The 57,671-nt window shown below is 41.0% G+C and carries 45 protein-coding genes and 1 tRNA gene (1 of these 46 running past the window's edge); 10 read left to right on the top strand and 36 right to left on the bottom strand.

Annotated features, from left to right (window positions below):
• The 22 genes from M2135_RS12605 to mdh form a co-directional block, all read right to left on the bottom strand.
• Window positions 1-416: the 5' end (the start) of a PKD domain-containing protein gene (locus M2135_RS12605; protein WP_280748870.1), read on the bottom strand. The gene continues 1,081 nt to the left of window position 1, outside the view; only the first 416 of its 1,497 coding nucleotides appear in the window; the start codon lies at window positions 414-416; its stop codon lies beyond the left edge, outside the window.
• Between the two features lie 23 nt (window positions 417-439).
• Window positions 440-1,921 carry a PKD domain-containing protein gene (locus M2135_RS12600; RefSeq protein WP_280748869.1) on the bottom strand — a complete coding sequence of 494 codons (1,482 nt, stop codon included), beginning with the start codon at window positions 1,919-1,921 and terminating at the stop codon, window positions 440-442.
• Window positions 1,922-2,072: 151 nt separating this feature from the next.
• A complete protein-coding gene (locus M2135_RS12595) occupies window positions 2,073-2,816 on the bottom strand; it encodes a hypothetical protein (RefSeq protein WP_280748868.1) in 744 nt (247 codons plus the stop codon).
• Window positions 2,817-2,848: 32 nt separating this feature from the next.
• On the bottom strand, window positions 2,849-4,339 hold the full coding sequence (locus M2135_RS12590) for a PKD domain-containing protein (protein ID WP_280748867.1): 1,491 nt from the start codon (window positions 4,337-4,339) through the stop codon (window positions 2,849-2,851).
• Between the two features lie 36 nt (window positions 4,340-4,375).
• On the bottom strand, window positions 4,376-5,056 hold the full coding sequence (locus M2135_RS12585; protein ID WP_280748866.1) for a hypothetical protein: 681 nt from the start codon (window positions 5,054-5,056) through the stop codon (window positions 4,376-4,378).
• Window positions 5,057-5,093: 37 nt separating this feature from the next.
• Window positions 5,094-7,106 carry a hypothetical protein gene (locus tag M2135_RS12580; RefSeq protein ID WP_280748865.1) on the bottom strand — a complete coding sequence of 671 codons (2,013 nt, stop codon included), beginning with the start codon at window positions 7,104-7,106 and terminating at the stop codon, window positions 5,094-5,096.
• Window positions 7,107-7,246: 140 nt separating this feature from the next.
• Window positions 7,247-7,876: a hypothetical protein gene (locus M2135_RS12575; protein WP_280748864.1), complete on the bottom strand. Its 630-nt coding sequence runs from the start codon at window positions 7,874-7,876 to the stop codon at window positions 7,247-7,249.
• A gap of 14 nt (window positions 7,877-7,890) precedes the next feature.
• Window positions 7,891-12,252: a hypothetical protein gene (locus M2135_RS12570; protein ID WP_280748863.1), complete on the bottom strand. Its 4,362-nt coding sequence runs from the start codon at window positions 12,250-12,252 to the stop codon at window positions 7,891-7,893.
• A 205-nt stretch (window positions 12,253-12,457) separates the two neighbouring features.
• Window positions 12,458-14,812 carry a hypothetical protein gene (locus M2135_RS12565; protein ID WP_280748862.1) on the bottom strand — a complete coding sequence of 785 codons (2,355 nt, stop codon included), beginning with the start codon at window positions 14,810-14,812 and terminating at the stop codon, window positions 12,458-12,460.
• Window positions 14,813-14,852: 40 nt separating this feature from the next.
• Window positions 14,853-16,217: a hypothetical protein gene (locus M2135_RS12560; RefSeq protein WP_280748861.1), complete on the bottom strand. Its 1,365-nt coding sequence runs from the start codon at window positions 16,215-16,217 to the stop codon at window positions 14,853-14,855.
• A 23-nt stretch (window positions 16,218-16,240) separates the two neighbouring features.
• Window positions 16,241-17,203: a FimB/Mfa2 family fimbrial subunit gene (locus M2135_RS12555; protein ID WP_280748860.1), complete on the bottom strand. Its 963-nt coding sequence runs from the start codon at window positions 17,201-17,203 to the stop codon at window positions 16,241-16,243.
• A gap of 94 nt (window positions 17,204-17,297) precedes the next feature.
• The gene (locus M2135_RS12550) at window positions 17,298-18,920 is read right to left on the bottom strand and encodes an Mfa1 family fimbria major subunit (protein WP_280748859.1); all 1,623 of its coding nucleotides are present in this window, start codon (window positions 18,918-18,920) and stop codon (window positions 17,298-17,300) included.
• Window positions 18,921-19,060: 140 nt separating this feature from the next.
• Window positions 19,061-19,318: a hypothetical protein gene (locus M2135_RS12545; protein ID WP_280748858.1), complete on the bottom strand. Its 258-nt coding sequence runs from the start codon at window positions 19,316-19,318 to the stop codon at window positions 19,061-19,063.
• A gap of 457 nt (window positions 19,319-19,775) precedes the next feature.
• A tRNA-Lys gene (locus tag M2135_RS12540) sits at window positions 19,776-19,848 on the bottom strand.
• 81 nt (window positions 19,849-19,929) lie between these two features.
• The gene (locus tag M2135_RS12535; RefSeq protein ID WP_280748857.1) at window positions 19,930-20,745 is read right to left on the bottom strand and encodes an MBL fold metallo-hydrolase; all 816 of its coding nucleotides are present in this window, start codon (window positions 20,743-20,745) and stop codon (window positions 19,930-19,932) included.
• 24 nt (window positions 20,746-20,769) lie between these two features.
• Window positions 20,770-21,840, bottom strand: a complete 1,071-nt coding sequence (locus tag M2135_RS12530; RefSeq protein ID WP_280748856.1) for a type I asparaginase — start codon at window positions 21,838-21,840, stop codon at window positions 20,770-20,772.
• A 20-nt stretch (window positions 21,841-21,860) separates the two neighbouring features.
• Window positions 21,861-22,472, bottom strand: coding sequence for a trimeric intracellular cation channel family protein (locus tag M2135_RS12525; RefSeq protein ID WP_280748855.1), 612 nt, complete (start codon window positions 22,470-22,472; stop codon window positions 21,861-21,863).
• 374 nt (window positions 22,473-22,846) lie between these two features.
• Complete coding sequence (locus M2135_RS12520) at window positions 22,847-24,484, bottom strand: ABC-F family ATP-binding cassette domain-containing protein (RefSeq protein ID WP_280748875.1); 1,638 nt, start codon at window positions 24,482-24,484, stop codon at window positions 22,847-22,849.
• Window positions 24,485-24,935: 451 nt separating this feature from the next.
• A complete protein-coding gene (locus tag M2135_RS12515; protein WP_280748854.1) occupies window positions 24,936-25,622 on the bottom strand; it encodes an energy transducer TonB in 687 nt (228 codons plus the stop codon).
• 5 nt (window positions 25,623-25,627) lie between these two features.
• Entirely contained in the window at window positions 25,628-26,206 is a 579-nt protein-coding gene (locus tag M2135_RS12510) for a sigma-70 family RNA polymerase sigma factor (protein ID WP_280748853.1), read from the bottom strand.
• 193 nt (window positions 26,207-26,399) lie between these two features.
• Complete coding sequence (locus tag M2135_RS12505) at window positions 26,400-27,311, bottom strand: hypothetical protein (RefSeq protein ID WP_280748852.1); 912 nt, start codon at window positions 27,309-27,311, stop codon at window positions 26,400-26,402.
• Window positions 27,312-27,595: 284 nt separating this feature from the next.
• Window positions 27,596-28,537: a malate dehydrogenase gene (mdh, locus tag M2135_RS12500; protein ID WP_280748851.1), complete on the bottom strand. Its 942-nt coding sequence runs from the start codon at window positions 28,535-28,537 to the stop codon at window positions 27,596-27,598.
• 191 nt (window positions 28,538-28,728) lie between these two features.
• Between mdh and M2135_RS12495 the strand changes: the two genes are divergently transcribed.
• The gene (locus M2135_RS12495) at window positions 28,729-31,185 is read left to right on the top strand and encodes a Plug domain-containing protein (RefSeq protein ID WP_280748849.1); all 2,457 of its coding nucleotides are present in this window, start codon (window positions 28,729-28,731) and stop codon (window positions 31,183-31,185) included.
• Between the two features lie 2 nt (window positions 31,186-31,187).
• On the opposite strand, the gene M2135_RS12490 is transcribed toward M2135_RS12495, so the two are convergent.
• Genes M2135_RS12490 through M2135_RS12480 form a run of 3 tightly spaced genes read right to left on the bottom strand, consistent with a single transcriptional unit; the run spans window position 31,188 to window position 33,504 of the window.
• Window positions 31,188-32,372 carry a class I SAM-dependent rRNA methyltransferase gene (locus M2135_RS12490; RefSeq protein WP_280748848.1) on the bottom strand — a complete coding sequence of 395 codons (1,185 nt, stop codon included), beginning with the start codon at window positions 32,370-32,372 and terminating at the stop codon, window positions 31,188-31,190.
• Window positions 32,369-32,953, bottom strand: coding sequence for a 3'-5' exonuclease (locus M2135_RS12485; protein WP_280748847.1), 585 nt, complete (start codon window positions 32,951-32,953; stop codon window positions 32,369-32,371). Before M2135_RS12485 ends, M2135_RS12490 begins: the two co-directional genes overlap by 4 nt.
• The gene (locus tag M2135_RS12480) at window positions 32,950-33,504 is read right to left on the bottom strand and encodes a DUF5063 domain-containing protein (RefSeq protein ID WP_280748846.1); all 555 of its coding nucleotides are present in this window, start codon (window positions 33,502-33,504) and stop codon (window positions 32,950-32,952) included. Before M2135_RS12480 ends, M2135_RS12485 begins: the two co-directional genes overlap by 4 nt.
• Before the next feature lie 142 nt (window positions 33,505-33,646).
• Between M2135_RS12480 and M2135_RS12475 the strand changes: the two genes are divergently transcribed.
• Complete coding sequence (locus tag M2135_RS12475) at window positions 33,647-34,333, top strand: CDGSH iron-sulfur domain-containing protein (RefSeq protein WP_280748845.1); 687 nt, start codon at window positions 33,647-33,649, stop codon at window positions 34,331-34,333.
• Between the two features lie 261 nt (window positions 34,334-34,594).
• Here M2135_RS12475 and M2135_RS12470 read toward each other — a convergent pair whose 3' ends face one another.
• Window positions 34,595-35,929, bottom strand: a complete 1,335-nt coding sequence (locus M2135_RS12470) for an outer membrane protein transport protein (RefSeq protein ID WP_280748844.1) — start codon at window positions 35,927-35,929, stop codon at window positions 34,595-34,597.
• 271 nt (window positions 35,930-36,200) lie between these two features.
• Here M2135_RS12470 and queC point away from each other — a divergent pair, with 271 nt between their 5' ends.
• The 3 genes from queC to M2135_RS12455 all read left to right on the top strand — a co-directional run bounded on the left by queC (window position 36,201) and on the right by M2135_RS12455 (window position 38,199).
• Window positions 36,201-36,872 carry a 7-cyano-7-deazaguanine synthase QueC gene (gene queC / locus M2135_RS12465; RefSeq protein ID WP_280748843.1) on the top strand — a complete coding sequence of 224 codons (672 nt, stop codon included), beginning with the start codon at window positions 36,201-36,203 and terminating at the stop codon, window positions 36,870-36,872.
• A gap of 4 nt (window positions 36,873-36,876) precedes the next feature.
• Window positions 36,877-37,332 (top strand): preQ(1) synthase, encoded by a 456-nt coding sequence (gene queF, locus M2135_RS12460; protein ID WP_280748842.1) that lies wholly within the window; start codon window positions 36,877-36,879, stop codon window positions 37,330-37,332.
• Between the two features lie 81 nt (window positions 37,333-37,413).
• Window positions 37,414-38,199, top strand: coding sequence for a DUF1080 domain-containing protein (locus M2135_RS12455; RefSeq protein WP_280748841.1), 786 nt, complete (start codon window positions 37,414-37,416; stop codon window positions 38,197-38,199).
• A 148-nt stretch (window positions 38,200-38,347) separates the two neighbouring features.
• On the opposite strand, the gene M2135_RS12450 is transcribed toward M2135_RS12455, so the two are convergent.
• The gene (locus M2135_RS12450; protein WP_280748840.1) at window positions 38,348-40,096 is read right to left on the bottom strand and encodes a DNA polymerase III subunit gamma/tau; all 1,749 of its coding nucleotides are present in this window, start codon (window positions 40,094-40,096) and stop codon (window positions 38,348-38,350) included.
• 69 nt (window positions 40,097-40,165) lie between these two features.
• On the opposite strand from M2135_RS12450, the gene M2135_RS12445 reads away from it, so the two are divergent.
• Window positions 40,166-40,471 (top strand): septum formation initiator family protein, encoded by a 306-nt coding sequence (locus M2135_RS12445; protein WP_280748839.1) that lies wholly within the window; start codon window positions 40,166-40,168, stop codon window positions 40,469-40,471.
• On the top strand, window positions 40,472-40,801 hold the full coding sequence (locus M2135_RS12440; RefSeq protein ID WP_280748838.1) for a hypothetical protein: 330 nt from the start codon (window positions 40,472-40,474) through the stop codon (window positions 40,799-40,801).
• Between the two features lie 13 nt (window positions 40,802-40,814).
• Here M2135_RS12440 and M2135_RS12435 read toward each other — a convergent pair whose 3' ends face one another.
• The 5 genes from M2135_RS12435 to mutY are packed head-to-tail and all read right to left on the bottom strand — an operon-like array spanning window position 40,815 to window position 45,007.
• Window positions 40,815-41,456 carry a 4'-phosphopantetheinyl transferase superfamily protein gene (locus tag M2135_RS12435; RefSeq protein WP_280748837.1) on the bottom strand — a complete coding sequence of 214 codons (642 nt, stop codon included), beginning with the start codon at window positions 41,454-41,456 and terminating at the stop codon, window positions 40,815-40,817.
• Window positions 41,456-42,025, bottom strand: coding sequence for a gliding motility protein GldD (locus tag M2135_RS12430; protein ID WP_280748836.1), 570 nt, complete (start codon window positions 42,023-42,025; stop codon window positions 41,456-41,458). The genes M2135_RS12435 and M2135_RS12430 overlap by 1 nt, the downstream gene beginning before the upstream one ends.
• A complete protein-coding gene (gldE, locus tag M2135_RS12425; RefSeq protein WP_280748835.1) occupies window positions 42,022-43,359 on the bottom strand; it encodes a gliding motility-associated protein GldE in 1,338 nt (445 codons plus the stop codon). The genes M2135_RS12430 and gldE overlap by 4 nt, the downstream gene beginning before the upstream one ends.
• A 25-nt stretch (window positions 43,360-43,384) precedes the next feature.
• Complete coding sequence (ssb, locus tag M2135_RS12420; protein WP_280748834.1) at window positions 43,385-43,867, bottom strand: single-stranded DNA-binding protein; 483 nt, start codon at window positions 43,865-43,867, stop codon at window positions 43,385-43,387.
• A gap of 48 nt (window positions 43,868-43,915) precedes the next feature.
• Window positions 43,916-45,007 carry an A/G-specific adenine glycosylase gene (gene mutY / locus M2135_RS12415; protein WP_280748874.1) on the bottom strand — a complete coding sequence of 364 codons (1,092 nt, stop codon included), beginning with the start codon at window positions 45,005-45,007 and terminating at the stop codon, window positions 43,916-43,918.
• Between the two features lie 176 nt (window positions 45,008-45,183).
• Here mutY and M2135_RS12410 point away from each other — a divergent pair, with 176 nt between their 5' ends.
• Window positions 45,184-45,465 carry an HU family DNA-binding protein gene (locus M2135_RS12410; RefSeq protein WP_280748833.1) on the top strand — a complete coding sequence of 94 codons (282 nt, stop codon included), beginning with the start codon at window positions 45,184-45,186 and terminating at the stop codon, window positions 45,463-45,465.
• Between the two features lie 226 nt (window positions 45,466-45,691).
• Window positions 45,692-47,263, top strand: a complete 1,572-nt coding sequence (locus M2135_RS12405) for an Rne/Rng family ribonuclease (RefSeq protein WP_280748832.1) — start codon at window positions 45,692-45,694, stop codon at window positions 47,261-47,263.
• Window positions 47,264-47,668: 405 nt separating this feature from the next.
• On the opposite strand, the gene M2135_RS12400 is transcribed toward M2135_RS12405, so the two are convergent.
• The 4 genes from M2135_RS12400 to mfd are packed head-to-tail and all read right to left on the bottom strand — an operon-like array spanning window position 47,669 to window position 56,512.
• Window positions 47,669-48,592, bottom strand: coding sequence for an endonuclease/exonuclease/phosphatase family protein (locus M2135_RS12400; protein ID WP_280748831.1), 924 nt, complete (start codon window positions 48,590-48,592; stop codon window positions 47,669-47,671).
• Between the two features lie 13 nt (window positions 48,593-48,605).
• On the bottom strand, window positions 48,606-51,206 hold the full coding sequence (locus M2135_RS12395) for a glycoside hydrolase family 2 protein (protein ID WP_348537116.1): 2,601 nt from the start codon (window positions 51,204-51,206) through the stop codon (window positions 48,606-48,608).
• Between the two features lie 14 nt (window positions 51,207-51,220).
• On the bottom strand, window positions 51,221-53,119 hold the full coding sequence (locus tag M2135_RS12390; RefSeq protein WP_280748829.1) for an AMP-binding protein: 1,899 nt from the start codon (window positions 53,117-53,119) through the stop codon (window positions 51,221-51,223).
• 30 nt (window positions 53,120-53,149) lie between these two features.
• Window positions 53,150-56,512 carry a transcription-repair coupling factor gene (gene mfd, locus M2135_RS12385; protein ID WP_280748828.1) on the bottom strand — a complete coding sequence of 1,121 codons (3,363 nt, stop codon included), beginning with the start codon at window positions 56,510-56,512 and terminating at the stop codon, window positions 53,150-53,152.
• A gap of 177 nt (window positions 56,513-56,689) precedes the next feature.
• Here mfd and M2135_RS12380 point away from each other — a divergent pair, with 177 nt between their 5' ends.
• A complete protein-coding gene (locus M2135_RS12380) occupies window positions 56,690-57,433 on the top strand; it encodes a polyprenol monophosphomannose synthase (RefSeq protein ID WP_280748827.1) in 744 nt (247 codons plus the stop codon).
• The last annotated feature ends 238 nt before the right edge of the window (window positions 57,434-57,671 follow it).

Below are 57,671 nucleotides of genomic sequence, written 5' to 3'. Positions count from 1 at the left end.
CTATTTGTCGCCCCTGCTGAAACAGCTATATATTGATTAGGATGTCCCGGATACGGGAAAATGATGCCTGATTGTGCTGATGAACTATCTCCACCTAAACCTGTTCCATTCGCCATGGTGCCATGTGCCGCATTATAGATGGTAGATCCATTGGAATAGAATAATAAATTCCCATCAGCATCCGACAGTGAAAAACATCCTTCCAGCATGGACATGACCGATCCTGTAAGAAAATCAGGCAAATTGGTCAATGTGGTATCATTGGCTGTACCCAACAAGCCTGTAGCTTGAAATGAACGTGTCGTATTCCAGGTCAAACCCGCATTATTTCCAAAAACCCAGTTATTCGCCTCTTTCTGCGCTTGTACACAAAAAACAGTTGTGAGTGAGAAACAGATTAAAAAGAACTTTTTCATCTCAAATATTTAATTTAAAATTTTTAATTAAAAAGGTGTGCATTCGGGTTCACCGGCAATACACAAGGATTGACTTTCACCGTAATGGTTTCCGAAGCCGCCTCTTTCCCGTCAGCCAGATAAGAACGTACAGTGATATTATACAATCCCGGCTTCTCATAGGTATACGAATGTGTTTGCGTTCCTGAACTCACATTGGTATCTTTTAAGAAAGCACCACCTTCTCCAAAATCCCATTCAGTATAGGCGATTTCATCAGATCCGGATTGGTTAAGTGTGACCGTAAATTCTTGTAATGTATTCACACAAAACGACTGATCGGCATCAATAGAGACCGAGAACCAATTGGCCGCAAAAGAGGGAAGACCTCTTTGAAATGATCCATTTGCTAAAAAATTGTTGATCTGATAAAGCCTTAAATCGGGATACTCTTCCGGATTGTCTACCACATAGGCTGCAGTAGAACCATTCATAGAGATATAAATTCGTCCATCGACCCCCAATTGTACGGCTCCTAAAACAGAGGTAGGAGGATACCACTGACAAGGTACTGTCGTCGGGTCAGTGGCTGCCAACAAGGCTTCAAAATCGTATACTTGAATATGTTTTCCGGTAGATTGCGACGAACGGTGCGATAGATACAGGTATTTCCCTGATGGGGAGAATTCTACCCCATAGGCATTATTCGCTAGGTATTTCAGATTACTAAACGTCCCGGTTAAAGCGTCAAAATCTCCAAAAAACAAATTATTTCCTTGCCAGGTGGCATAAGCGAAATGCTTGCCGTCAGGTGTAAATTTAATATATCCATTGGATGAACCAGTATTGCCGGCCGGTAGTGTTGCAACAGTAACAGGAACTGACATATGTACGCTGTCGGAAGTCACTAACCAGGCATTCAGGTAAGCCGTACTGCCTTTCCCTGGCGCTACAATCCAGTAATCCCGTTTATTGGCATGAATAATGGAAGTTACGCTTTCTGCTAAACTTCCGCTATGTCCTTTAAACGCATTATTTCGTGAAGTGACAGCACCTAATCCACTCTCCTGAGTCATATCGATCACCGCATACTGCATATCATTTCCTGATGTATGCGTTATCGAGATCGCTATATATTGATTGGAACGTCCGGGAAAAGGCAAAACAATACCTGATTGCGTAGAGGTTCCGTTTCCTCCCAAAGCGGTACCGTTTGGCATCACACCATGTATTTGATTCCATATTGTTGAGCCGTCTGAATAAAACAACACATTCCCTTTCGTGTCGGAAAGTGTAAAACACCCTTCATTGGTATATATTTTCGAACCGGAGGTTGAGGTCGGCAGATTACTTAATAATGTATCCGTAGCAGTGCCACCCAATCCCAACGCATCCATACTACGCGTATTATTCCAGGTTAGGCCTGCATTGTATCCAAAAAACCAGTTATATGCTTCTTTTTGAGCCTGGCTGTAAAAAACGGTTACTGTCAATAAACAGATAATATAAATACTCTTTTGCTTCATTATTCAAATAGTAAAATAACACTTTTAAAAAAAACCAGAGCCATTTACTGTTAGAGGTAGGTCTAAAAGAATTTAGACGTACCTCTAAATTCAATTACACCTACCTCTAAATATGTTTAGACGTACCTCTAACAAGAAAACGCCTCTGCTCTTATTCTTTTACGACAAAGACCACATTGATAAATGAGTTAGGTGTTGTCTCTACGGAATTCACTTTATACTTCATTTTACCATCATTGGTCAGGCTGGTCACTTCGATGATCGCATCATCATAATACGTGATAATATAATCCAGTTCAGTAGCAGCATACAGTTGACCTTCATCCGGAGAAGGCACTGTCGTTAATGCGCTATTATTACTGACAAATTTATCGTTGCCCGCTTTGGTAAACTGATTTTTATACTGCGCATAAAGATCAAAAGTAAGTTCTGTACTTCCGGGAGTAGCCAACGGTATATTAAATGAAGGCACATAGAAATAACGGCTATCAGCTGTACTACCCATTTTTAGCGGTGTCCATTTTTCACCATTCCATACATAAACGCCTTTTTTAAACGGAGAGGTTTCGTTCAGGTTGTACACCATCAATCCGGCATGTTTCATTTTTGTCGTAGCCAGATTTGCACCTGTCCATTCGGCATCTGATGTACCGATAAATGGCTGTAAGGTGGTTAAACTAACCAACTGTACACGAGATAATCCTAATCCACCTTTGGTAGATGTAACGTTCGTAGCATCTGTGACACTAGTCGGATTAGCTGTTTCTTCACTTTTGATCTCCAACAAAGCTCCTTTGGCCGGAGCAATATTCGACCCGACAGTCACCTGCCCGTAAGCAGAACCCAGTCCTACAACTGCTGTAAATAGCGCAATAAATGTTAGTTTCTGTATCATAATGATCTATTTAATTTTTTAATTCTTAATTCTTAATTATACAAGTGAATATTCGGATTCACCGGCAATACACAAGGATTGACCTTGACTGTAATCGTTTCTGAAGCCACCTCTTTCCCATCGGCCAGATATGAACGTACAGTAATATTATACATTCCCGGCTTCTCATAGGTGTACGAATGTGTCTGTGTGCCTGAACTCACATTGGTGTCTTTTAAGAATGATCCTCCTTCTCCAAAATCCCATTCGGTATAGGCGATTTCATCTGCACCGGACTGGTTGAGTATGACTGTAAAATCTTGTGAGGTATTCACACAAAACGATTGATCAGCATCAATAGAGACCGAGAACCAGTTAGCGGCGAAAGAGGGAAGTCCTAAACCACTTCGTAATGAACTACCTGTTCCTAAAAAATAATTTGGCAACTGATATATTCTAAGGTTTTCAAAATCTTCCGGATTATCGATAACATACAAAAAAGTATTACCACTTAAAGCAATATACATTCTACCGTCAGGCCCTAATTGAAGAGCTCCGGTAGATCCTCCAGGCATTGTATATACTTTACGCGTTTCTGTATCTGACATCAAATCTTCAAAATCATAGACATACAAGGGTCTACCGGAACCTTCGTGAGTAACAAACACATATTTACCACTTGCAGAAAACTCAACACCATACGGATTACTCTCTGTTCCAACTTGTTTAACATTACTGAAAAGACCTGTTGATGCATCAAATTTGCCATAAACAAGCTGTTTATACGCATGTGTTACCCATGCAAATGATTTCCCGTCTGCCGATATTTTCATATAAGCACCAACGTTCTGACTTGTATTGTAGATGGGTAATGTTGTAACAACAGGGGTTGTAGAAATACCTTGAGAGGTGACCAACCAAGCATTCATGTAAGTGGGGTTTTGCCCTCTACCTGGCGCAATAATCCAATAATCCTGTCCGTTTGCATGCTTGACAGAAGTCACCGTTTCACCGGTTTTTCCTGAATGTCCTACAAATCGGATATTCTTTTCAGCCAGTACAACATCTCCTAAACCACCATCCAAAGTCATATCGATAATAGAATAGGAAAGATTATCTGTCAAATTTACCCCTAATGTTACTGCTATGTATTTATTTGGTATCCCCGGATACGGTATAATTATTCCTGATTGAGTAGACGAGTCATTTCCTGTCAGCCCAGTTCCATTGGGCATGGCTACATTATTTTTATTCCAAACAGTCTTTCCATCTGAATAAAATAATAGTTCACCCTTACTATCAGATAAAGAAAAACAACCTTCTAATGTGCTGATAGAAGAGCCTGTAAGGGCGGTGGGCAAGCCTTTCAATATAAGATTCGGTGTACCAAATAGACCTGTAGCAGTCACAGTATCCTGGGTAGTATTCCAAGTTAATCCTGCCCCATAGCCAAAATACCAGTTATTAGCCTCTTTCTGTGCCTGACTGTAAAAAACGGTTGTTACAGTTATAAAAACGATATGTATATATCTTCTTAATTGCATGCTTGCTGCATATAAATTGAACGCTATGAGTTCTAATTATTCCTTAATAATAAAAACTACAGTCATAAAAGCAGTTACTGCAGGATCGATATCTTTTACCTTATACGACATTACACCATCATCATCTATCCCTGTAACATCAATCACTTCATCATCAAAATAAACAACAGCGTAATCCAATTGATTTTTCGCATACAATTGTCCGATTTTAGGAGACGGTACGGTTGTATAAGTTGTACTTCCGCTCTGTTTGAAATCGCTATTTCCCGACTTGGTAAACTGCCTTTTATACTCAGCATAGAGGTCGAACGTTTTATTTTCGAGCACATCCATCGGCAAATTAAACGGCGGCATATAGAACCAACGACGGTTTTCACTCAAACCGGCTTCCGTCCATTTTTCACCATCCCAGACATAGATTCCTTTACGAAGTCCCGGTTGTACTTTGATATTGTACACCATCAAACCAGCATGTTTCATCTTTGTCTTTGCCAGATTAGTGGTCCAATCTGTAGAAGTCGTTGAAATAAACGGTTCCAACGTTTTGATATTGACCAATTCGACACGAGGTAAACCTAAACCACCCGTCTCTTCTATCTGAAGTAATTTTGCCTTATCCGGCAGATTATCCGAACCAACGGTGATCTGAGCGGAAAGAACTGTGGGGAAAATCCATCCCATCAAAGCAAAACAAACTATATATCCTATCTTTTTCATACGTCATTAATTTACTTTCATATTTCAGTCGACTCCATCAATTGACCGTGAATTTGATCACGTTGTCACCATCTATATGTATGATATAAACTCCTTTTGCTAACGACTTATCGATCCGGCAAGGAGCAATTTCGGTAATTCTTTCGCTATGCACCAATACCCCTTGCATATCATAGATAACGACATTACGTCCCAGATGGTTTTCATTCAAACCTTTGATGTATAATGTACTTCCACGATATTGTGCTGAAAGCGCTTCTGTGCCGATCGTTTCGATTCCTGTCAGAGGAGCATTGAAATGCAATACAAAACGGTCGATTTCATCTAAAGGAGAAGAGTTAAACGTATAAGAGGGATCAACCATCAAATTCGTCTTCATACCTGTTATACGGTCTTCCAATATGACACTACCGACTGATATCAGTGAAGAGATCCGATCTGCCGTAAGTAACACTTCCTGCGCTTTCGCTGACGGCATAAAGTACATCACCACACTCCGCGTAGAGGTCGGTATCACATTAGTCGTCAGATTTACTCCATCTTCCGAACGGGTATAGATCTGGTTCACACCACCGGTTGTATTAAACAATTTTTCAGCATCGTACATATCATTCCCTTTCAAAGAGGCTGTTGGACGCAACACCATACAAATACGGTCGAATCCACCGGTAGCTAAGTCTTTCGTTTCAATCAACAGTTCGTCTTCCGGCTGTTCTTGTCCACTACGCAGGAATGAGATATTTCCATGTGTCCGTGCACCGGCATTAATCCTAAAATTGGAGGTACCTGTACTCGATTTTTTGACAGCAAACATCTGCATCGGTGCCACTGTGTTAGATGGCGCCGTTCCACCAGTTTTTTGTCCCACTAAATAAGAAGAGGTAAACGAAAACAGACCGCTTCCCGCGTTATAAGTTCCTGTACTATTGGGTGAAAGAATATAGAATTTGGCTTCTATATCATAAACCCCTCCCCAATCGGATGAAGACGGCAAGGTGACAAAACTGCTCAGATCCAATGGAACAGTATACGGATTACCTAAATAATTGAATCCTTGCACTATGGGTACGATTACAGTAGTCGTATTTAACTCTTCACCGGTGAAACGGTCAGACTTTGAACTCATATATGTTTGCCATGATGAGTTATTTGCAAATAAGCGTGCAAACGAAAAACGTTCTTTGGCTACTTGCCCATAATCAGCAGCTGAATATGCCGTATTTTTATGTGTATAATAATAACCACCTGGCGCATTGTGTGGAGCTGTATGAGGAACTATTCCCTGCCCGATCACATATCCTTTTCCAGCTGTCATCTGTACTGTCGGATCTAGATTCCACAGGTCTCTGTTACCGGCAAAAAACATATCTGTTTTCGGAATAGCCATAAAGTTAAAGAAGAAATAATCGGAATAAATCGATTTGAATGGCGAAGAGAATCCGGCTAAACCTCCTTCTGTAGCATTACTGCCCATCGCCAGATTCACCTGTACGACACCGGCAGTACTTTTGCTAGAGGTATGGTTATAATTTACAGTTCCTGAACTCTCCACTAAAAGATGTGCTATATCCGTAGCGTCACCATTCACCTTTGAGTCAATCACCAAACGTCCTCTGGTCAGTGTCAGATTCTTCATCGTCACACCCATTGTCGGTTCGATAATCACCACAGCACTATCATTACTATGTGCTGTATTGGTGTTGTTCACAATCACTGTTTCCGGGAATTCCACATACTGGTTGGCTTTGTCTGCCGTTCCGCCGATACGCTGAACGGTTGTCCCTTTAAATTCAAATATACCACCCCGCTGTGAGAACATATGTCCGGAGGTCACATCATTAAACAGGCTTCCTGTTAAAACGGTTTTACCGACATGCTTTATTCCTGAAGTCCCGACCGACCTCATGCCTCCGTCAATATACAGAGAGGCTCCATTGGTAATAGCCGGAGCAGCCACAGTGACTTTACCTGTGTTATAAAAAACCTGCGACTCCATGGTGGAAATCGAGAGTAAAGACGATGCCAATACGATCAAACAATACTTGTTCATATATCTGTCCAATATTTATTTATTTACTCATTACAAATTCGCCTGTTAAACAAGCGATATCTCAAAAAACGTATTTATTCTTAATCTTAAATGTTCAACGCTCCACTTTCAACTTCCAACTCCAACCTGAAACTACCGTTTCATTGCACTACCCAGTTTTTCCGCTCGCAAATTGCTTTATGACGGGGGTAATCACCCATATCAATGACCAATGTTCCAGGTTCTTTTCCTGTCCGATCAGGCAATGATTCGATCATTTCCAAGAGGGCGACTTTATCTTTGGCAATGGGGTTACCGGATAGATGTACTTTCTCTATATTGGAATGACCTGATAAATCCAATGAAGTAACAGCGCTACCTGTCCAGTTCAAATCAGTTAATCCATCTGCTTTGGAAATATCTAAATGAGTCACATTAAAACCATATAATTTGGCTATTTTACAATTTGCACTTAACTCTAATGAGATAATCTGAACCGCATCACACGCTTGAAATTCAGTAATACTTTCTGGCAATCCATAAAGTGTAATCAAATACTCACCGTCAGAAGCATAGGCGTGATCCAATAGTATACGATTCATAGATCCTGCAAACATCTCTTTTTGTCCATCTCCCCAATCAACTGTGAGATCACCGGTGAGAGATAGAGATACATTATTACATAAGCTATTTTTATCATAGTTGACCTTATATGTCAAAAGTGATTGACTCTGACTATAAATTGTAATACTAGAAAGTAAACAGACTATTATATATATTAATCGTTTCATATACTCATTAATCATTATTTCATCACTATTTTCTGAATAAACTCTTTACCATTAATCGTAGCTTTCACAATATAGGTTTGATACCTAGGCAGATTGACCTGATAATAATCTGCATCTGTGTTCGAACTATAAATCAAGGAACCGTCTACTGTATAAATAAACAAGGTATTAATCGTTCCGGAAAGCGAACGTATATACAGATGATCTTCTTGCTGTGTAACTTGTAGTTCATTTTCAACACCTGGTTGTTCGTTTGCGGTTGTCGTATATACAAAACGTAAACTGAAACGATCATTAATCTCTACAAAGCCTTCGTTTTCAGACGATTTTTCAACCTTGAAAGAATAAGAAGGAGTTGTTTGCAAATTGATCTCTTTCTTTCCATCCCGGCTATTATCAATCAGATATATATTGTGATTGAATCCGGCAAAACGTTCAAAATTCAATGTGATTTGACCTTCTTCTTTTGTTCGTATACCTAATTTCACACCTCTGGAGAAATCACCCATCGAATTGATTGATACCGGTTTGTTATCAGCCAACGAATAAACTTCCATCGCAATCGCATCGTAGAACGGTTTAGGTGTATCTTCATCCGCATTGTATGAAACACTTGCCGACTGATCATTATGCAACAAAGCATAACTAATTTTACCTCCTTGTTCCGCAGTGATACGTAAAACATTCTGTTCTACATTCTCTTCCATGCCACTCCGCAATACATAAGGATGTGTACTGCCTGTCGTATTTGTCCAGTTAGGAGACATCTTCACTGAAGTGATTAATGCTGTATTCTTTTTCGTTACAAAGAATGACTGTAGAGGAGCAATAACCCCGCTGGTTTTCCATTCATTCGATGGAATGGTCGAAATTTTATACCGATTACCCTGTCCTACCGGACCTGCCAATTCAGAAATAAAGCCTTTATTCACATCTCCGTTCCAGATTGCATAACTGTTTCCTAATTTATCTGTATTACCATTCAAGAATTTGGAGATATCCAGATAAGCCATATAAGGATTCACAACCTGTACCAGTTCACTTCCTGCCTTATCATTATGTACAGGCATAGCAAATGTGCTATCAGGAAGCGTTAATGTCATCCGTTTATCCGCTATAAACTTCGATGAATTGGTACGATTCAAATTATATTGGCGATTTTCCTGATCGGTATAAGTCGTTTCTACTTGTGGGAAAGTAAACGGTCTGTTACGATTTCCCGAACTGGGTAATATCTGCACATTAAATGCCGTACCCAACGGAAGCGGTTTACCCAGTTCACCGAAAGTAGCCGTAAAGCTATTGATCGCAGCCGATCCACCTGCCGGATGATCGTGCTGGAACAAGTTCATATACACATCACCTAATTGAATCTGATTATAGTCATTTTTATAATGATAGTCACCTGAATACATACTTTCCAGCGGTGCCGACCACATCACAAAACGTCCTTTTTCTTCAGCTGTAAGCACAATTTCTACAGATGCATCTCTATAATCTAGCCAATGAATTCCGGCAATCATCGCGCGGTCTTCCATTTTAATATCACGGCAAGAAGCACTCTGCTTCAATTCCGGATAATTAGGAACTCCGGAAGCAATAATCACATCAATATCGGCAGACGGAATCCATGTTGCAGTAGTTTCCACACCATTCTCAACCAACACCCAGTTTTCAGGATTATGCCAGTTGGTATCCACCGTACCTACCCACTTTGCTGCCGCTGTTGAAGCAATCGCCTTAACGGTGAACGATGCCGCAGGGAATTCCTTATTTGCATAAGGAGCAACACTCCGTCGGGGAGCAACCTGCAACTCTGTATCGGTCTGTATATTGGTAATCGTCCGGCTATGTCCAGTAGGCGGTGTTAAAATCACCCCTAATTTATCATACCAAGTATAAGTCACATTACTGGATTTATCAGGTGCACCCATCAATTCAATCGTATAGTTGCTACCTATAGGGGCAATAAATCCACCACTCTTAGTACGGATCACATAGATATAACATGTAGTCGAAAGGTAATCTTCTCCAATTTTCACCCGGTAGGTAAAAGAATCGATATCATGTGTTAACGTCCGTTTATTGGTATGTTTATAAATCAATTTCTCTCCATTATCCAATAATTCTCCTGCTTTAGGATGAGCAGTAACTGTAGCCAATGCTGATCCTGGTTTTAATGACTGTAACTCGTCATTACCAAACACATCAATACCTACCGTTCCATATTCAAAGACTGAAGACAGGTCTTCTTTGACATTCACCACCGCAAATGGTCCAAAACCACCATATTTTGCTGGAGGAGGTCCTACAACCGTTTGACTATGTGCATATACCGATCCGGAAATCACAAACCAATGCACATACCATGTACCACTTGTTTTATCTGCAAATGTGATCGTTGTTGTTGTATTTGTCGCATTTGCTGTAGGGGTATTCATATACGGCCACTTATTCACCGCAAGAGCAGCTACTGCTTTATCATAATCAGGTTCAGTAGTAACTATATATCTTGCTTGTATATCATCCTTATTAAAGGAACCAGGAAGACCTGTATGATCGATATTTAACGTTAATGTCACAGAAAAATCAGCAGGATTAGCAAAACCTCCATAAGTAGGATCGGCTGTCACCTTTATATGTTTATTGGTTCCTGTATCGTCAAGTACCACCCTTTGTTCCGGGCGTTTACGGATCTTTCCTGTATTTTGTCCATTCCATATACCGCTGATTGCTAAGATATCAGAATAATTACCTACCGAAAGATTATCTTTCATCGGCACAATCACATAATAAATATCCCCGTTTTGCAACTGGGTAGGCGCTGATATAACAGTCGCACTATCGGCAGCCAAAAAGACCATTGGGCCAAAACTACTTCCATCTTCCAACTCATGTTTAACCTGAGTCATTGGTTTTGCATCCTTATACAGGATCTTTACATGATAAGCATTTTGATGCGCCTGGGTGGAAGTATATCCCTGCACAAGAGGTTTAGAAGTTACTTCAAAGATCTCCATAAAGATATCTATCGGAAGGAACTCTAACTCAATATCATACTTATCAGCATTAGTACCTGCTGGGATTGTCACTTTTTTAGGCAAATAAGGACGTCCTTCTTTTTCAGGGTCTTTTAAGCCCGAACTACTCTTATCTGTAAAAAAGGTAATCGGTTGATCTAATTGTGCGTTAACAACAAATTTACCTAATATAGCATCTGTCCGACCAAATTTTGCTGCTTTCAGATCATATTCAGCATTAAGGCCTAATATGTCAAAAATATGCACTAATTCTGGCGTTTCTGTCAAGTCAGCAAAGATATCCGCATTCGGCTCATCATCTTCTGTATGAATAGTCAACACCGGTTTTTCGGGGTCATTCACATAAATAAGCGTTCTTGTTCCCGCTAAAGCTAATTCAGCGACTGGTACACCAAGATCTGTGTGTGATCCATAGGAGTTTATTTTCGCTGGAGGAAGAACGATAATTGCACTATTCTCTGTATACATTTCAACTGAACTACCATAAGGTGGTCTTAATACACCATTCCCTGTAGGACATCCACTACCAATACCGGCCGAATGTCTAAATGATTTTGCTGAAACATCTCCTCCATAAATAACGATGATTCCATCATAGTATGTCTGATATCCTCCTCCAATACCAGATCCATGTCCACCTTCTGTTCGAATAGTTCCACTTGAGATGATGATATTTCCCCCTGCAGAATTCACCAGATATTTTTCCGTCTCAACATTATCTACAATTTGATAAAGCATAGCCTGTCCTTGCGCAACTCCATCAGCTGCCGAACCTATTGCTGCACCACCAGTAGCACTCCATAAGGCTCCTGAACTATCTCTAATATATGCTTCAAGTGTCCCACTTGTATTATCATTTTCATCTACCGCTCTAAAATGAACCTGAGCACCTTGCTCAATTTCAATACAGCAATATCCATAATAATTGAAATTAGTATATACTCCAGCCCCCCAAATGATCTTATTGTCTCCTTCTAATACAATCGTCACCTTTGTTATAGGATCAGTATTCGTTGGAGGATCAGGATGTTCTGTGCTAGATTCAGCTTCTATACGAACAACGGAATATCTTAAATCTAACAATTTCATGTCCAAATCCCGGAACTTAATTGTACCACTATAATCTGATTCTACAATAATTTGGGAAGTTGTTGAAGTTCCATAAAATTCATAATTCAGTTCACTATCTCCGGGTATTGTATATGAACCATTAGCGACATTATGTTTTACATGATAAACCGTCTGATCAACCTGCCCCATTACTGTCTGCCCGACAGCCAGCAATGCGATCAGGAACAGTATAGTCGAAACCCTATGTACAATCAATTTTTTCATATCTTATATAGATTTGCTTATTCAGTATTCGTAGAATTCTTTTTGTTTGTTGTTCGTTTTTCAGTTAACGTGTTTGTTTTTCATAGTGCTATGATGATAAAAGACCTAAATAGTAGTAGTCAATTGTTTTTTTAGTCTTCTATCATCATAGCACCTATCTATCTTTCTAATTAATCATTCATAATTAACCATTAATCATTCTTATTCATCGTTTCACATCCCGCACACATCGTGCCGGATAAGCACTTGCACGATAAACCGCACTACCGGATATTGCTACAGCCGAAGCCGCAGAGGAGGCAAAACTGAATCCCTGACCTTGCATACCAGCACCCGCTGTAGCCGTCCAGATATATCCTGTAGAGGTATTCACAAGCGCACCTGTATTCCGGTCTAATCCACCGGCTAACGGGATAACAATACCATTTTTACTATTAGCAAAACTACTATACCCATCCACTATCGGCATGCGCCAACCAAACGGACAAGGGTCATAAGCACCTTTTTCACCACTATCGACCCACAAATTCGTTCGTTGCACCGTACCCGCCCAATCGTAACGTGTATTTGTTGCTTTATAGAATACCATCGGATTCTTAATAGCTGTCTCCAGATTGTCCTGGTCAGGTGTCTCTTCTACCGTATAATACTGTTTAGAACCATTATTGAAGAACGGATCTTTACGTCCCCACTGATAATAGAGCAGATTCGTTCCCGCAGCAGATGCTGCACCAATATTACGATCCATAAAGAGGTATCCATTATATGTTTTGAGGTTACTATTGATCGTTGGAGCATTAGAGGTCACCCATACATGCCAACTCCAGATCAGTTCATCTCCGGCAATACCACCTACCATACCAGGTCCACCACCCGGTTTGACTAAACCGATCACTGCATTAGCAGATGTTCCTGTTCCGGCTTTAGTGACAGCAAAAGTACCGATACCGTTATAGGTTGATGTCGGAACACTCAATGTGACATTATCCCCTTCCTGCCAGAGAATTTTTACCTTCAGTCCGGTTGTTGCCGATGATATACGTCCGACACCGGTATTCCCTAGGTTGGCCGAGTTAATCGGTATAGTAACAGTTCCTGCAGAGGAGCCACTGGCTATCACATAACTATTGGATCCGATAATCTGTACAATCTCTACCTGCAACGACAAAGACCCTGAGACAATTTCGATAATAGCTTTACGTGAATCCAGACCAAAATTTTCATTATTTGTCTCCAAATGAATATAATTGATCTGATTAGCAACACCCTTATTCGTGTTTGTTCCTAATTTAAGCCATGAACTACCTTCTATAACAGATGCTGTCCATCCGCCGCTATACGAAGTAAGTACAGGTAATTTATAAGGTGCACCTGCCGTATACTGCATCCAGTCAAGTTTAATTCCTTTCGCTTCTGTTCCAAGCATATACAACTCACTATAAACAATATTGTCAATACGTGCTTCGTCGACATTGGTTGTCACCTCCCCGACCGTAATCGTATAGCTGACCCCACTGTTTGGTGCATCCGCTTTTTTCGCTTCTTCCAAAGTGGCATAACCACGGGTCAGAATCCGGCGAATAAGGATAGAATAGGTATGGTTACGCAACAAAGGAACAGATTTGCCATCCCCTTTTAAGTCGATCTTATAATAATACGGTTTCAAACCGCCACCATCATCAAATTTAGCTTTGATTACAATAAAAGAAGCAACATTACCAACACGTGCCGAGTCACATTCCGGCACATAAATACTGTCATTGCGCACATAACCTAAATCCGACCGAGAACCGGTGGTATTCTGATTCGGTTTAGTCACTTGGGTATATCCCAATTCGGCAGCAACAGGGGTCATAAACCCATTTGGTACCGCATTACAGATATAGATACTATCCAAGGTATATAACGTACCAAAACCCAATAACGGGTCGGTTTCATCCGGTTTTACACTGATCTTAGCAACCGACCGGATCATCTGAATTGTTTTCGGAGACGGCGTACCTGTGGATAAAATCGTTGTGTGATTGCTCTCCTGTCCCCACATCGGAAAAGAAGTTTGTCCTTTAGTCGCATGATCCGTACCCCATGGCGAACCGCTATAGGTCAGATTCGGTAATATATCTGATAACTTCGTAACCCCTTCAGTCAGGTTATTATTCAACCAGGTCACAGTCGCTGTCGGCACATTAGCCAACAAGATAAGCCGTTGCTGTTTGTTGCGTTTCAGACTGGCAGTTACTTTTTTAGTATTTGCGTCAACCGTTGTGATTTCGCCTCCTTTTTTGGAAATGCGGTAAGCAAAAAGGTCGGCTGTCGATCCTGTTGTACCTGATGAATAGGGAGTAAACACCAATATTTCAAGACTATCAATCCCATTCTCATTAATTGCCTTTGTAAGTGCTTCGCTTGAAGAAGGAAACTTGATCTGTATTGTTGTGATCTCTTCCTCGCCAGTGGTGGGAGGATTGACAATTGGATCATCCGGACCTTCCTCTTTTGTACATGAAGCTAACACTAACGCAGCTAATATATAATAGATGTATTTACTCCACTTTTTCATGTTACTTTTTCTTTAAAAATTCACAGTTTGTTTATCTGCTTTATGATTTCTTTATTTTAATCTGTTTGATAACCGGACCGGCTTTTATTTTGATCCAATGCGCACCACTCGGTACAGCCGCCGGAACCGTAAAGGATAATTTCTTACCATTTTTTACAGTTGTAATAGAGGCATGCGACTTAGAATCGACCTCCCAATCATCCGGATAATTCGTATCAATGGTCACAACAGCACTAAAAACACCTACAGCTGATGCAAATTCAAAATCACTGGCCGGTGTCAATTCCATATAATACTCCATCGGGAATTCAGTCTTGACATTCAATCCTTCATTCCAAGGAATAATCTTGGCCGTTACATCGATATCGGCATCACTCGACATATCAAAACTGGTGATTTTCGCTGTAATAATATAATGTGTATTCCGACTGACACGCAACGCTTTGTAACCAGCATACTTATTCATATAAGTCACAATAGGTAATGCCCCAAGATCTTTACGATCGATACTGTCTCCTAAAGATATCTTGTATTCTCTTTTCGTAGAAGGATCATTGATCAGATGAACAACACAAGACAAATAAGATCTTTTAGTCGTATCCGAAACCACATGTTCAGGGATATAAAAAGAGAAATCACCGGTAAAACCGTCACTCGGAGTCGTTCCGGTCAATACATAATTGCTTCCGGCAATCACCCCTGTGGTATCTCCATTAAACAAGGCACTTTTCGTATAAAAATCGGGAACAAGATACGACTCCTTCGGCATCTGTTTGATCGAGATACTCTCCAGTTCAATCGGATCCCCTCCGTTCTGCAATTCGTTAAAGTTACAGATCAGACGAATACTTGTTTTGGCATATAAACGGTCTAATATACCCAACGAATCCGTCACATTCACTCCCTGATGATAAGCAATACCCTTTCCTCCGTTATCCGAAATTGTAAGCCCTTCATAATACTGAGCCATAGGGATCAGTTTATTTGTCGTATTGGCTTCCGGATAAGCATTAAAAGCAAGGATCTTCTCTCTGATATACTTGGGAAGTAATGCATCATTCTTTTGAATCGACGCCAATCCCCATGAAGAGAGTTCGTTGGCTATCAAATAATAGTTGACAGTCCCTACCGGCACAAGTTCACGAAAACGAACCTGCGTCGAATCTTTCGCATTAATAAGCCGGTTATTGGTCACTACATTATCTTTAATAACTATCAACCGAACATCCCCTATACGCCTGTCGTCGCCGTCGTTCACCGCTTTTGTCATAGGAATATCCATCGGAATAATATCATACTCAGGTATGTTGTATGGCACTGGAGGTGCCTCCTCCGTACAGGACATTATTCCTCCTATTAACAGGAGTGAGCATGTAATCGTTTTTATTAATGCTTTCATATTCATAATCAACTAACTTTTTCTTTCGATCAATTATAAAGTTCGTAATCCTGGAAAATACGTTGCCATTCACCGATTCTGACGGTAACCGCCATACTTGTCCAGTCGAATTCCAGTTCGATGGTGAAATCATGTTCAATATCCAGGTTATTTACCGCAGATGCCGGTAATAATAAATCTTTCACTAAATCTGCTTCAAAGAGATCTGCCGACTGTCCACGAGTCTGAGAATCATATCGAACCAACAATTTAGAACTGGTCACCCGGTAATCGTTCTGCTCCCGGAGTGTAGTGAAATTATTCGATATCGTTGTGGTATCAGCTTCTGATTCAGGTATATAAAGCAACCGATCATTACCGGTTATTGAATTATCAAATTTATAATCACCATTACGTGATGTAATTGTACAGGTATACTCATCTTTAGAAACATATTCGTCTTCCAAAGGCAGATTCAAACAAACCACTTTAATGTATTTCGTATCCTGCATCATATCGATCGTTATGATCTGTTTGCCGATTTTATCGACTTTTATATTGGTCTCCAGCATACCAAAATACAATGGAGCAGCCAACTGGCGATCAACCGTACTGTTCTCCCGATCCAGAGAAAGTTGAGCTTCGTGTAAGGTTGTCACACCCGGTTCAAATTCAGACAATAAATAATCTTCATTCAAATTTCCCCAGGCAATCAAGGTATAGTCGCCTTCCAACAGGGTCAGAGGCATCGCAAAAGAGGGAGATTTAACTATCTCACCCGTTTCATAGAACCGACCGACATACCGGTCTTTATCGTCAAAAACAAATAAGTCCACCCGGTCGACATAGTCTACAAACTTGTCTTCTGCATCCAGGTTCTGGGTGTACGTATATTTTATGGAAACTCCACAAAGCGATAAATCATCATTCACACATCCGGATAAAACGAATAGAGCCATTACCAGACTGATGGAGTTATTTAATTTACTTAATATGTTCTTTATCGACTTCATGTTCTTATTTTAAAATAATTGTGTAGTATAGTGATAAGAGGAGGGAAGTGGCAAAAGCCACTCCCTCTCTTGATATTATGAATATAAAATATTCTTATAGTTCTGCATTGATTTCTTTACCAGTCCAGTCGCGGATTTCGATGTTAACACTTAAATAAGTATCACCCTGAACGATATCTTTTTCAGGCTCATAAGTCTTATTGATTGTGTTTTCACCCAATTTAGCAAACGCAGTAATATTAGCATCGTAATAGAAGTTACGTTTAACTGTTCTGGTAATTGTTTTAATAGTTCCGGCACCAGCTTGCTCTCCGAATGGAAGTGTATAATATGCTTTACCATTAGTATATTTCATGAAATAAACTTCTTTAAGCAATAAGTCAGCATCAGTCACCAATGAGTTATAGTCAGAAAGATTAGCTTTTTCTGCTACTGTTGGATTTTTAATGTGGTAATACACTTTCTTTGCATTATACAGTGCAGTAGAACTTGAACCAGCAAACAATGTACCTTTTGCTACACCTAAAATACCTGTAGTATTCATCAGATACATATCTGAAACAGTACCCATATTAACAGCACCATAAGTCAATGTAAACTCTTGTTTTGCATCATTATAAGCAACACCTGTTGCATAAGTACCAGCGATCGGAAGGAATTCAACCTCAACTGCAGCAATGGTAGTATTACCTTTCATTTTTGAAGATGGATTGTTTTCAGGCACATAATAGTAGTTACCTGTAGGAACACCACTACGGTTACCAATAGCGATTGGAGTGTTACCGTTACCTGCACCTAAACCTCTAACATAATGCTGCAAAGAAACAGGGTCAACATCTTGATTAGGGAGATATTCCGGAGTAGTCAACACACCACTTTCCCATTTCTGGAATGGATACATTTTTGCATTCGCATTTTGGATAAGATACTTCACGCTGGTAGCAACAATCTGACCTGTTGTATCTTTTGTGACAATTCCAGAAGGAGCTGTACCTGAGATTCCATTAGGCCAAGTGAAAGTAACACCTGAAGGACCTGAAGGATAAGTTTTTGTAACAGAAACTTTAGCTACCGGTCTATCTAACTGAACTTTAATGTAGTTTTTACTGCTTGTCTGTGCAGATTCAGGAGCTGTGATACCTGGTTCCAATGTAATCATATGTTCTCCTTCAACAGTTGTGCTGCTATAGAAGAAGTAACTTGGATTGCCTGCAGGATACAATGAATGGATATTCGCCAAATCACTCCAAGGAGAACTTCCTGATGTTAATGACCATGCTTGGTTATGAGGCCATGCACTCTGTTTTGCAGTGATAGCACCTTTTACAGGAATAGACATCTGATTAGTCTGACCACCATTTGCATACACATAAATGTACTTTTGTCCTGAAGTTACTTTTGCAGTTACAATCGTATCGTTAGAAGAGATACCTGTTCTTAATGTATCCAATTCCAAGTCACCTGTTACAGCGTCAAATAACAATACGCGGAATTCCTGAATGTTTTCATTTTCAGAAGTTCCATCAGCATCCAAACCTCTTGTAGCTGATGTGCCGTTCAGATTTAAAGAGAAAGAAGCCATAGTTTCTTCACCTCTTTCAATAGAAGGATTACCTGGATTGTTAGGACCAATAGGGTCGCTATTGTCATCCGAACAAGCCGTAAAACCTGCTGCTACGATAGCAGCCATCATAAAAAATTTAAACGTCTTTTTCATTTTCATTTGAATTTAATTAATAAAATACACTTTTAATAATTGTAAATAATTTAATTTTTTGTTTTTAATTGTTGTCACTTTGTTGAAATTCAATATTCTTTCTGTTTCTTCATTTACTTGTTTTAAGGATTTACACTCTATTACATTAAGTTTATATACGATTGATTGTTTTTAGGAAGTAACACAAAGACTCCGGCAGACACACTTGTATGCAGCTTATTTCTTTCCTCGGAAACCGAAAAAATAGCCGCTGACATCCTCTTCAATGACTCGCCAATAATGGTCGAATAAGAGGGTGACAATGTATCACGTAAAAATGAAGATTTTTCTGTGGGATGGTGAGTTACTGCGGATTTATAACTCTCTAATGTTTTTCCTAAAATGAACATTCTTTTCATCAGTTCTTTTAATTAGCTTCGGTTCGGTCGAAAGAGTACACACACTATTATCTAAGCTCTATACTCCGAACCTTATCAAATCACTTTTTCTCTTTTGTTTCTTTTTGTTTCAGAATCTGAAGTTTTTACACTTCATTTCTGCTCTCTCTTAACACACGGCTCACAATTCAAATGAGACCTCTAAAAAAAATAAACACAAAAAAATAAATATAAAAACACCTCTCTCAATACCTGTCAAAACATACAGACTTGGCTGCAGCTATTACATATATTATAAAGAAATCTTTTCATATTTATTACTTATTGCGGATTATTATGACACAAATATACATAAAAAAAATAATCGGGAAAATATTTTTATGAAAATTAACTCATTTTAACTCTCTAAGAATACTTCTCGTTGAACTTCTTTTTACTATAACATGTTTATATCCCATTTTGTTCATTCCGATTAAAGTGACCCGGGAGGGGCTCGAACCCTCGACCCAATGATTAAGAGTCATTTGCTCTACCAACTGAGCTACCGAGTCTTGTTTATTTTTTTCTGCGGGTGCAAATATATGCCTTTATTTTATCACGACAAATTTTTTTCGCGATTTTCGTTATATCTATCACACTCCTTCGCACTCAAACTCAAAGATGTCAGATGGTGTAGTGCGTTTCAATGTGGTAAGCGACACATCTTTCCCCACACGAATACCCTCTTTAAACAGACGGATATCGACCGTTTTAAAAGCCAGTTCCGGATGATTATTGTCACGACTTAAATGACACAACCAGATATCTTTTAAATGTGGGTGATAATGGGTCGCTAAAAACTCAGCCGCTTCGCGATTGCTTAAATGGCCTGTCGGACTGGCCACACGTTGTTTTAAAAATTCGGGATAAGTGCCAAACCGCAGCATCTCCTCATCGTAGTTCGCCTCCAGAATCAAATGATTGGCCATCGAAGCATATTTGCTGACCGTCTCCGTGATATGCCCCACATCGGTGGCAAAAGTAAACCGACGATCGCCATACTCGATCATATACCCTACATTATCGGTACTATCATGAGGCACCTCAAAAGCTGTCACCCGAAAATCACGGATCATAAATGCCTCCTCTTTTTCTATAATCCTGCGGGAAGCACACAATGTCTCCTCCACATACCGGCTTTTCTCGATACCCTGATGCACCCCTTTCGTAGAATAAACAGGAATAGCGAACTTCTCGCCCAGACATCCGACTGTTTTTATATGATCGGCATGATCGTGTGTAATCAACACGGCCACTATTTTCGTAAAATCAATATTCCTCTCCTTTAAGACCTTGCGGATCGTTCGCGAACCAATCCCGGCATCAATCAGAATACCGAATTCGGGCGTTCCCAGATAATAACAATTCCCACTACTTCCGCTGGCCAAACTAAAAAATGTCAATTTCATCTTCCTTTCCTCCTCCTTAAATAGTCACGGTCGGAAATGATCCGCTACAGTTATCTCCCCGATCAGCGAACAATTCATATGCGCTTTTACCTCTTCCGGAGTCATGCCGTGCCCGAAGAGAAACATCAGTTTTGTCACAGCACTTTCCGTCGTACTATCATACCCACTAACAACTCCGGCATCCAACAGCTTCTGTCCGGTCTCATAACGGTGCATCTCTACACTACCGGCACAACATTGGGTGATATTCACAACAACGATCCCACGCGCAACCGCCTCTTTCAACATGGTCAGAAACCACTCATCCGTCGGCGCATTTCCGCTGCCATACGTTTCCAACACCACTCCTTTTAATCCGGGGATAGTCAAAATACTTTCGATCACCTGTGGCGACATGCCCGGAAAAAGTTTCAGAATAGCAATATTCCTATCCAATAAATAGTGGGGCTTCAATGGCCGCCGGGATACCGGATGATACACCTGCGCCAGATCATATTTGATATGAATACCCGCTTGCGCCAAAGGCGGATAATTATAAGAACGAAAAGCATTGAAATTATCCGCACTGATTTTCCGTGTCCGGTTGCCACGCAACAGATTGTTTTCGAAAAAGATACACACCTCCGGCACCAAAGGCTGCCCATTTTCTTTCGCCGCCGCAATCTCTATGGCGGTGATCAGATTCTCTTTTCCATCGGTACGCAGAATACCGATCGGCAGTTGCGAGCCGGTCAGAATCACCGGTTTATCCAGATTCTCCAGCATAAAACTCAATGCAGAGGCAGTAAACGACATAGTATCGGTGCCGTGCAAGATCACAAACCCGTCATACAAGGCGTAATTATCCGCAATGATGCGGACGATCTTCATCCACGAGTCCGGCCCCATCTGCGAAGAATCCATCGGCGGGTCAAACTGATAGGTCGCCACATGATATCCGAGTTTCTTCAACTCGGGCATATTATCTTTCAGGTGCTGAAAATTAAACGACTCCAGCACTCCGGTCTCCGGATTCTCCATCATACCGATTGTTCCTCCGGTATAAATTAGCAAAATAGACGCTTTCCCTTCTTGTCCGTTCACATTTACAACCATGGTGTGCAAAGGTAATTAAATTATTCGTCCCCCTTTAAAACGGGAACACTTAAGTGATATTTTACCGCGATCAGACGGGCTGCCAATACAGATACCGCCGTCACCAATTGAGTCAGCATTGCTGTTGAGCCCAGCCGCATACATATATAATAGACAATCCCCCCCAATACACAGGTCAAGGCATAGATATCTTTCCGGAAGATCAACGGCTCTTCATTGATCAGGATATCCCGTATCATACCACCGAACGAACCGGTAATCGTACCCATCACAATCGCCACCCACATAGGGAAACCCAATGCCAAGGTCTTATCGATCCCCACCACCACAAACAACCCCAAGCCGATCGCATCGAAAATAAAAAAGGTATTATGCAACCGGATCACATATTTCCGGAAAATAAGGACAAACAACAATGCCAAACCGGAGACAATCAGATAGGCTGCCTCCTCCATCCAAAACGGAGTCGCATTGATCAGAATATCCCTGATCGTCCCCCCTCCTACCGCCGTGACCACACCGACCACATAAGCGCCAAACCAATCAAATTGTTTGGCAGAAGCGAGTCGGATACCACTTATCGCAAAGGCAAACGTCCCGGCATAGTTGCAAAAGGTCACAAAATCTATCATTTTGTTTTTTTTGCAAAAGTAAAGAAAAGCCAAAACAAACGTGGTAAAATAGCGAAGAAAAAAGTAATGTTCGGCTAACGACCTTTTCACTACTGCCCTTTATCTACAAAGATATGGTGGATTCTATCCTTGACAAAGGGCTCTTTTTCACGACATACACACTGTATGTAGTATGAGAGTATAAAGAGTTCAACGTATGATATGTTGCTGAATTTGAGTGTGAGGATTTAATCTAACTTCAACGTGAACTCGACATAACATACAGATTCCAAATAGATCAAGATGAGAGTAGTGCGGGAACAGTTTGTGTGATCTTTAGATTGGGTAATGTTTGAAGATTTTCCGAAGGCCATTATCTATAACTCACGTTGACTTTAATTTCCCCGTTCCAACTCACGCAAATTCTCCATCTTTTTGCGTTGCATAAATTCGTAGATTCCTTCCAGGTGTTCAGTCACTTTTTTATTCCCAAATTCATAGACTTTTTTAACCAATCCATCGAGAAAATCACGATCATGCGACACTACAATCAACGTGCCGTCGAAATCCAGGAGCGCCTGCTTGAGAATATCTTTGGTTTTCATATCCAAATGATTGGTCGGCTCATCCAGAATCAATAGGTTGACCGGCTCGAGCAACAGTTTGATCATCGCCAACCGGGTACGTTCGCCACCGGAAAGGACTTTGACCTTTTTAGTCGAATTCTCACCGCCGAACATAAATGCCCCCAACAGATCTTTGATCTTATTACGGATCTCTCCTTTGGCTACATCATCAATCGTCTGGAAAACAGTCAGGTTTTCATCCAGTAACGAAGCTTGATTCTGTGCAAAATAACCGATCATCACATTATGACCGAGCGTCAGCGTACCCTCATGCTCGATCTCTTTCATGATACATTTGACCAGGGTCGATTTCCCTTCTCCGTTCTTTCCGACAAAAGCGATCCGGTCGCCCCGCTCGATCGTCAGGTTGGCATTTTGAAAAACTACATTTTCACCGTATTTTTTCGATACATTTTCGATCATCACCGGATAAGAACCCGAGCGTGGGGAGGGTGGAAACTTCAAACGAAGGGCAGAGGTATCTTCTTCGTCGACTTCCAATATCTCCAGTTTCTCAAGCATTTTGACCCGACTCTGTACCTGTAACGTTTTTGAATAAGTTCCCTTAAAACGCTCGATGAATTCTCTGTTTTCTGCAATCATCTTTTGCTGCTCATCATACGCCTTTTGTTGGTGCTCGCGACGCTCCTTCCGCAATTGCAGGTATGCACTATAATTGACCTTATAATCATAAATACGCCCCATAGTCACTTCAATCGTTCGGGTGGTGATCCGATCAACAAAAGTCCGGTCATGGCTGATCACCACTACCGCCTGTCCGTTATCGATCAGGAAATCTTCCAACCATTGGATCGATTCGATATCCAGGTGGTTGGTCGGCTCATCCAATAACAAGACATCCGGTTTTTTCAACAACAGTTTGGCCAATTCGATACGCATGCGCCATCCCCCGCTGAATTCACTGGTTTGCCGGGTAAAATCCGTCCGCTTAAAACCCAATCCTAATAATGTTTTTTCGATATCACCATCGTAATTCACCTCTTCGATCGAATAGAATTTTTCGCTCAATGTCGATACGCGCTCGATCAATTCGTAATAACTCTCCGAATCATAATCTGTACGGGTTTCTAACTCCTTATTTATCGCATTAATCTCCGTTTCCATCGCCTGTAAATGGGCAAAAGCCTGTGCGGTCTCTTCAAAAACAGTCCGCCCGTCTTCCGTCATCAGGTGCTGGGGCAGATAGGCGATGACCGTATCTTTAGGCGCCGACACTTTCCCACGGGTCGCCTCACGCGTCCCGGCCAGGATTTTCAACAACGTGGATTTTCCCGCACCGTTTTTCCCCATAAGTGCAATCCGGTCTTTCTCATTGATTACAAAAGAAATATCCGAAAACAAGGCGCTTCCGCCAAACTCAACCGTTAATCCGTCTACTGATATCATCATTCAAATATGTTGGAGCGTATCTTCATCGTCAGAAGCCTCTTCAGACACCCTCAAATAATTTATTTATTATCTAAAAAGAGGTGCAAAGGTAGGAAATAAAAAGATTTAAAACAGTTCTTCGTTTGACCCGCACCACATCTCTTTTTCTTCTCCATCCATTAATCGTCTAACAGATGGATCCTTTTCGTCTACCAATTGGTGCACTTTCGTCTACCAACTGGTGCCCGATCGTCTACCAACTGTTAGACGATTAATTGTTGCGAAAAAACAGTGAATACGTGCAGATAAAAACAGTAGATGAGTGGGATAAAGGCTACAGCTGTTAGTCGTTCCTTCAAAACTCCGGTGGTATGCCCGCAACAGACCCCCAGGGTTCCAATTGTCACCCTGGACTAAGATAAATCGTCCTGAAAATACGCTGTAATCAACACAATAAAACTCGCCTTGCTCAAAATTCAATTTTCCATTCGACCGCTTGCTCGCTTATTGTCCAGGAGGGACCTTCTTCGATCAGACGCATGGCTTCTTTATCGGCGGAATCACACAGCGGTTGAATAACTTGAATATCATAAGGGCGACCTTCACTGTTGATATAAAAACGAAGCACAACACACCCTTGACGGTTTCGACAGATCTCATCTGTTGGGTGGATTAGCGACTGGCGAATATACGCATGATAGGCCTCCTCGCCGACAAGGGGTTGGGGATAAACGGATTCGTTTTCAACAGAATCCAAAACAATATCCGTCATCGGAGCGGTTTTTTGCGACCTTGCCAAAGCTGGGGTAGAAGCCGGAAGGATGATCGTTGTCTCTTCTACCGGGATATCGGCTGTTGAATCCTCGTTTTGAGCAATGGGACTGACTTGTGTCTGATTCATCAAAAAATAAACACTTAACACCACCAACACCACCAAACTGGCAACAGCACTCCAGGAACGGATCTGCATATGTCGTTTGCGGTTGGTCGTAATCATCCGCTTCCGAACATCCATAATCCGTTCGGTATGATCGCCCGGCACACGGTCGTACCCTTCGAGCGCATCTGCCAGAAAAGGATCTTCCATCGCCTGGCGTTCAAGACGGTTGGCTGCTTTCCCACGGCGTGAACCTTTGATATAGTCGGATAATTTCATAGGATTTATTTACTCTGTTTTTCAATACAAATCTTCAGATTTCGTTTCCCGTTCTGAATATAACTTTTCACATGACTCAGGTTATATCCTGTCTGGTCGACAATGTCAACATACGACATCTCGTCCATAAAGAAATGAACGATACTGACCCGCTGCTGCTCGGGCAGCTTCTCCAAACAATGTTTTAACGCCTCCATCCGTTCGTCCTCCTCCCCCTCTTCATTGAATAGATGCAGGATGTCATCGGATTCCATAAGATCCACATGCGAATCGATCATAATCTCCCGGCTCTCTTTACGCAGAATTTGTAAACAATGGTTTTTGACCACACTGTATATCCAGGTACGAAACACCTCGATCTCATAATGGGCAATCTTTGGGAGCAGCTGTTCGAATAATTGCATCACCGCATCTTGCGCTTTGTCGCCATCCCTGAGATATTTCAGGCAAACACCATACAAAAGAGGGGTATAACGGGTATACAACTCGCCAAAATATTCGGAGTTGCCTGACTTTTTGTAATGCTGCAAAAGCGCTTCGTCGGTGAGTTTGGATCTATTTTTTCTAAAAAACAAACTGTGCATTTTGAAGCAAAAATAGAAAAAAAACAGTAGCGGTTATGGAATAACGCAATAAATCGCATCTATACAGAAACGAGCCTCCAAAACAGATCGAAAAAGAGGCTATGTGATAACTTTTTCAATAAAAGCTCGTGATGAGTCAAGAGACACAGGAGTGTGTTTATCTTCTGTGTCTCCATTGTGTAAAAAAGAGTATCTAAATTGCTCTTAAATAACGTTCACTGTCGAATGTCTCTTCCAACTGTTGCAGAAGTGAATCCGGCGTCAGTTGAGTGATCGTTTTATTCCTAACATACAGGTAATTGCATAGGAATATAATGTTATCAAAAGAGATCTCCATCCGTAGATCATGCTTGATCAATTTATTGATAATGGTGTTTCGTTCTATTTTAAAAAAACGCTTTGCCAAAATTTTATGTGTATCAAACAGCATAATAAGTTCCTCGGACAGCGGTTCCAGATTAAAACGTAACCGGAATTTATTCCGTAACATTCCGGTCCAGTTTTTTTGTTTGTAATGCTGGTAGGCGATCTCCTCAAACAGTTGAAAAAGGGTGCGATCACTCGTATCAAGCATTGCATGGATACCATTCAGCATACGGGATTCATCTTCAAGGGAAGACCATTCATTCTTACATTTATAACGCATATTGTGTTCAATCTCATGCCATCCTTCCGAAAGTGTCGTCCGGATCTGTATCTCAAAGGTAGAATCGATATACTTAAAGCTATCCTGGTATTGGGATTTCCAGGCATTGAATTCTTTCAACTGCTCGTTCTGCATACGGCAGACCAGATTGATCCGCACGGGATTGAAATTATGGATATCCAACAGATCATGCTCTTTACCGATTACATCGAAGATAGTACTGAAATAGTCGATCAATACGTCAATATCTTCACTGAAATAGGTCATAATCCGCAACCCGATCACATCCTGAAGTTGTTTGCCGTTTTGCGCATATCCTTTCCGTTTGATTTTGTCACTTATCGAATCCGCACTTTTAATCCGGGAATAGAGGCGATACAGTAGTCCTGTACGTCCCAGATTCGCTTCAATCATCTCCTTAATGTCTTGCTCTATCAGAATTAATCCATCATATATCATCGTCTACATATTTAAAAGTGAAAAATAAACCTTACTTTGAAGAACGATTAAGGACGTTTTGTATTTTAAAACAGCTGATTTTTTAGAGAAAAATAATAGTTCAGACAAATTTCTAACATCTGTTTAAATTTACCTCCCTTAATGACCATCCTCCCGGATGAATTATTGCCACATAAAATAACCATCTTCCCTATTTATACATTTTAGAAATCTGATGATCAGGAAAAAGAAAAGACCGCCTCCAGTACGGAGACGGTCTCAAATTATATGATATGTTACTCTGCTTACAACACATTAATCTCTTTCAATACCGCATTTGTTTTGTGAACAGCTTCTGCGCTTTTTGCAAAAAGATCTTTTTCTTCTGCGTTCAGTTCCAGTTCAACGATCTTTTCAATACCGTTCTTGCCTAAGATCACCGGAACACCGATACAGATATCTTTTTCACCATATTCGCCTTCCAACGCTACAGAACAAGGTATCATTTTCATTTGATTGTGGATGATTGATTCAGCCACCAACGCTCCGGCTGCACCTGGTGCATACCATGCAGAGGTACCCAACAGACCAGTTAATGTAGCTCCTCCTACCATTGTAGCTTTGGCTACTTCTTCTAACTTCTCTTTATTCAACAATTGAGAAACAGGGATACCTTTGTATGTTGCCAGGCGAGTTAACGGAATCATGGTGGTATCACCGTGACCACCGATAACCATACCTTCTACTTCATTGGCATTGCATCCTAAAGCTTGAGACAGATAATATTTGAAACGTGAACTGTCTAAAGCGCCTCCCATACCGATAATCCGGTTTTTAGGAAGACCTAACGATTTAAGCGCCAGATAAGTCATCGTGTCCATCGGATTGGAGATCACAACGATGATTGCATTCGGTGAATATTTCAATGCGCTTTCAGCCACATTTTTTACAATTCCTGCGTTTACACCGATCAATTCTTCACGCGTCATACCCGGTTTACGAGGTATACCCGACGTAATAATTATCACATCCGAACCGGCAGTTTTAGCATAATCATTTGTGCATCCTACTACGGTGGTGTCGAAACCCAGCAATTGAGCAGTCTGCATCATATCCATGGCTTTACCTTCCGATACGCCTTCTTTGACATCCAGCATTACCACTTCGTCTGCCACTTCATTAAAGGCAAGAACATTTGCACACGTTGCGCCTACATTACCGGCACCAACAACTGTTACTTTAGACATAATAAAAACGTTTTATAAGTTAATTTATAAAGATATTTTCTCTCTTCAAATAAAAACACAACAAAGGTACAACCTCTCGTCTAATAAAGAAATTTTTCCGTATATAATTTTAGTTGGTGTTGTTTAAATATCACTAATATTTTTTCTTAAGTTTGTAGGGTTTGATTATAAAGCATCAAACCAATCATATCATGAAAAGACCATTTCTATTTCTTTTATTGGTTATCAGTACGATTCCGTTATTCGCCCAGGAAAAGACCCATTCGTTTGAAAAACGCGTTCAGGAGAATATCTTGCAACAGTTGACACAATACCCTCAGGAAAAGATCCATTTGCATCTTGACCGCGACTATTATGTTCCGGGCGAACGTATCTGGTTCAAAGCGTATCTGACGGATGCTGCTACACATCGCTCTCCGGGGGTTAGCCGCTATATCTATGTCGAACTGCTCAACTCCTCGAATGAATTAATCAACCGCGTGATGCTTCGCCCTGAAAAGGAGATGTACTACGGGCATATATTTCTCTCTGAAGCAGTACCGGAAGATTATTATACGATTCGCGCTTACACCTCCTATATGAATAATCCGAATAACGACTATTTCTTTAAAAAACAGATCCGAATCGGGAGTATAACAGAACAACAATCCACCTCTTCGAATACCGGAAAAAGAAAACAATCCGGAAATTTTGAAGTCTCATTCTTTCCCGAAGGTGGAAATCTGTTGGAAGGGACCTTATGCAAAGTCGCTTTTAAAGCATTGAATGTTGATGGTTCTTCGGCTTATGTCTCCGGCAATGTGACGGACGAAGAGGGGCATGTGTTGACCTCATTAAAAACGCTCCATGCCGGCATGGGCGTCTTTGGGTTTATTCCTGAAAAAGGGAAAACATATTATGCAAACTGTACGGATTTGAACGGTAAAAACAGACGTTTTCGACTCCCTGAAGCGAAAAGCAACACCTATTCGTTGACAGTGATGCACGGACGTAACGGGCGTTTACTTGTTGGACGTCAAAAACCGACAAACGAACCACATTATGCTTCCAGTTATTTAGTGATCCACTGCCGAGGAATTGTATTATACGCAGGAACATGGGATACCTCAAAAGATTTTCTGGTTTTCAGAGAAAATGAATTCCCTTCTGGTGTTATTCAACTATTGTTACTTGATGAGCAAATGAACCCATTAAGCGAACGGCTTATCTTCTGCCGGAATGATGATCAGGCACAATTGTCTTTCTCTACGGATAAGGAGAATTATGCGATACGCGACCTGGTCAGGTCGGAATTGACCGTAACAGATCTGAACGGTCTTCCGCTAACAGGAAATTACTCCATATCGGTCACCGACGATAAAGACCAAGCCGTCGATTATTCCAGTTCAATTCTTTCCACACTCTTATTAACCTCCGAATTGAAAGGATATATTGAATCGCCCGGATCTTATTTTCAGAACAAGGATGAAAAATCGGTACAATTATTAGATTGCTTGATGCTGACACACGGCTGGCGAAGATATGATATTCCCGAAGTAATCAAAGGAAATATAGAACACCCTCCATACAAGCCGGAAACCAGCCTGGCTGTCTCCGGGAGAGTAACAACCCTCCTAACCGCCCGCCCGGTCAAAAACAGCCCCATAAACATGATGACCATGAGTACAGGAGAAACATTTGAAACCATAACATCAGAAGACGGTCGCTTTATTTTCGATGGATTCGAGTTTCCCGACAGTACAAAGTTCTTCCTTCGGGCAGAAAACAACAAAGGACGCACTTCGGTGGAATTACGCATGGATGAAAAACAGTACCCCCCATTACAGGCACTCGCTTTTGAACCGAGCCCGACAAATAGCACGGACAACCAACCAAAGGAGACAGAAGAGGTAACCGGTACTTTTATAGAAAAGGCTTCCGAACGTTATAAATTCGATGATGAGATGCGCATTGTTCATTTGCAGGACGTAGAAATTGTCGGCCGCAAACAGAATAAAGACCCGGAGCCGTTCTCCATTTTTTCAAAACTGGCCGATACCTCTGTCGGTCTGACAGAGTTGAAAGAGAAAAATCCGGTCACGATGTTGGATGCGTTTAGTTCGATTCCGGGTCTCACTCCGGCCATCATAGGAGAAAATCCGAACGATATCTCCCTGCTGTTTTATGGCCATACTCCTGCTGCTATTTTTATCAATGATGTGTATATGGATCCGGAAATGGGCGCACCTTTAAGTATGATCGGCGTACAGGATATTGAACGAATAGATGTTTTTAAACCGGGAGCAGGCAGTGGAATATACGGATTATTGGGGGTTGATGGAGTCGTTAATATCACAACCAAACGAGGAACTACTCTTTCCGACAATAACAAAGAGGTCTATCATCAAAAAACCATTACGCCATTAGGTTATCAGAAACCTGTTGAGTTCTACTCCCCTCGTTATGAAACACAAGAGCAAAAATTTGATATCACTCCGGATTTACGTACAACTATTTTCTGGAAACCGGATCTCGTTACCGGAACAGATGGAAAAGCCGCCTTCGATTTTTACACATCCGATTTCAACACGACCTATTCGGTAGTTATTGAAGGCTTAACCCACGACGGACGGATTGTGCGGGACGTTAAAAAGATTCAGGTGAAATAAATTTATTCGACATACAACACCAACCCTTTTAAATACTCTCCTTCGGGATGGTAAATATTGACCGGATGATCGGCCGGTTGCGTCAGTTGATGAAGAATACGCACATTCCTTTTCGACTGAGCTGCAGCACTAAATACAGCCAGGCGGAAGTTCTCTTTATTGACCACCTGAGAACAGGAGAAGGTAAACAATATGCCGCCGGGGCGGATCTTTTCAAATGCGATCGCATTCAGCTTGCGATAGCCCTGCAACGCATTCCGAAGTACGTTTTTATGTTTGGCAAATGCCGGCGGATCGAGGACAATCAAATCGTAGTTTTCGCCCATCTTATCCAGGTATTTAAATGCATCCTCAGCATACGCCGTATGCCGCGAATCACCCGGGTAATTCAGTTCCACATTTTTATTGGTAAGCGCAATGGCTTTTGCCGAACTATCCACCGAATGAACAACTTCAGCACCGCCACGCATCGCATAAAACGAAAAACCACCGGTATAACAGAACATATTCAACACAGAACGGCCTTTGGCATAATACTCCAAAAGCGAACGGTTTTCACGTTGGTCGACAAAAAAACCTGTCTTTTGCCCTTTTTGCCAATCTACATAAAACTTCAAACCGTTTTCTATCGCTACATCTTCTACATCCCCGCCGTATAAATAACCGTTTTCACTGTTCAATTCGGCTTTATAAGGTAAAGTTGTTTCCGATTTATAATAGACATTTTTCAGCTCATCACCCATGGCCTCCTTCAGCGCTTCCACCAATTCATGCCGGGCATAATGCATCCCGACCGAATGAGCCTGCATAACGGCTGTATGTGCATACATATCAATAATTAACCCGGGCAGATTATCTCCTTCGCCATGTACCAGTCGAAAGGTATTATTATCTACTCTTCCGGCTAATCCGAGTGCCTTACGTAAGGTATATGCCGCTTTCAGCTTATTCGTCCAGAAGCCGGCATCGATTTTTTCCTGACGGAAAGATAAAATCCTGACAGCAATACTTCCTATCTGATAATGTCCTACCGCCAGAAACCTGTTATTGGTACCATAGATTTCGACAAGATCTCCTTCGCGAGGATTTCCTTCGATGGTTTCTATTGCCCCCGAGAAAACCCAAGGGTGAAAACGCAATAAAGATTCTTCCTTTTTAGGTTTTAAAAATAGTTTACAGTAGTTCATTTCAGATTATTCAGTAGATTATAGATCTGCAGACAGGCCCATGCATCAAGTGCTGCATATTTTTGTTGTGATTCGGTCAATGCATCTGCCTCCCAGTTTGTCAGTCGTTGTCCTTTCGATATTTTTTTCCCAAAGAGTATGGCATAGATCTTCTGCAAGCTGGCCTCTCCGATGCCGAACTGACCGACATAACCCTGTAGATCAAGAAAACTTGCCGGCTGAACATTCGTGCGTTTCCGGATCGCACCAAAATCATCTCTTAAAGAGAGTCCGATTTTCAAAATCTTTTCGCTTTTCAATAATCCCTCCAATGATTCGGGAATCCCAATATGATTCAACCGGAAAAGAAAACAGGTGTCTTCTGTCGCGATCTGCATCAGGGACACTTTATACCGCTGTCCTTTTTTGAAACTGGGACGTGTCTCCGTATCAAAGCCCAGACGATCATACTGAGATAGGTAGTTGACGGCCTTTTCCGCATCTCCACTATTCGTAATGATTATGACTCTTCCCGTAAATTCTTCTATGGGAAGCAGGGAGATCTCTTCTTTGGTGATCGTATTTGTAAATTGTTGTATCATTCTTCGTTTTCACTCATCGTTTCCGGGTCGTTATCTGCATCAAAACGTATGGCATGAAGTGCTTTTAAACCGTTTAATAATTGCTGCCCCCAATAATTTTCAAAATTCATCCGGCATAATGCGATGGCTTCCAACATTGTCGGTTCGTGCCCTTGACGGAATACGCCTACAAAATTGGCATTATCCTGGTACACATCGGCCAGACTCTCGGAGATAAAGGCGGCTATTGGGGTATCACTGTATTGCATATCGGGATGAAATGTTTCCAGATAGGTATCTTTTTCACCCAACAAAACAGCAATCTTCTCGCGTACAGATTCATACATCTCTTCGGTAACAAACTGTTCGGGTTCAACCTCTTCTGATTCCACAACGGGAGGCAATAAAGCGGCCTTCAAATACAACAATGGAAGTATTTTAATCGCTTTATCCGCAAACGCATAGAAAGAATATTGCATGGTGGATTCCACAAAACTGCAATATTCCAATGCCACGGTGACAAATTCTAACGTGTTACGATCGTATATGGGATTATTTTCTGTCTCTGTCATACGCTGTCCTCAACTCTTAGCTGCAAAAGTAGCAAATCTTTTAGAGACAGAGAGAAGAATGTACATTTTTGTACGTGAATAAAACATTTCATTTTATACTGTTGTTTCTTTAATCAAGCATATACAAAAAACAATAGTGATCATGAATTCAGAAAAAAACAAGAAAATCAAGGTTCTACCCAACGGGCCTTATCAGGTATCAGGTCATGTCTCTTTAAATCAGTTGCGTTTTGTTGCCGATCGACGGGGAGCATCTACAGCCTACAAAGAAATTCAGAAATACGAGACAGACGAAACTTTTTATTTGTGTCGTTGTGGTAACACGAAGAACTATCCGTTTTGCGACGGATCACATTTGCAAGGATTTGAGGGAACAGAAACGGCCGGGTTTAAAACTTACGATGAAATGGCTAAAATCATAAAAGGGGACGTTGTTGACTTGATGGATGCAGAGGAATTATGTGGTGTTGCCCGTTTTTGCGATACACACGGTTCAACCTGGAACCTTGTAGAAGGGAGTAACAATCCTGAAAGCGTTGAAGTGGTAAAACATCAATGCTGTAATTGCCCGAGCGGACGCCTGACTGTTATCACGAAAGATGGGAAAAGAATCGAACCCGAACTGCAGCAGGAAATCAGTCTATTGGAGGATACTGCAGCATCTGTTCACGGCCCGATCTGGGTGAAAGGGGGTATGGCTATAGAAAGTGCTGAGGATAAAATCTATCCGATCAGAAACCGTGTAACCCTTTGCCGTTGTGGGAAATCACAGAATAAACCGTTCTGTGACGCGATGCATATGCACAATAAAGGAGAATTAATGGATTAGTTTCTAACACTATCCCATTCTTTTTTTACAATATGCAGACCTGTTTTTGGTTATACCTACCTCTGTTTTTTGTTAGAGGTACGTCTAAATTGATTTAGAGGTAGGTGTAAATCCATTTAGAGGTACGTCTAAAATATTTTAGACGTACCTCTAACAGAAAAGTGTCCGCAAAGGTGCAAAAAAAGCAATCGGATCTTTTTATTTTTTGTTTGATTGTTTCTGAATAGAATGCGTTATTAACCCATATACGGTTATAACTTATCAGAATTGGTATGACACACCGATTGCCGGCATAAGTGCATACACTTTATAGTGACCTCCGAATGTCCGATCCTGGCCGGTTAAAGAACTCTTATCCGAATATGATCCGTCGCGTCCGAAACCTGTCACATACGAAAAAGACAAATCGACAGAAAAACTATTGGTCGGACGGAAACTGAAACCGGTTGTCAATCCTAATTTATTCATACTGGGCGTTTCCGGATTTAAATAATCATCCTTCACTGGAGTCTCATCATAATAGGCTCCTAACCTTACATCCAGTCTGTTGGTTGCCGCATATTGAGTTCCCACTCGGTAGATTCGGGTATTTTTATATTTCTTTTCCGGGTTTTGATTGTATTTCCCCAATTCACTTTCCGGATAAAAATCGACCGGTAAAGATTGATAGGCACCCCAGCCAACAAACTGCACTTCACCGGAAACAGTCCAAAGCGTTGTCGGTTGGTAAGTAACTCCAAGACTAAAATTGGAAGGCAAAGGGAGTTCCGCTTTCAGAAATCCTTTATCCAACGGAGGAACATTACCACCTAAAATAGGTTTCAATTCACTCTCATTGGCATAGGAAATAAGCGCTGATCCTTCAGAGACTTTCATCATGACTTTAGAACGGTATGAAGCACCGATTGTGATTTGATCGGTTACATCAAACATCACGCCTACATTATATCCGACTCTCAATCCGGCGTCACCGGATAATTCGACAGAAACAGGGGTTATATCTTTATACTTATCGGCCAATGGTTGCAATGCGGGCATGCCGGCAGCAATAGCACTTAAATCACCGGAAGATAATAGGGCGCGGCTTAATGAAAAGTCGCCAAACATGATCATCATACCGGCTCCAACACTCAACCGATCCATAATCTTCCAAGAGAGAGTCGGTTGGATAGAGTACGATTTTAATGAGATTTTCTGTATCAGATGCGATCCTTTCCAATTACTGCCCCAATCCATTGAACTCCCATAAGGTGTATTGACACTGATTCCGGCACTAAGGAAATCATAAATTTTAAAGCCGGCATAAAAATAGAGCGGTGTACTTGGGTCATTATCTGATTTATGGGTATACCCGTTATCGGAAAATTTTGCATTGGCAAACACCCCGGTGACTCCCAACGACAAGTCTACGTTTTTATTCAGAAATCCCAATCCGGCCGGATTGAAATGCATACTCTCTGCTCCTAATTTCATAGCGACACCTACGTGTCCCATTGCTGCTTGTTTGGTACTCTGGGCATTTACCTGATATCCTTCTGCAGAAAGATAAGAAAACGGCAAAAGAGAGAGACAGACAAGCGCGATAATTTTCTTCATATACTCTTATTTTTATTAATAGATTTAATCGATGTATTCTACATCTTTCACGATATAAACGGCGGCAAAGATAGATAGTTTTTGTAAATATTGCACACAATTGACAGAAATGTGCGGCACGTTTGTGTTCTTTTTGTGCAGTTCCCGGTATTAAAGGAACCCTTTCCCGGGTTTAATCGCTTTCATTTTCCGGAATGTTCCGTATCTTTGCTGCGAAAGATTTTTTCTTTCCGTGTGCTTGCTTAACCACGTTTAAAAACAAGAATATAAAATGAAACGACAAAAATCTGCTCTGGTCTGTTTTTCAGGAGGGCAGGATTCTACGACCTGCTTATTTTGGGCAAAAAAATATTTCGATGAAGTCGAAGCCGTATGTTTTACGTATGGCCAAAAACATGCCCTTGAAGTGGATATCGCCCGGCAAATAGCCAAAGAAACATCAGTACCTTTTCAGATTTTGGATGTGTCACTTCTTAGTCAACTTGCTCCTAACGCCTTGACGGATCAGTCCATTCATATGGATGAAGAGAAACCTGCCGATAATTATCCCAACACATTCGTGCCGGGTCGCAATATGATTTTTCTGACTTTTGCAGCAATCCATGCACGAAGCAGAGGCATTTCGCATCTGGTCACCGGAGTATCGGAAGCCGACTACAGCGGATATCCGGATTGCAGGGATACATTTATCCGATCATTGAATGTCACCTTAAATCTGGCGATGGATGAACCGTTTGTTATTCACACCCCACTTATGGACAAAGATAAAAGCGAAGTGTGGGCCTTGGGGGATGAACTTGGGGTGTTAGATCTGATCCGGAATCGAACGCTTACCTGCTATAACAATATTCCGGCAGATGGTTGCGGACATTGTCCGGCATGTAAACTGCGTCGTGAAGGTCTGGAAAAATATGAACTAAAAAAACAATCTGTCAATAAATAAACATATGCAAAACGAAGATCAATTGCAATTACTCGGGGGGAAAACAGTCTATCTGAAAGAGTATGCGCCTGATATATTGGAAGTATTTACCAATAAACATCCGGAAAACGATTACTGGGTACATTTTAATTGCCCGGAATTTACCAGTTTGTGCCCGATTACCGGACAGCCTGATTTCGCTACCATCCAGATTGATTACATACCGGATCAGAAAATGGTCGAAAGCAAAAGTCTCAAATTGTATTTATTCAGCTTTCGAAACCATGGCGCATTCCATGAAGATTGTGTCAATATTATCATGAAAGATCTGATCAGACTGTTGGATCCAAAGTATATTGAAGTCACCGGAATCTTTACTCCACGGGGAGGAATAGCCATTCATCCATATTGTAATTTTGGACGTCTAAACACCAAATATCAAGAGTTGGCAGAGCAACGGCTTTTCCAACACAAACGTTAAAATAAATCGGGAACAGACCCGATTCACTCATAAAAATATGTATGTTTGTATCGAGTTTTATGTTAAATTAAATGATAGACCATGAATAAGAAATTAATCTGTAGAAAGGCCGTATTTGCTATGTTGGCCTGCACGACTTTGACAAGTATCAATGCACAACAAAAAGAGTACCCGCAACCTGAACGCATGAAACCGGGCATGTCGGAATACTGGACACCTCAACCGGCAATCGTAACTCCGGGAGATATTCAAACAAATTCTGCTCCGTCTGACGCCATCGTCTTGTTCGACGGAAAAGATCTGAGTGCTTGGGAAAGTGTAAAAGGTGGCCCCGCACAATGGACTGTAGAAAATGGCGTATTCACCGTTAATAAACCGACAGGAGATATTCAAACCAAACAGCAGTTTGAGAATTTTCAGTTACATATCGAATGGCGTATTCCGGAAGATATAACAGGCACCAGCCAGGGACGTGGTAACAGTGGGGTATTCCTGCAAGGGAAATATGAAATTCAGGTACTGGATTGTTACAACAATGAAACATACGTCAACGGACAAACAGGAAGTGTCTACAAACAAACTCCTCCATTGGCGAATGCGATGCGTAAACCGAGCGAATGGAATGTATATGATATCATCTACTCCGCTCCGATCTTTAAGGACGATAACACCTACCGGGTTCCTCCGACAGTCACAGTCATTCATAACGGGGTAGTACTTCAAAATCACACCACTATACTTGGTACAACAGAATATATTGGTTTCCCAAAAGTGGCCAAACATGGCGCCGGCCCGATTATTCTGCAAAGCCATGGTGATCCGAGTGAGCCGATTAGCTTTAGAAATATCTGGATCAGAGAACTGTGATCAGTAATACTTGTTCAAATGAAGAATTGACAATTACTACATAAAAAAATAAAAAACAGCCTGTTTGAATATGAGTCAAACAGGCTGTTTTTTTCTCTAATTATCAATTGTCAACTGTCAATTATCAATTACGAATTCAACCTGACGATTAGTCTATCGTCAGGTTGAATTCGTCTCTCAGTTTGCCTAAGGCCGGATTGACACTCAACAGGTATTCATATTTTTCGCTGGAGGTATAAGCGAGTTGTTTTTCATTTGTTTCACTTACCCGTACACGCATTTGAATTTTGTTATTATTCAACTGTTGCCGTAAATAAGTCAGGATATCAATCGCTCCATTGATCAACTCCTCCTGCTGTGGCGGATTGTGCACAGCGACTTCAAAAGAATAGTCTTCCTGCAATACTGGTTTGCAGTTGATCATAGTCGTTTTTAAAAAGACTTTTTTATCAATGATTTGGGTATATGCATCCCAACTATTAACTAAATCCTCTTCGGTAAATGGAGTGATGATTTCTTGAGCCGTTTCATTGACCTGCCGCTCGAATTGTTCTTTCGGTTTCTCTGCGACAATTTCTTTTAGCGAGGTTCCTATCGGGGGACGTCCGTTTTTCTTAGCTGATACCGTAGATGATTGTTCTGATGTAATTGAAGTGGAAGGCATTTGGGTAGTTACAACCTGAGGCTGCGGTGTAGAAGAATCGACCTTCTGAGAAACAGTATTTGGGGATTGTTGAGGTTGCTCCTGAGAAGCAATCGGTTCAATTACTCTTTTTTTTTTAGCGTCTTCGGTAGAAGTCGTTGGCATATTCAACTGGCAGAGTTGTATCAAAGTAAGTTCCAACAACAAACGTTTATTACGACTCAGGCGATAATTCAAATCACAATTATTCGCCAGTTCTATCGCTTTAAACAATAATTGGTCTGAACACGCTTTAGCGATTAGCATATAGCGTTCACGAATGGATGCTCCTACTTCAAAAAGCACCAATGTCGACTCATCTTTACAAACCAATAAGTCTCGAAAATGCCCCGCTAGACCGGTAATAAAATGTTGTCCATCAAAACCTTTCAGAAGCACTTCGTTCAGAATAAGAACGGCTTCCCGCACTTCTCCTTTTAAAATGGCTGCTGTTAATCTGAAATAATATTCATAGTCTAATACATTCAGATTATTAATAACAGCCTGATACGTGATATGTCCGTTGGTAAAACTGGCTACCTGATCAAATATAGACAACGCATCACGCATACCCCCATCGGCTTTCTGGGCAATTACATTTAATGCATCCAGTTCAGCCGTGACATTTTCACCGGTTGCCACATATTGCAAATGTTCAACCATGTCGGCGATAGAGATACGGGAGAAATCATAAATCTGACAACGAGACAGAATGGTTGGCAACACTTTATGTTTTTCTGTTGTCGCCAGAATAAAGACAGCATGATGCGGAGGTTCCTCCAAGGTTTTCAGAAAAGCATTGAATGCCGCAGAACTAAGCATATGCACCTCATCAATAATAAAAACCTTGTATTTACTGATTGGCGGAGGAATACGCACCTGATCGATCAGCGAACGGATGTCATCAACAGAATTGTTGGATGCAGCGTCTAATTCATGAATATTATACGAGCGTTGCTCATTGAATGCCACACATGATTCACAACTATTGCAAGCCTCACCTTCTATTGTGGGAGTCAGGCAGTTTATTGTTTTAGCAAAGATACGGGCACATGAGGTCTTTCCTACTCCACGAGGGCCACAAAACAAATATGCATGCGCCAGTTTGTTACTTTGGATGGCGTTCTTTAGTGTAATGGTAAGTGCTTTTTGTCCGACAACACTCTGAAATGTCGAAGGACGATACTTTCTCGCCGATACAATATAATTATCCATTCTCCGCTTTTTATTGGAAAGACAAAGATATACAAAAATTTCATTTATCTTTGCAAAAAGCTTGATCCCATGTCACGTATTAAGGAGTTTTACAACAAATATTTATCTTGGATAAATGCTTATTGGTTGGTTACCATCGGTTTTTTGGCGCTTACCTTTACGGCGGGCGACAGCAGTCTGTATAAACGATACACCTACGATGAAAAAATACGTAGTTTGGAAAAAGAGATTAAATCGTATCAGGAAGAGATCAGGATAAACAGTAAAAAACTGAATGATCTACATACAGACAAAGAAGGGTTGGAGCGTTTTGCCCGTGAAGAGTATCACATGAAAAAACCGAACGAAGAGATTTACCTCGTTAAGGACAAATAAATGAATCAACGAACGCGCACGATTATCTTTAATATTGCAGCGCTATTAAGTCTGGCTGGCGCTGCCCTTTATCTGACACATTTAGCTGTTGCTCCTTACCTCTTTGCTGTTGGAAGTGCCGGAATAGCGATATGTTATCTGACTTTTCCCGTTAAGGATCTGGACTTCAGAAGAAGGCGACTCCATCAGTTTAATGTAATGGCCGGTTTATTAATGATCTTTGCTTCCGGCTTGATGTTTTCCGACCGGAAAGAATGGATTCTTTGTCTGACTATCTCGGCTTTATTACAGGTATATACGGCATTTGTAACGCCTAAAGAAAACAAATAGAATTTCCTTTCTCTCAGAGAATCAAGCTCCACACCCAAATAAAATCAGCACAAACCTGATAGCCCAGTTTAAAATGTCGTTTATTACGGCTACGCGTTTCATAAACCTTCAATACGCCTGAAGCAGAATAACTAAAAGGTGATACATGAAGATGATCGATGAAATCAACATTTTGTTCTCCTATCATTTTGAAGAGTGTCTCCTTGGCACACCAATAAATAAACAGATGGTTTATTGTATCAGAAAGACTGATCGACGCATTTTCCTCTTCTGAAAGAAAACGTTCACGGATACGCATAATCCGGTCACTTGGTGCTTCGATATCTATTCCCGAAAAAGATTGCTCCTGAATAAGCAGAGCGACATATCCTTTCGTATGAGAGATGCTGAGATGAAAAGGTTCATCCACTAAAAAAGGCAAACCGGATGGGTGATAATTTATAGACGGAATAGCTGTAGAATAATTTCTAGCCCATAACTCTTTTAATAACAGGCGCGTAGCCAACCATTCCTGTCGACGACTCTCTCTGGACATCTGTTTTAGTTCGGGAAAGTCCTCTTCTTCTCTTCCCAACAGAGCCAATAGCGCTTCCGAAGATTCTTCTATTTTCCAGATTCCCCGTAAAGGAGATACTTCCTGTAATAAAAAAGGCATTATTTCTTCCAGCTAAATGATTGTATGAGTTCAATGATATCTTCCTTTAAATAAGCTGTTAACGGTGCCAAAGAATCCACATTCATTGGAACATCATAATACAATGCACCTCTGAAAAAGTGATACATACTATCCGTTAAGATAAACTGAACAGGAGAAGCGGACTCTCCATCCAATAAAAACAACGAAGCATACAACGCATTTTCCGGATCATTATACGCTTGTTCCGCTATAGCCCGACTGTTGCGTGCAGAACGTTCTACCAATTCACGACTTTCTTCCAATAGCGGACTAAATGTCGGTGGACTAATCTGAAAATAACTGCAATAGATTCGAGCATTCAAAGAAGGATAAGCGACATTGATCCAATTAGCCGCATTTTCTATTGCAGGTAATTCTACTGTTGCCTGATTGGAAATATGAAAAGAATAAGGCAATTCATCCATTTGCAACAACGTATATTGAGCCTCTGATGGTTCTATCCGAACATAACCCCGAGGCTTCGGCGTATATTCGCTACAAGAGATACAGATTAGATAAAGGCTGCAAAAAAGTAGGATCCTTTTCATTTTTCCTTATCGCTCTTTTCGTCCTCGGACAGATCATTAAATTTTACTTTAAGGATACGCCTGTTATCGATTTCCAATATCTGAAAACGATAGTGTTCGTACTCTATAATCTCACGACGGATAGGAAAATCTCCCTTAATCTCTAACAATAATCCAGCAAGGGTTTCTACTTCTTCCGTCAACTTCCCAAAGGCTGAAACATCAATTCCGGTAACCCGAAAGAAATCTGTCAACAGAATTTTCGCTTCAAAAATAAGACTTCCATCCGCCAACCGTATAAATTGTTTCTCATCTTCATCGTATTCATCGGAAATTTCACCCACAATCTCTTCCAGAATATCTTCCATTGTCACAATTCCGGAAGTCCCTCCATATTCGTCAACTACAATAGCCATATGAATCTTATTGGTTCGAAACTCCTCCAACAGATCATCTATCTTCTTCGTTTCCGGCACAAAATAAGCCGGACGTATTAAACTCTGCCAACGAAAACCTTCCGGCTTCTCAATATATGGAAGTAAGTCCTTGATATACAAAATTCCCTTAATATTGTCTTCCGACCCGGCATATACCGGGATCCGGGAATAACCTGATTGAACAATAAAATCTATCACCTGATGAAAAGAACTTTTAATCTCTATATCTTCTATATCCAGACGCGGTGTCATGATTTCATCGGCCGTTTTATTATAAAATTTTATAATCTCCGCCAGCATTTCTTTCTCTTCAGGTATTTCATCTGATGTCAGTTCCAACGCTTTCGAAAGCTGATCGACGGAAAGATCATACTTTTTCCGGGTCAACTTCTTACTGATAAAAGAAGAAGAACCGACTAAAATATTGGATAGCGGACGACAAATACGTTCTATTCCATTAAGTACCGGAGCAGAAAAACGAACGAAACGCAAAGCATTTCGTTGAGCATAGATCTTAGGCATAATCTCACCAAACAAAAGCAATACAAAGGTCAATACAATGGTTTGCAAGACAAATCCCCAAACGGGAGTGGCCGAAAAGTCAATCCAAACATTGATGCCGTATGCACAAAGCATAACGACGGCTACATTCACAAAATTATTGGTGATTAAAATAGCCGCCAACAGATATTCGGAACGTTGAAGCAGCTGCCCGATGATTCTGTCTGATGAAAATTTATCTTCTTTTATCTCATTCAAATGTGTCGGTGAAAGCGAGAAAAAACCCACCTCTGATGCAGAGATAAAGGCTGAAATAACTAATAATAAGGTAGCAATGCTAAATGCAAGAATAGCACCTGCAGGAATGTTATATACTATAACTTCACTGAATAGTCTCGAAAAATAGTCTGAGTCCAAGGAACCTGGTATTCGTTAAACAATATTAGAATGGAAGATCATCCGCATCATTCGATTCGGCCAAATCTCCACCCTGTGGAGTTGTCGGTTGCTGATAAGAAGAAGCCTGCGGTACCTGAGTATCCACCGGCTGAGTAGTAGTCTGGGTCGTATCGGTTGATCCTGTTGGTCGGCTGCCTGAACTATAAAATTCCAACCGGTCAGCATTGATCTCGGTCACATATCGCTTCACTCCACTTTGATCATCATAACTCCGGCTACGTATTTTTCCTTCCAGATAAACTTGTGATCCTTTTTTGACCCATTTTTCAACAAATTGAACCAAGTCGCGTCGTACAACGATATTGTGCCATTCGGTACGTTCCGGAATCACTGTTCCATTGGCTAAGGTATATCCTCGCTCTGAGGTGGCTAACGGAAAATTAGCAACGGCAGCACCGCTATCGAAGTAACGCACCTCCGGATCTTTGCCTACATTTCCGATTAAAATAACTTTATTTAAAGACATAACTATATGATATAGATTATTTAGATATACAAAGAAAAACAAAATCAATTAGTCTGGCAACTTTCTATCCAAATTCTCTAAATAAATATGTATCAGCCGAGGAATAGCATACTGATCAATATCCTGCTGTAAAACACGCAAATAATTATCCAACGAATCCAACTGCCCGTTCAACTCTACACGATAAAAACGAGCATACAACACCTGATGTGAAAGAACATGTTTTATAGGAAGATTTGATGTTGAAATAGTCAATCGTCCCGCCTGTCGAAACAGTTCCTGAAAAGCAGCCGTCTGCTGTAGCTGACTGAAATCCATTGGAGACTCTGTTTCTATCAATGGAAATTCATAAAGACCATTCCATATATCTTTACCTTCACGCCGATGAAGCCAGGTATAACCATTATATACAATGTAGAAATAATGAAAATACCGATTTCGTGTTTTTGTTTTATGCCGTTTAACAGGATAGTTTTGTACCTCACCGGAAGCATAGGCTATACAGATATTCATTAACGGACAAATCAGACATTCCGGATTACGAGGAACACACTGTAATGCACCAAATTCCATAATAGCCTGGTTGTGTACTCCCGCATATTGCGGATCAAGTATACTGCCAGCCAAATCGAAAAAGATTTTTTTACCCGCAGTAGTATCAACAGGCGTATCAATGGCAAATAAACGCGCCAAGACACGAAAAACATTTCCGTCAACCACCGGACAAGGTTGATTCCAGACAAAAGAAGCGATTGCCGCAGCCGTATACTCCCCTATTCCCCTCAAGGATAAAATAGTCTTATAATCAGCAGGGAATATGCCATCATACTTTTCAACAATCATTTTTGCCGCCGTATGCATATTTCTGGCCCGACTATAATAACCAAGTCCTTGCCAATATTTTAACACATCATCTTCTGAGGCGTTGGCCAAAGAGGAGATATCCGGAAAACGTCCGGTAAAACGTTCGAAATAATCTTTTCCTTGATCGACACGGGTCTGCTGAAGAATAATTTCAGACACCCATATAATATATGGATCCGTCGACTTCCGCCAAGGCAAGTCTCTCTTATGCTTATCATACCATATTATCAGCATTTTACTGATAAATCCGGCTTCATTTACTGGCGCTTTTTTCATCGAACTCTCACAGATAACTACGATAATTCTTACAAACATAAGGAGTTAAAATGAGAAGGAAACTCTTTTTTCTAAAAAATTGCAAGACAATTGTTTTTACACTTAAATAAAAAGCTATATATTTGCAATCCAAAAAATTAATAGTCCAGTAAGAATAATATTTTAATTTTAGAGACATGACTAAAGCAGACATTGTAAGCGAAATTTCAAAAAGCACCGGGATTGATAAATCAACGGTATTAGCCAGTGTGGAATCTTTTATGGAGATCGTAAAAGAGTCGTTGGCACAAGGTGATAATGTATACCTGAGAGGTTTTGGTAGCTTTATCGTAAAGAAAAGAGCTCAGAAAACAGCTCGTAATATTTCAAAAAATACAACGATCATCATACCGGAGCACAATATTCCGTCTTTCAAACCAGCGAAGACGTTTATCAACGACGTAAAGAATCATAAATAATTATAAATCAATAAAATCTATTCAAGATGCCAAGCGGAAAGAAAAGAAAAAGACATAAGATGTCAACGCACAAGCGTAAAAAAAGACTAAAGAAGAATAGACATAAGAAGAAATAAGTGTGTCTATTTACACGAAACGACAAAGAACAAACTTAATAAATGACCTTTTAAGTTTGTTCTTTCTGTATGTATAAAGGTCATCGTTTAAAACACCCTGTTTATTATCAGTGATTAGTGAATTAGTAGTTGACGTAAAGCCCAAAGAGGTTTCTATTGCCGTTTTAGAAGACAAAAATCTTGTGGAACTTCAGAAAGAAGCACGCAATGTTTCGTTTGCTGTTGGCGATATCTACCTTGGTAAAGTAAAAAAACTGATGCCCGGGCTAAATGCTGCTTTCATTGATGTAGGATATAAAAAGGATGCATTTCTTCACTATCAGGACTTAGGTCCACATTTCAACACCCAGCAGAAATTCCTGAAACAGACATTGGGCGATCCAAAGAAAACACCTTTAATCGCAAAAACGCAGATATTACCGGAGATCGAAAAAAACGGTAGTATCAGTGATGTGCTTAAGGTCGGTCAGGAAGTGTTGGTTCAAATAGCCAAAGAACCCATATCAACCAAAGGCCCCCGATTAACTTCCGAGCTCTCTTTTGCCGGAAGATACATCGTGCTTATCCCTTTTTCTGATAAGGTTTCCGTATCCACAAAAATCAAATCAAGCGAAGAACGGGCACGTTTACGCCAATTAATCCAAAGTATTAAACCGAAGAATTTCAGCGTAATCGTTCGTACCTCTTCGGAAGGTAAACGTGTTGCCGAACTCGATCACGAACTCAGAACATTAGTTAAACGTTGGGAAGATAATATTGCCAAAGTACCTAAAGCCAAAATTCCTGCTATTGTCTATGAAGAGACAGCTCGTACAGTTGCTTTATTACGAGACATTTTTAACCCATCTTTCCAGAACATTCACGTCAACGACAAAGATGTGTACAATAGCGTGCGCGACTATGTCAGCCTAATCGCCCCCGGACGTGAAAATATCGTACAGCTGTATGGCGGAGAACTTCCCATCTTCGACAATTTCGGTATAACCAAACAGATCAAATCGTTATTTGGCCGTACAGTAACTTATAAAAGTGGAGCATATCTTATCATCGAACATACCGAAGCCATGCATGTGATAGACGTAAATAGCGGCAATCGCTCTAAAGGCAGTGATGCCCAAGAGAAAACAGCTATCGACGTAAATATGACAGCAGCAGATGAAATTGCACGACAATTAAGACTTCGTGATTTAGGAGGAATCATTGTCGTAGACTTCATTGATATGGGAGAAGCTGGCAACCGGCAAAAGCTATTTGAACATATGTCGAAAGCCATGGTAAACGACCGGGCCAAGCATAACATTTTACCTTTAAGCAAGTTCGGATTGATGCAGATCACCCGCCAACGGGTTCGTCCGGAGATGGATGTCGATACGTCCGAAGCTTGCCCAACCTGTTTTGGTTCAGGAACAGCACAACCTTCTATTCTATTTACGGAAAGCCTAGAAGGCAAAATTGACTGTCTGGTAAACAAACATAATGTGAAGAAATTCACCCTGCACGTACATCCTTATGTCGCAGCGTTTGTGAATAAGGGGTTAATGCCCCTGAGCATGAAGTGGAAATTAAAGTACACTCATAGCCTGAAAGTTATTCCCGATCAGAGCCTGGGATTTCTTGAGTACAAGTTTTATGATACCGACAAGAATGAACTGGATATGAAAGAGGAAAAAGAGATTAAATAATTCTCTTTTGAGAATATACTTACCAAATAAGGCAACTCTGTTTTTAGAGTTGCCTTATTTTTTTATAGAAAAACAGCACAAAGCCTACTGGAAAAGATCATATACTCCGACTATGTATTGTTTCGCTTCATGCGAGATCAAAGTCAAAAAAAATCGCCCTATTCATCGACCATTTCACAACACAATACAATTGTATGCAGACCATTTTACAGATTCATCACGATAGATAAAGTATATCCTAATGAACACTTTTCTGTTAGAGGTACGTCTAAATTTGTTTAGAGGTAGGTGTAAATACATTTAGAGGTACGTCTAAATCATTTTAGACGTACCTCTAACAGAAAACAGACCTACCTTCGTCAAAAAAAATCAGACTGCTTTAAAAAAAACGATTCAAACCCCTTCTCAAAACAATACAAAAGAAGAAAGAACAGCCCGGTGATCAGAGGGAAAATCTGCAAATGAAATATCCGCTCCTGGCCCCTCCTCTCCTACTAATTGAGCATTTACCAACTGGATCTTCTCTCCGCCGCTATAAAACACAAAATCTATACGATCCATGACCTCTACATAGGCTTCTGTTTCAGGAATCGGTGTCCAGGTATATCCTGGCTGTTCTACTTCATCCGTATAAAAAGTACGATAAGAATCGATCAGTCCGCCTTTTTCCATAAAGGCTTGAGTGGAAGGCCATACAACCGGCAATTTACATAATTCGGCTTCAACAGCCTTTGCCGTCCAATCCAAACAGGAGGGTTCATTGAAGTCGCCCGTCAAAAAGATCGGATAACCTTCTTTCCGAACCTCCAGTATATCTGATATATTCATCTCTACATCAGCCTTTCGGGTTGATAAAGCTGAAGCTATCGCCTCCTCTGCCGTGGCCAATAATGGCGCTCCGCAATAGTGTATTCCATTCAATTGATAGGGTTCATAAGGGCAATACATCAGATGCACATTAAACATCCAGACAAACTGATTATCACTCAGCTGTATTTTCACCCCTAACCTGTTTGCCGAATGCCCGATAATAGGATATCGGGAAACAACTGATCGCCCTCCACCTAAGTCAGACGAATACCAACCCAGACTATCTGCCAGATAGACAGCCATATTTTTTTCATCCCGGAACGATTCCTGAACACCGATAATATCCGCTCCGCTTTCAAAGAAAACACGACCGGTTGCCTCAACTGATTTTCCTCCACCATGCCAGATATTAAAACTCATGACCTTCAGCGACAAAGGGCCGTTTTCTTGCTTCGGTTTGCAGGATAAATGAGAAAAAAAGAAGGGTAATAACAGTAACGAACAAAAAAACTGCTTCATAAAATCATATCTTTTAATACGCATCCGCAATACTTTCACTCTTCAGCTGTTTGTCGAAAGTAGCCTTATCCAATGTTGTCGTTACATGAATTGTTTTGCTTTCGCCTGGCAACAGGTCAAAATAATTATCCGAAAAGAAATTATCGATTCCTTCTATACTCAAAAAGAGGCCACGGGCAAATGTCTGACTGCTTAGAGTCACATCATAACCATCGCCATTTGCGACAGAACTCATCCGGATATCAGCTTTGGGGAATTCAATATCTTTATACCGGCTAAGGAAATAATTATTTGAATATGTTTTACCACTATTTCCATTTTCTATAAAATCTGCTGCAACAACAAGTTCGTTCTGATTCTTCCCTTTTAACAATTCATCCAATGGGGTGTTAAAATGCACTTTACTTGCATTAATGGGTAAAGAGACATTTTGTTTTTTCTGGAAGATGATATTTCCCTGTAAATCCATTATCCGAACCCGAAGTGTTCCTTTGGCCGACTTTAAGCGATCAGACACGATATAAATCTTCAAACGACCCTCTTCGTTGATCGGAGAGACAAGAATATCTTCAAATGCTTTTTTGGCAAAATAGTGCTGCGCCTTCCAACGGCCATAATAATCACGGCTCGACCAGGAGGCTACTGGCCAACAATCGTTGTGTTGCCAATATAAAGTACCCATACAATAGGGCATATCCCGACGATGCGCTTCAATCGCTGTTTTTATCGCATCACCTTGTAACAACTGCCCCATATACAGGAAGTTCGGAAAATCTTTTGGTTTGCGATATTCATTCAACAGATACCACTCAATCAATCCATTGGCATGACTACCACCCCGCTGATGAGCCATCATCACATCCGAATAGATATCGTGATCTCGCTTTTCAGGTGCATACTTCAACACCGACTGATATTCGGGGAATGATTGAAAACCATATTCTGAAAAGAAACGAGAGCGAATTTTATTGTAATTGGCAATTGAGTCGCGGGCATGCCATACGCCCCAATAATGTGCATCACCATTTGGATTCCACAAGACCTGCCCTGTTTCGCAACGCTCATCCGGCTCCCCTCCGTATGGAGAAGAAGGCCAGTAGAATGCTGTCGGATCATACATTTCTACCACTTCCGGCAACACCCCATGAAAGACATCTTTATAATCTTTCCGCATCTCTCCCAATACACCCAATTTTTCATACTTCTGCATCCAGCCCCAATTAAACCAGGCTGTATGAATTTCATTATTCCCACACCATATAGCGAGACTTGGATGATTGCGTAAACGGATCACATTATCTATCGCTTCCTGACGGATATTTTCTAACAGATCGGGAGTCATCGGATAGGTTGCACAAGCAAACATAAAGTCCTGCCAAACCAGTATACCGTATTTATCACACAGATCATAGAAAATTTTGTTTTCATAAATACCTCCTCCCCAGATACGAAGCATATTCATATTGGCGTTGACCGCATCCAGAATTGTTTTTTCATAACGTTCGTCTGTTACGCGGGGCAAAAAGTTATCCTGAGGAATATAGTTAGCACCTTTGGCAAACACCTTTACTCCATTCAGTTCAAAATGAAAAGTATGCCCTTCCACATCTTTTTCATGAACGACTTTCAGGCTGCGGATTCCGATATCATCTTCTTTAGAATCTGCGATTTCACCGTCGATTATCAACGTAGCCTTAAACGGATACAAGTGCGCTTTTCCTAAACCATTCGACCACCATAATTGCGGATTATCGATCACCAGCTCATTCTCGATCAGATTCACTCCTTTTGTCAATTGCACATTTTTTGTCCATACCTTTTCAATGCCTTCTGCCTGAATCGTCCATGTAGCCTGACACGCTTTATCGGCTATCACCTGGGTTTTTGTTTTGATATTTGCCCGGCGAGCCGTCACACGCTCCTGCATATAATGAATATGATCGATGCGTGCACTGTTCCACCCTACCAGATAGACAGGACGCCATATCCCACTGGTCACAATACGCGGCCCCCAGTCCCATCCATAATGATATCCGGCTTTCCGGGCAAAGACTCCAACCTTTTTATCAAAAACACCTCCATTTTCCGATTGGTCATTTGCCGATTCTATCGGGTATTTCAAGGCATCAAATTTCGGAGTATCGACTTTTATCGGCGAATGAAAATAGATACGTAACTCATTATCGCCTCTTTTCAACAGACTTTTCACATCTACCCGCCACTCGCGGAACATATTATCTGCCCGGAGTATACACGAGTCATTCAGGTAGACATCAGCATAAGTGTCTAAGCCTTTAAAATCAAGTTCAATATTCTCTTTTGAAAATAGTTCGGGCGAAACAGTAAGCGTTGTTTTATACTCCCAGTCTTCCTTGTCGACCCACTGGATCCCTCTTTCGTTCAACCGAAAAAAGGGATCTTCGATAATTCCATTATCCATCAAGTCCGACTGAACCACCCCCGGAACAGTGGCGGGATACCAATTATTCCCTCTCACCTGCTTGAAAGTCCAACCTGTCGATATTTCCTGCTTGACTAATTTTTCAGCCAACAACGGAGCCGTTGTTATCCATGCGCTACCCAGCAGCACAAACAAAATCATTTTTGCCCTCATAAAAATGTTACTTATTAAATTGATGCTATATTTTTGACGTTATATGGATTTTTCCCTTCCGGAGTATACAGATGATCAATACGATCGGCATACTTCGTTTCGACTTTCCCTCTTACTATTTTAAGGGAACTGTTCACCAACCCGTTCTGTTCGGTAAATGCTTCCGGTAAAACGGCAAAAGCTGCGGGTAACCAGCGATCAGGAAACATCGAGGCAAACTCCCCTCCTTTTCTAAAACGGTCTAATTGATGTTGAATGACTTTCAAAGCAGCTTCTTTTCCTTCAATAGAGTCCGGGTCAAGATGCTGATGCGATAAATGCCGATTTAATCGTTCTTTATTGGGTACGATCAAGGCTACTGTATACGGATTCTGGTTGTTATATAAAATGATCTGATCGATTGTTGAAGAGTGTTCAACCAATGCTTCTTCGATGCCTTCCGGACTATATTTTTCGCCATCACTACCTATCAAAAGACTCTTAAAACGGCCAAGCACATATAATAATCCGTCTTGACTCATATAGCCCATATCACCCGTATACAGCCAACCATCCCTAACCGTTTCTGCGGTGGATACAGGGTTTTTCCAATATCCAGACATCACATTCTCACCACGCACAACGATCTCTCCTTTCTCTCCGATCGGTAGTTCTTTCCCTTCAATGTCACAAATTTTTACATCAAGCGGTTGAACAAGCACCCCGCTACTTCCGAATTTGTGACGGTACGGACCATTTGTTGATATCACAGGAGTCGCTTCACTCAAACCATACCCCTGATACATCGGCAAACCGATCGCATAATAAAATTTTTGCAGATCTTTATCCAACAACGCTCCGCCACCGATGAAAAACTTCAATTCCCCACCAAAATTCTCACGTATTTTCGAGAAAATAATCGTATCAAATAAAGTGATAAACGGCTTCAGTATAAAACGCCAGCCCCTGCCTTTGTCATCTCCATCACCATTATAGATATATCCGATTTTCAATCCGAGATGATAAAGACGCATCGCCATTTTCCCTTTCGCCCGGATACCCTGTTCGATATTCTTTTTGAAATTTTTCGCCAGAGCAGGTACACTCAAGATCAAATAAGGTTTGAATTCTTTGATGTTGATTGGAATGTTTTTTAACGTTTCCATTCCGGTTTTTCCGACTTGAACAGTAGCTACAGATGCTCCCTTATGCATAAAAATATAAAAACCGACGACGTGTGCAAAACAGTGATCTAATGGAAGAATAATTAATGTCCGCCAGCTTTCATCAATATCGACACAACTTAATGCCTGCTCTACATTTGCCGTATAATTACGATGGGTCAATACAACACCTTTCGGATCAGCAGTCGTTCCGGATGTGTAGGTGATAGTCGCATAATCATCATTTTGTAAAGATTGTCCGATCTTAAGAAATTCATCTAACGGATGAGTTTCCAAATACGCTTTACCCATCTCTATAAGCGTAGATAAAGGGATCTCTTTGTCTTCATAATTCGCCTGTTCATCGAAGATTATCACCTTCTCAACTAATGGAAGTTGATTCATTATGCCCCGGATTTTCTTCAATTGATTGCCGGACACCATGAGATATTTTACATCGGCATGAAGCAAACGAAACAGTAAATCGTTGGCCTCCTCCAGTTTGATAGACAAAGGGACATTTGTAGCACCAGCATAAAACATCGCCAACTCGCCAATGATCCAGGCGTTACGTCCTTCACTAAGCAACGCCATATTATCTCCTTTTTTTACGCCTAATGCCACTAAACCTGCACCTAATGCATAAACCTGTTCTTTTACCTGTGTGTAGGTGGTTGCTTCAAACTGATCGGCAGTTTTTTCCCATAAGAAAGGATTATCCGGATATCGACTAACGGATGTTTCAAAGAAGTCTACTAATGTCTTTTTCATGGCTTATCTATGATTAATTCGTAATTATTTTCAAACATGTACAGGTTGTGGCTTCTCTATTTCTTCCAGAATAAGACATGCGTTCTCCACTGTCGGTACATTTTTTATACTGATGCTTCGCTTACTATTCTGCTCTTTTAAATTACATACTCTCGGATGATGTTGTACATATCTCAGCAACTTATCGAAAGCTTCACTTTGATAATACGGGCTTTCCGAATTTGAGACTAAAAACAGACTCATCTGGCCTTTTTTAAGTACCACCTTTTCTATTCCGAGATTCTTGGCCATACGGCGTAAACGAACAATACGTATCAACTCTTTGCCTTCTTTCGGAATCTGCCCAAACCGATCCTTCAACCGCTCGGTAAAGGTCAGAATATCACGCTCCTGTTCCATATTATCCAGTTCTCGATAAAGTGTTATCCGTTCCGAATCGTTGGGTATATAAGTCGGTGGAAACATCAGTTCCAGATCGCTTTCAATATACGTTTCACGCACATACGCCTTCCCGCTATCCGGGATATTATCAGCCGAATCCTTATACAAATCGGCAAACTCCTCCTGTTTTAATTCATCGACAGCCTCTTCCAGGATTTTTTGATAGGTCTCATAGCCCAAATCAGCGATGAAACCGCTCTGTTCAGCACCTAACATGTTCCCTGCCCCACGGATATCCAGATCTTGCATCGCAATATGGATACCACTTCCTAATTCGGAAAAGTTCTCTATTGCCTGTAAACGACGACGAGACTCCTGCGTCAGTGTTGAAAGTGGCGGAGAAAGCAGATAACAGAACGCTTTCCGGTTACTACGTCCCACACGTCCACGCAGCTGATGCAAATCCGACAGACCAAATTGGTGGGCATTATTGATGATAATCGTATTAGCATTTGATACATCAATCCCATTTTCCACAATACTGGTCGCAATCAATACATCACATTCATAATTGACAAAATCAAGAATTACTTTTTCCAAAACCTTCGGATCCATTTGTCCATGTCCGATTGCTATACGGGCATCAGGAACTTCGCGTTTGATCAAAGTCTCTATCTCATGAATATTCTGAATCCGGTTGTTGATAAAATAGACCTGTCCGTTACGGCTCATTTCGAAGTTGATCGCTTCACGGATAATATCCGGGTTAAAACGTTCCACTTCGGTCTGAACCGGATAACGATTGGGAGGAGGAGTTGTAATATTACTCAAATCGCGGGCGCCCATCAATGAGAATTGTAGTGTTCGTGGAATAGGAGTTGCCGTCATCGTCAATGTATCCACATTAGTTTTCATCTGACGCAATTTCTCTTTCACCGACACGCCGAATTTCTGTTCCTCATCGATAATCAACAAACCCAGATCTTTAAATTGAACGTCTTTGCTCACAATTCGGTGTGTGCCGATCAGTATATCGACTTTGCCTTCTTTTACCTGCTGCAACACCTCTTTGATCTGTCCAGCAGTACGCGCCCGGCTGATATATTCGATTTTACAGGGGAAATCTTTCAACCGCTCCGCAAAAGTCTGATAGTGCTGAAACGCCAATACTGTCGTTGGAACAAGCACAGCCACCTGTTTATTATCTGTCACCGCTTTAAATGCGGCACGAATAGCGATCTCCGTTTTGCCAAAACCGACGTCCCCACAAATCAGACGATCCATCGGACGGAGGTTTTCCATATCCCCTTTCACATCCGCTGTTGCTTTCATCTGATCAGGCGTATCTTCATATATAAAGCTGGCTTCCAGTTCATTCTGGAGATAGGTATCCGAAGTAAAAGCAAATCCGGTTTCTTGTTTTCGTTTGGAATAGAGCAGTATCAGATCGCGGGCAATATCTTTGACCTTTGTCTTCGTCCGCTCTTTCATCTTCTCCCATGCCCCTGTACCGAGTTTGTTCAGCTTAGGAGGTTCACCACTATCTTTTCCTTTATATTTGGACAGTTTATGCAAGGAGTGAATACTGACAAAAATAGCATCATTATTCTGATAGATCAATTTGATCACTTCCTGGATCTTTCCATTAACCTCCATCCGAACCAATCCGCCGAATTGCCCGACTCCATGATCAATATGAACGATATAGTCACCGGATGTAAATTGATTCAACTCTTTCAATGAAAGAGTGATTTTGCCACTACGTGCTTTATCGCTTTTCAAGCTAAATTTATGAAAACGATCAAACAGCTGATGATCGGTGAAAAGGCATATTTTTAACGTATCGTCCGAAAATCCCTCATGAATTGTTTTATTCACTGGTGTAAACGGAATATCATCTTCCCGGTCTTCGAATATCATCCGGATGCGGGAGGTTTGCTTTTCGACATCGCTGAGAATATAAATGGTATATCCTTTTTCCAAATAGGCATGGAAAGAGTCGCTAACCAAACTGAAATTCTTATGAAAGATCGGTTGTGGCTGTGTAGCAAACTGAATCGCAGCGTCAGCCACCCCCATTGGTTTTGCTCCAAAATAAATACGATTGAAATTTACGACAGTACGAAGAAATGATTCATCCGTGATCAATCGACTCCGCATCTTTTCCTGACTGCCAAAAGATGCTTCATCTCCTGTCATCGGTTCTTCATTCCATAAACTACCGATTCGTTCCTTGCACCAAGCCAGATCTGTTGCCGCCAGGATCGTATCTCCCGGCAATGCTTCCAAGAGCGAGGTGTTCGCCTGGCTATTTTTACTCATCTCCGGTACGATATAGATATGGTCAAGTCTTTCTTTCGACAACTGTGTTTCTACGTCAAACGTTCGGATAGTCTCAACCTCATCTCCAAAAAAGTCGATCCGATAAGGATACTCATGAGAAAAAGAATACACATCCAGAATACTCCCTCGCAGTGCATACTGTCCCGGCTCATACACATAATCAACTTGCTCGAACCCATATTGATCCAAGAGATCCGAGACAAACATATTATCCAATTTCTCCCCGGCATGTATCTGAAGCGTATTCTCCTTCAATATATCCTGCGCAACGACCTTCTCGGCCAATGCATCCGGATAGGTCACAAGCACAAAAGGCAAACCGGGGTTTTGCAAGACACTCAGCACCTCCGTGCGTAAAATCTCATTGGCCGGATCAACATGTCCGTATTTAATGGATCGCCGGTAAGCCGAAGGGAAAAAATAAACACTACTGCTGCCTGTCAGCTGAATCAGATCGTGATAAAAATAACCCGCTTCCTCCAAATCATTTAAGACACACACATAACACCCTCTCTCTTTTATAAAAAGAGAAGCTATAACCATTGCCGCCCCAGAACCGCCAAGTCCTTTCAGAAAAATTGTACGGGTCGTATCGTTTTGTATGAGCGTTTCTAATGCAGCTATTTGTGGATGAGCGGCATATATACTAAGTAATTGTTGTACTTCCAAACTAATACATTCTTTATGCAAAGGTAGGTATTTTGTACAAAATAGAAGTCAGGAAAGCCTTAAATGAATTAAAATGCGTACCTTCGCGTTCTTAGACAAGATATAGAAAAAGAGAAGTCCAGTTTAAACCGTCCCTTGTATTGATTCAACTAAAATTGAGAACGAAATTGTATAATGATGGCAGATAGTATTGTTATAATCCCGACTTACAACGAAAAAGAGAACATTGAAAATATTATCCGCGCCGTATTTGGCCTGGAAAAATTATTTCATATATTAATTATTGACGACGGCTCACCAGATGGCACAGCCGATATTGTGCGTTCCCTCCAGAGGGAATTCCCTGAGCGCCTTTTCTTAGTTGAGCGTCAAGGCAAACAAGGCTTGGGAACCGCTTATATCTGTGGTTTCAAGTGGGCCTTAGAACACCAATATGCATACATTTTTGAGATGGATGCTGATTTTAGCCACAACCCGAAAGATTTACCCCGTTTATATGAAGCATGTACGGAACAAGGCGCTGATGTAGCTGTTGGCTCCCGTTATATTAAAGGAGTAAATGTGGTAAACTGGCCGTTAGGACGTGTACTGATGTCTTATTTCGCCTCTGTTTATGTCCGGATGATTACCGGAATGCATATCAAAGATACCACAGCCGGTTTCAAATGCTATCGCCGTCAGGTACTGGAAACAATCGAATTAGACAAGATCCATTTTAAAGGATATGCCTTCCAGGTCGAAATGAAATTCACTGCCTATAAATGCGGATTTAAAATCATAGAAGTACCTATTGTCTTTATCAACCGTGTTTTAGGGGTTTCAAAAATGAACTCTTCTATTTTCGGAGAAGCATTGTTCGGCGTCCTTAAACTGAAATGGTGGAGTTTCTTCCGCAAATACCCACAGAAAAAAGTCCAATAAGAGCCAAGGCCTCTATAGCCTATATCGAATAATAAGAATAACTGGATGGAGGATGTCCCAAAAGTCAGAAAGTTATTTGATCTCGTAATAAATTGCAACCCCAAAAAGTCCAAAGGACTTTAATGTACATAACCCCGGGTGAAACCCAGTCATGTTCGGAAGACTTTCTGCCAGCCAGTGTATGCCTGATTTGTTTACTGCTTTTTGCCTGATCTGTAAAAAGTGTTCTTTTTTACGG

Origin of the sequence: Parabacteroides sp. PF5-9, assembly GCF_029893105.1 — a bacterium.
Taxonomy (GTDB): Bacteria; Bacteroidota; Bacteroidia; order Bacteroidales; family Tannerellaceae; genus JARXWG01.
Note: the sequence above shows the minus strand (reverse complement) of the source record. Positions and strands in the feature narration are given on the sequence as shown.

What these genes read in the sequence shown, in the direction of transcription:
- M2135_RS12600 (WP_280748869.1), bottom strand. Translation starts at nt 1,921, where the DNA reads ATGAAGCAAAAGAGTATTTATATTATCTGTTTATTGACAGTAACCGTT.
- M2135_RS12595 (WP_280748868.1), bottom strand. Translation starts at nt 2,816, where the DNA reads ATGATACAGAAACTAACATTTATTGCGCTATTTACAGCAGTTGTAGGA.
- M2135_RS12590 (WP_280748867.1), bottom strand. Translation starts at nt 4,339, where the DNA reads ATGCAATTAAGAAGATATATACATATCGTTTTTATAACTGTAACAACC.
- M2135_RS12585 (WP_280748866.1), bottom strand. Translation starts at nt 5,056, where the DNA reads ATGAAAAAGATAGGATATATAGTTTGTTTTGCTTTGATGGGATGGATT.
- M2135_RS12580 (WP_280748865.1), bottom strand. Translation starts at nt 7,106, where the DNA reads ATGAACAAGTATTGTTTGATCGTATTGGCATCGTCTTTACTCTCGATT.
- M2135_RS12575 (WP_280748864.1), bottom strand. Translation starts at nt 7,876, where the DNA reads ATGAAACGATTAATATATATAATAGTCTGTTTACTTTCTAGTATTACA.
- M2135_RS12570 (WP_280748863.1), bottom strand. Translation starts at nt 12,252, where the DNA reads ATGAAAAAATTGATTGTACATAGGGTTTCGACTATACTGTTCCTGATC.
- M2135_RS12565 (WP_280748862.1), bottom strand. Translation starts at nt 14,812, where the DNA reads ATGAAAAAGTGGAGTAAATACATCTATTATATATTAGCTGCGTTAGTG.
- M2135_RS12560 (WP_280748861.1), bottom strand. Translation starts at nt 16,217, where the DNA reads ATGAATATGAAAGCATTAATAAAAACGATTACATGCTCACTCCTGTTA.
- M2135_RS12555 (WP_280748860.1), bottom strand. Translation starts at nt 17,203, where the DNA reads ATGAAGTCGATAAAGAACATATTAAGTAAATTAAATAACTCCATCAGT.
- M2135_RS12550 (WP_280748859.1), bottom strand. Translation starts at nt 18,920, where the DNA reads ATGAAAAAGACGTTTAAATTTTTTATGATGGCTGCTATCGTAGCAGCA.
- M2135_RS12545 (WP_280748858.1), bottom strand. Translation starts at nt 19,318, where the DNA reads ATGAAAAGAATGTTCATTTTAGGAAAAACATTAGAGAGTTATAAATCC.
- M2135_RS12535 (WP_280748857.1), bottom strand. Translation starts at nt 20,745, where the DNA reads ATGAAATTGACATTTTTTAGTTTGGCCAGCGGAAGTAGTGGGAATTGT.
- M2135_RS12530 (WP_280748856.1), bottom strand. Translation starts at nt 21,840, where the DNA reads ATGGTTGTAAATGTGAACGGACAAGAAGGGAAAGCGTCTATTTTGCTA.
- M2135_RS12525 (WP_280748855.1), bottom strand. Translation starts at nt 22,472, where the DNA reads ATGATAGATTTTGTGACCTTTTGCAACTATGCCGGGACGTTTGCCTTT.
- M2135_RS12520 (WP_280748875.1), bottom strand. Translation starts at nt 24,484, where the DNA reads ATGATATCAGTAGACGGATTAACGGTTGAGTTTGGCGGAAGCGCCTTG.
- M2135_RS12515 (WP_280748854.1), bottom strand. Translation starts at nt 25,622, where the DNA reads ATGAAATTATCCGACTATATCAAAGGTTCACGCCGTGGGAAAGCAGCC.
- M2135_RS12510 (WP_280748853.1), bottom strand. Translation starts at nt 26,206, where the DNA reads ATGCACAGTTTGTTTTTTAGAAAAAATAGATCCAAACTCACCGACGAA.
- M2135_RS12505 (WP_280748852.1), bottom strand. Translation starts at nt 27,311, where the DNA reads ATGATATATGATGGATTAATTCTGATAGAGCAAGACATTAAGGAGATG.
- mdh (WP_280748851.1), bottom strand. Translation starts at nt 28,537, where the DNA reads ATGTCTAAAGTAACAGTTGTTGGTGCCGGTAATGTAGGCGCAACGTGT.
- M2135_RS12495 (WP_280748849.1), top strand. Translation starts at nt 28,729, where the DNA reads ATGAAAAGACCATTTCTATTTCTTTTATTGGTTATCAGTACGATTCCG.
- M2135_RS12490 (WP_280748848.1), bottom strand. Translation starts at nt 32,372, where the DNA reads ATGAACTACTGTAAACTATTTTTAAAACCTAAAAAGGAAGAATCTTTA.
- M2135_RS12485 (WP_280748847.1), bottom strand. Translation starts at nt 32,953, where the DNA reads ATGATACAACAATTTACAAATACGATCACCAAAGAAGAGATCTCCCTG.
- M2135_RS12480 (WP_280748846.1), bottom strand. Translation starts at nt 33,504, where the DNA reads ATGACAGAGACAGAAAATAATCCCATATACGATCGTAACACGTTAGAA.
- M2135_RS12475 (WP_280748845.1), top strand. Translation starts at nt 33,647, where the DNA reads ATGAATTCAGAAAAAAACAAGAAAATCAAGGTTCTACCCAACGGGCCT.
- M2135_RS12470 (WP_280748844.1), bottom strand. Translation starts at nt 35,929, where the DNA reads ATGAAGAAAATTATCGCGCTTGTCTGTCTCTCTCTTTTGCCGTTTTCT.
- queC (WP_280748843.1), top strand. Translation starts at nt 36,201, where the DNA reads ATGAAACGACAAAAATCTGCTCTGGTCTGTTTTTCAGGAGGGCAGGAT.
- queF (WP_280748842.1), top strand. Translation starts at nt 36,877, where the DNA reads ATGCAAAACGAAGATCAATTGCAATTACTCGGGGGGAAAACAGTCTAT.
- M2135_RS12455 (WP_280748841.1), top strand. Translation starts at nt 37,414, where the DNA reads ATGAATAAGAAATTAATCTGTAGAAAGGCCGTATTTGCTATGTTGGCC.
- M2135_RS12450 (WP_280748840.1), bottom strand. Translation starts at nt 40,096, where the DNA reads ATGGATAATTATATTGTATCGGCGAGAAAGTATCGTCCTTCGACATTT.
- M2135_RS12445 (WP_280748839.1), top strand. Translation starts at nt 40,166, where the DNA reads ATGTCACGTATTAAGGAGTTTTACAACAAATATTTATCTTGGATAAAT.
- M2135_RS12440 (WP_280748838.1), top strand. Translation starts at nt 40,472, where the DNA reads ATGAATCAACGAACGCGCACGATTATCTTTAATATTGCAGCGCTATTA.
- M2135_RS12435 (WP_280748837.1), bottom strand. Translation starts at nt 41,456, where the DNA reads ATGCCTTTTTTATTACAGGAAGTATCTCCTTTACGGGGAATCTGGAAA.
- M2135_RS12430 (WP_280748836.1), bottom strand. Translation starts at nt 42,025, where the DNA reads ATGAAAAGGATCCTACTTTTTTGCAGCCTTTATCTAATCTGTATCTCT.
- ssb (WP_280748834.1), bottom strand. Translation starts at nt 43,867, where the DNA reads ATGTCTTTAAATAAAGTTATTTTAATCGGAAATGTAGGCAAAGATCCG.
- mutY (WP_280748874.1), bottom strand. Translation starts at nt 45,007, where the DNA reads ATGAAAAAAGCGCCAGTAAATGAAGCCGGATTTATCAGTAAAATGCTG.
- M2135_RS12410 (WP_280748833.1), top strand. Translation starts at nt 45,184, where the DNA reads ATGACTAAAGCAGACATTGTAAGCGAAATTTCAAAAAGCACCGGGATT.
- M2135_RS12400 (WP_280748831.1), bottom strand. Translation starts at nt 48,592, where the DNA reads ATGAAGCAGTTTTTTTGTTCGTTACTGTTATTACCCTTCTTTTTTTCT.
- M2135_RS12395 (WP_348537116.1), bottom strand. Translation starts at nt 51,206, where the DNA reads ATGAGGGCAAAAATGATTTTGTTTGTGCTGCTGGGTAGCGCATGGATA.
- M2135_RS12390 (WP_280748829.1), bottom strand. Translation starts at nt 53,119, where the DNA reads ATGAAAAAGACATTAGTAGACTTCTTTGAAACATCCGTTAGTCGATAT.
- M2135_RS12380 (WP_280748827.1), top strand. Translation starts at nt 56,690, where the DNA reads ATGGCAGATAGTATTGTTATAATCCCGACTTACAACGAAAAAGAGAAC.